Source organism: Proteus sp. G2626 (assembly GCF_009915985.1).
Taxonomy (GTDB): Bacteria; Pseudomonadota; Gammaproteobacteria; order Enterobacterales; family Enterobacteriaceae; genus Proteus; species Proteus vulgaris.
Window position 1 is genome coordinate 57,672 of the sequence record NZ_JAABNH010000013.1, and the last position, 57,671, is coordinate 115,342.

Annotated in this window: 47 protein-coding genes, 1 other RNA gene and 1 pseudogene (2 of these 49 cut by a window edge); 18 read left to right on the forward strand and 31 right to left on the reverse strand. The window is 38.0% G+C overall.

The features are described 5' to 3' along the window. Both pepP and GWJ05_RS06960 read right to left on the reverse strand, forming a co-directional pair. A protein-coding gene (gene pepP / locus GWJ05_RS06955; protein ID WP_036934916.1) for a Xaa-Pro aminopeptidase crosses the window boundary here: on the reverse strand, positions 1-635 show its start. Its footprint begins 676 nt before the window's first position; 635 of the gene's 1,311 nt are visible here — the first part of the coding sequence; it begins with the start codon at positions 633-635; its stop codon lies off the left edge, out of view. A gap of 51 nt (positions 636-686) precedes the next feature. Further along, positions 687-1,265, reverse strand: a complete 579-nt coding sequence (locus GWJ05_RS06960; RefSeq protein WP_036934917.1) for a YecA/YgfB family protein — start codon at positions 1,263-1,265, stop codon at positions 687-689. A 176-nt stretch (positions 1,266-1,441) separates the two neighbouring features. Between GWJ05_RS06960 and zapA the strand changes: the two genes are divergently transcribed. The 6 genes from zapA to GWJ05_RS06990 all read left to right on the forward strand — a co-directional run bounded on the left by zapA (position 1,442) and on the right by GWJ05_RS06990 (position 8,516). Beyond that, positions 1,442-1,771 (forward strand): cell division protein ZapA, encoded by a 330-nt coding sequence (gene zapA, locus GWJ05_RS06965; RefSeq protein WP_036934918.1) that lies wholly within the window; start codon positions 1,442-1,444, stop codon positions 1,769-1,771. 110 nt (positions 1,772-1,881) lie between these two features. Next, positions 1,882-2,065, forward strand: a non-coding RNA gene (ssrS, locus tag GWJ05_RS06970) — 6S RNA. A gap of 171 nt (positions 2,066-2,236) precedes the next feature. Next, positions 2,237-2,830 (forward strand): 5-formyltetrahydrofolate cyclo-ligase, encoded by a 594-nt coding sequence (locus tag GWJ05_RS06975; protein WP_036934920.1) that lies wholly within the window; start codon positions 2,237-2,239, stop codon positions 2,828-2,830. A gap of 122 nt (positions 2,831-2,952) precedes the next feature. After that, positions 2,953-5,013, forward strand: a complete 2,061-nt coding sequence (locus GWJ05_RS06980) for a peptidase domain-containing ABC transporter (protein WP_036934922.1) — start codon at positions 2,953-2,955, stop codon at positions 5,011-5,013. A 2-nt stretch (positions 5,014-5,015) separates the two neighbouring features. Continuing rightward, on the forward strand, positions 5,016-6,377 hold the full coding sequence (locus tag GWJ05_RS06985; protein ID WP_052038457.1) for an HlyD family type I secretion periplasmic adaptor subunit: 1,362 nt from the start codon (positions 5,016-5,018) through the stop codon (positions 6,375-6,377). A gap of 18 nt (positions 6,378-6,395) precedes the next feature. After that, a complete protein-coding gene (locus GWJ05_RS06990) occupies positions 6,396-8,516 on the forward strand; it encodes a type I secretion system permease/ATPase (RefSeq protein ID WP_036934924.1) in 2,121 nt (706 codons plus the stop codon). 70 nt (positions 8,517-8,586) lie between these two features. Here the strand turns inward: GWJ05_RS06990 and serA are convergent, their stop codons facing one another. Next, the gene (gene serA / locus GWJ05_RS06995) at positions 8,587-9,837 is read right to left on the reverse strand and encodes a phosphoglycerate dehydrogenase (protein WP_036934926.1); all 1,251 of its coding nucleotides are present in this window, start codon (positions 9,835-9,837) and stop codon (positions 8,587-8,589) included. 272 nt (positions 9,838-10,109) lie between these two features. Beyond that, positions 10,110-10,766 (reverse strand): ribose-5-phosphate isomerase RpiA, encoded by a 657-nt coding sequence (gene rpiA / locus GWJ05_RS07000; RefSeq protein WP_036934928.1) that lies wholly within the window; start codon positions 10,764-10,766, stop codon positions 10,110-10,112. A gap of 160 nt (positions 10,767-10,926) precedes the next feature. Here rpiA and GWJ05_RS07005 point away from each other — a divergent pair, with 160 nt between their 5' ends. Then, complete coding sequence (locus GWJ05_RS07005) at positions 10,927-11,826, forward strand: LysR family transcriptional regulator ArgP (RefSeq protein WP_036934930.1); 900 nt, start codon at positions 10,927-10,929, stop codon at positions 11,824-11,826. A gap of 73 nt (positions 11,827-11,899) precedes the next feature. On the opposite strand, the gene GWJ05_RS07010 is transcribed toward GWJ05_RS07005, so the two are convergent. The 11 genes from GWJ05_RS07010 to ampD all read right to left on the reverse strand — a co-directional run bounded on the left by GWJ05_RS07010 (position 11,900) and on the right by ampD (position 26,874). Further along, positions 11,900-12,634 carry an oxidative stress defense protein gene (locus GWJ05_RS07010; RefSeq protein WP_036934931.1) on the reverse strand — a complete coding sequence of 245 codons (735 nt, stop codon included), beginning with the start codon at positions 12,632-12,634 and terminating at the stop codon, positions 11,900-11,902. 87 nt (positions 12,635-12,721) lie between these two features. Then, positions 12,722-13,345 carry an arginine exporter ArgO gene (gene argO, locus GWJ05_RS07015; RefSeq protein WP_087803209.1) on the reverse strand — a complete coding sequence of 208 codons (624 nt, stop codon included), beginning with the start codon at positions 13,343-13,345 and terminating at the stop codon, positions 12,722-12,724. A gap of 309 nt (positions 13,346-13,654) precedes the next feature. Then, on the reverse strand, positions 13,655-14,515 hold the full coding sequence (gene mscS / locus GWJ05_RS07020) for a small-conductance mechanosensitive channel MscS (RefSeq protein ID WP_036934933.1): 861 nt from the start codon (positions 14,513-14,515) through the stop codon (positions 13,655-13,657). Positions 14,516-14,608: 93 nt separating this feature from the next. After that, complete coding sequence (locus GWJ05_RS07025) at positions 14,609-14,980, reverse strand: YacL family protein (RefSeq protein ID WP_036934935.1); 372 nt, start codon at positions 14,978-14,980, stop codon at positions 14,609-14,611. A 139-nt stretch (positions 14,981-15,119) separates the two neighbouring features. Further along, the gene (acnB, locus tag GWJ05_RS07030) at positions 15,120-17,717 is read right to left on the reverse strand and encodes a bifunctional aconitate hydratase 2/2-methylisocitrate dehydratase (RefSeq protein WP_036934936.1); all 2,598 of its coding nucleotides are present in this window, start codon (positions 17,715-17,717) and stop codon (positions 15,120-15,122) included. 498 nt (positions 17,718-18,215) lie between these two features. Continuing rightward, complete coding sequence (locus GWJ05_RS07035; RefSeq protein ID WP_036934938.1) at positions 18,216-18,698, reverse strand: anti-virulence regulator CigR family protein; 483 nt, start codon at positions 18,696-18,698, stop codon at positions 18,216-18,218. Between the two features lie 203 nt (positions 18,699-18,901). Then, the gene (gene lpdA / locus GWJ05_RS07040; protein ID WP_036934940.1) at positions 18,902-20,329 is read right to left on the reverse strand and encodes a dihydrolipoyl dehydrogenase; all 1,428 of its coding nucleotides are present in this window, start codon (positions 20,327-20,329) and stop codon (positions 18,902-18,904) included. A 201-nt stretch (positions 20,330-20,530) separates the two neighbouring features. Further along, entirely contained in the window at positions 20,531-22,390 is a 1,860-nt protein-coding gene (gene aceF, locus GWJ05_RS07045; RefSeq protein ID WP_161681247.1) for a pyruvate dehydrogenase complex dihydrolipoyllysine-residue acetyltransferase, read from the reverse strand. Positions 22,391-22,402: 12 nt separating this feature from the next. Continuing rightward, positions 22,403-25,069, reverse strand: coding sequence for a pyruvate dehydrogenase (acetyl-transferring), homodimeric type (aceE, locus tag GWJ05_RS07050; RefSeq protein ID WP_036934942.1), 2,667 nt, complete (start codon positions 25,067-25,069; stop codon positions 22,403-22,405). A 163-nt stretch (positions 25,070-25,232) separates the two neighbouring features. Then, positions 25,233-26,003: a pyruvate dehydrogenase complex transcriptional repressor PdhR gene (gene pdhR, locus GWJ05_RS07055; RefSeq protein WP_036938889.1), complete on the reverse strand. Its 771-nt coding sequence runs from the start codon at positions 26,001-26,003 to the stop codon at positions 25,233-25,235. A 301-nt stretch (positions 26,004-26,304) separates the two neighbouring features. Continuing rightward, positions 26,305-26,874 carry a 1,6-anhydro-N-acetylmuramyl-L-alanine amidase AmpD gene (gene ampD, locus GWJ05_RS07060; RefSeq protein WP_036934943.1) on the reverse strand — a complete coding sequence of 190 codons (570 nt, stop codon included), beginning with the start codon at positions 26,872-26,874 and terminating at the stop codon, positions 26,305-26,307. A gap of 210 nt (positions 26,875-27,084) precedes the next feature. Between ampD and ppdD the strand changes: the two genes are divergently transcribed. The 6 genes from ppdD (at position 27,085) to yacG (ending at position 31,787) form a co-directional block, all read left to right on the forward strand. Further along, entirely contained in the window at positions 27,085-27,528 is a 444-nt protein-coding gene (gene ppdD / locus GWJ05_RS07065; RefSeq protein WP_036934945.1) for a prepilin peptidase-dependent pilin, read from the forward strand. A 93-nt stretch (positions 27,529-27,621) separates the two neighbouring features. Beyond that, on the forward strand, positions 27,622-28,722 hold the full coding sequence (locus tag GWJ05_RS07070; RefSeq protein ID WP_202609214.1) for an ATPase, T2SS/T4P/T4SS family: 1,101 nt from the start codon (positions 27,622-27,624) through the stop codon (positions 28,720-28,722). Next, positions 28,719-29,918, forward strand: coding sequence for a type II secretion system F family protein (locus tag GWJ05_RS07075; RefSeq protein WP_036934949.1), 1,200 nt, complete (start codon positions 28,719-28,721; stop codon positions 29,916-29,918). Before GWJ05_RS07070 ends, GWJ05_RS07075 begins: the two co-directional genes overlap by 4 nt. A gap of 233 nt (positions 29,919-30,151) precedes the next feature. After that, a complete protein-coding gene (coaE, locus tag GWJ05_RS07080; RefSeq protein ID WP_036934951.1) occupies positions 30,152-30,775 on the forward strand; it encodes a dephospho-CoA kinase in 624 nt (207 codons plus the stop codon). Continuing rightward, positions 30,768-31,520 carry a cell division protein ZapD gene (gene zapD / locus GWJ05_RS07085; protein ID WP_036934952.1) on the forward strand — a complete coding sequence of 251 codons (753 nt, stop codon included), beginning with the start codon at positions 30,768-30,770 and terminating at the stop codon, positions 31,518-31,520. The genes coaE and zapD overlap by 8 nt, the downstream gene beginning before the upstream one ends. A 54-nt stretch (positions 31,521-31,574) precedes the next feature. After that, complete coding sequence (gene yacG, locus GWJ05_RS07090) at positions 31,575-31,787, forward strand: DNA gyrase inhibitor YacG (RefSeq protein WP_036934954.1); 213 nt, start codon at positions 31,575-31,577, stop codon at positions 31,785-31,787. A gap of 77 nt (positions 31,788-31,864) precedes the next feature. Here the strand turns inward: yacG and mutT are convergent, their stop codons facing one another. From mutT to tnaC, 4 genes are all read right to left on the reverse strand, one after another. Beyond that, positions 31,865-32,257: an 8-oxo-dGTP diphosphatase MutT gene (gene mutT, locus GWJ05_RS07095; protein WP_036934956.1), complete on the reverse strand. Its 393-nt coding sequence runs from the start codon at positions 32,255-32,257 to the stop codon at positions 31,865-31,867. A 107-nt stretch (positions 32,258-32,364) separates the two neighbouring features. Further along, positions 32,365-33,615 carry an aromatic amino acid transporter gene (locus GWJ05_RS07100; RefSeq protein WP_036934958.1) on the reverse strand — a complete coding sequence of 417 codons (1,251 nt, stop codon included), beginning with the start codon at positions 33,613-33,615 and terminating at the stop codon, positions 32,365-32,367. A 73-nt stretch (positions 33,616-33,688) separates the two neighbouring features. Next, the gene (locus GWJ05_RS07105; RefSeq protein WP_036934959.1) at positions 33,689-35,092 is read right to left on the reverse strand and encodes a tryptophanase; all 1,404 of its coding nucleotides are present in this window, start codon (positions 35,090-35,092) and stop codon (positions 33,689-33,691) included. 113 nt (positions 35,093-35,205) lie between these two features. Next, entirely contained in the window at positions 35,206-35,310 is a 105-nt protein-coding gene (gene tnaC, locus GWJ05_RS18780) for a tryptophanase leader peptide (RefSeq protein WP_071788547.1), read from the reverse strand. Between the two features lie 829 nt (positions 35,311-36,139). Between tnaC and GWJ05_RS07115 the strand changes: the two genes are divergently transcribed. The 4 genes and pseudogenes from GWJ05_RS07115 to GWJ05_RS07130 form a co-directional block, all read left to right on the forward strand. Beyond that, positions 36,140-37,825, forward strand: coding sequence for a ShlB/FhaC/HecB family hemolysin secretion/activation protein (locus GWJ05_RS07115; protein ID WP_036934960.1), 1,686 nt, complete (start codon positions 36,140-36,142; stop codon positions 37,823-37,825). Positions 37,826-37,858: 33 nt separating this feature from the next. After that, positions 37,859-42,592 carry a calcium-independent hemolysin HpmA gene (gene hpmA / locus GWJ05_RS07120; protein WP_161681248.1) on the forward strand — a complete coding sequence of 1,578 codons (4,734 nt, stop codon included), beginning with the start codon at positions 37,859-37,861 and terminating at the stop codon, positions 42,590-42,592. A 274-nt stretch (positions 42,593-42,866) separates the two neighbouring features. Further along, on the forward strand, positions 42,867-43,019 hold the full coding sequence (locus GWJ05_RS07125) for a heavy-metal-associated domain-containing protein (RefSeq protein WP_161681249.1): 153 nt from the start codon (positions 42,867-42,869) through the stop codon (positions 43,017-43,019). A 12-nt stretch (positions 43,020-43,031) separates the two neighbouring features. Further along, positions 43,032-43,262: pseudogene (locus tag GWJ05_RS07130) on the forward strand (MerR family DNA-binding protein); the annotation flags it as partial. Positions 43,263-43,357: 95 nt separating this feature from the next. Here GWJ05_RS07130 and secA read toward each other — a convergent pair. Then, complete coding sequence (secA, locus tag GWJ05_RS07135; protein WP_036934964.1) at positions 43,358-46,066, reverse strand: preprotein translocase subunit SecA; 2,709 nt, start codon at positions 46,064-46,066, stop codon at positions 43,358-43,360. A 100-nt stretch (positions 46,067-46,166) separates the two neighbouring features. Next, positions 46,167-46,694 (reverse strand): secA translation cis-regulator SecM, encoded by a 528-nt coding sequence (secM, locus tag GWJ05_RS07140; protein ID WP_036934966.1) that lies wholly within the window; start codon positions 46,692-46,694, stop codon positions 46,167-46,169. Positions 46,695-46,739: 45 nt separating this feature from the next. Between secM and GWJ05_RS07145 the strand changes: the two genes are divergently transcribed. Continuing rightward, complete coding sequence (locus GWJ05_RS07145) at positions 46,740-47,255, forward strand: DUF721 domain-containing protein (RefSeq protein WP_115370724.1); 516 nt, start codon at positions 46,740-46,742, stop codon at positions 47,253-47,255. Between the two features lie 33 nt (positions 47,256-47,288). On the opposite strand, the gene lpxC is transcribed toward GWJ05_RS07145, so the two are convergent. The 10 genes from lpxC to mraY form a co-directional block, all read right to left on the reverse strand. Continuing rightward, complete coding sequence (gene lpxC / locus GWJ05_RS07150; protein ID WP_036913397.1) at positions 47,289-48,206, reverse strand: UDP-3-O-acyl-N-acetylglucosamine deacetylase; 918 nt, start codon at positions 48,204-48,206, stop codon at positions 47,289-47,291. A 98-nt stretch (positions 48,207-48,304) separates the two neighbouring features. After that, entirely contained in the window at positions 48,305-49,471 is a 1,167-nt protein-coding gene (gene ftsZ / locus GWJ05_RS07155; protein WP_036934968.1) for a cell division protein FtsZ, read from the reverse strand. Between the two features lie 70 nt (positions 49,472-49,541). After that, positions 49,542-50,798, reverse strand: a complete 1,257-nt coding sequence (gene ftsA, locus GWJ05_RS07160) for a cell division protein FtsA (RefSeq protein ID WP_036934969.1) — start codon at positions 50,796-50,798, stop codon at positions 49,542-49,544. 45 nt (positions 50,799-50,843) lie between these two features. Then, the gene (gene ftsQ / locus GWJ05_RS07165; protein ID WP_036934971.1) at positions 50,844-51,629 is read right to left on the reverse strand and encodes a cell division protein FtsQ; all 786 of its coding nucleotides are present in this window, start codon (positions 51,627-51,629) and stop codon (positions 50,844-50,846) included. 1 nt (position 51,630) lies between these two features. Next, complete coding sequence (locus GWJ05_RS07170; RefSeq protein ID WP_036934973.1) at positions 51,631-51,987, reverse strand: hypothetical protein; 357 nt, start codon at positions 51,985-51,987, stop codon at positions 51,631-51,633. Between the two features lie 5 nt (positions 51,988-51,992). Further along, positions 51,993-53,456: a UDP-N-acetylmuramate--L-alanine ligase gene (gene murC, locus GWJ05_RS07175; protein WP_115370722.1), complete on the reverse strand. Its 1,464-nt coding sequence runs from the start codon at positions 53,454-53,456 to the stop codon at positions 51,993-51,995. A gap of 41 nt (positions 53,457-53,497) precedes the next feature. Next, entirely contained in the window at positions 53,498-54,580 is a 1,083-nt protein-coding gene (gene murG / locus GWJ05_RS07180; protein WP_036934976.1) for an undecaprenyldiphospho-muramoylpentapeptide beta-N-acetylglucosaminyltransferase, read from the reverse strand. After that, the gene (gene ftsW, locus GWJ05_RS07185; protein WP_036934977.1) at positions 54,577-55,770 is read right to left on the reverse strand and encodes a cell division protein FtsW; all 1,194 of its coding nucleotides are present in this window, start codon (positions 55,768-55,770) and stop codon (positions 54,577-54,579) included. The genes murG and ftsW overlap by 4 nt, the downstream gene beginning before the upstream one ends. Beyond that, a complete protein-coding gene (gene murD / locus GWJ05_RS07190) occupies positions 55,770-57,080 on the reverse strand; it encodes a UDP-N-acetylmuramoyl-L-alanine--D-glutamate ligase (protein ID WP_036934979.1) in 1,311 nt (436 codons plus the stop codon). The genes ftsW and murD overlap by 1 nt, the downstream gene beginning before the upstream one ends. Position 57,081: 1 nt before the next feature. After that, on the reverse strand, positions 57,082-57,671 hold the 3' portion of the coding sequence (gene mraY, locus GWJ05_RS07195; RefSeq protein ID WP_036934981.1) for a phospho-N-acetylmuramoyl-pentapeptide-transferase. Its footprint extends 493 nt past the window's final position; the window shows 590 of its 1,083 coding nt (coding positions 494-1,083); its start codon lies off the right edge, out of view; the stop codon is at positions 57,082-57,084.

The window sequence follows — 57,671 nt, forward strand, 5'->3', positions numbered from 1 at the left end:
TCACCTTGAAGTTGATATTCATACATACCCGGCTGACATTTTTGCATCGCACGTGTATGTGCTAATGCTGTAATTTTCCCTGCTTTACGCAATAATTCAAGTTCAAAGTCAGATTTAAACAAACGTTGTTCATGAACAAGAGGACGCCAATCAATAATAGTTTGAGGTGCTTTTAAATTCCGACGAGAGCCTTTTCTTAACGTTTCTAATGCATTAAAAACGATTTCATCAGCAAATGCATATTCGCCCTGAGCATGATAAACAACATCTAACCCGTTTAATAATTGGTAAAGTTGCTCACCAACATCTTCATAAGGAAGAGCCTTATCAACACCTAGTTTTTCAGGTGCAGCTTCTTGTCCAAGTCGACGGCCAAACCAGATTTCAGCCGTTAAATCTCTTACGCGATTAAAGAGCACACTATGATTATGTGTTTCATCACTTTTAATCAGCACGAGAAGCGCTTCAGGCTCACTAAAACCGGTTAGATAAAGGAAATCACTATGCTGGCGATAAGGATACTCACTATCAGCATTACGTTGCGCTGGTGGTGCAGCAAAAAAGATAGCTGCACTCGCAGGCTTCATTTGTGCTAATAATGCCTGACGACGGGATAAAAATTCTTGCTTATTCATACCCACTCCTGTCTTTCGTTTATCTTTATGATTGTCTAATGAATAATGTCATTAATGTAGTATACGTTGCTCATTTTGTTCATTACTTCCTTTGTCTTTTGGTGCGACAAAAGTGATATAACAAAGTTGAACAGACACTTTTACATATTCGCTGACTTCTTCAAGCGCATCTTCTAGTTCTTCTTGGTTTTCATCTTCTTCATAACCTAGCGCACCAATATTACGCAAATCGGTGATAACTTCAGTCAACTCTTTATGCTCAGATAGCTTAGGTTGTGCAACACCCAAACCTAAAAGAAAATGATTCACCCATCCAGCAAGGGCATCTGCTCTTGAAAAAACGGATTCAGATTCGTCAGGGACTAACAATGAAAAGTTAAATACACTGTCATCAAGTTGTTCGTAAGTAATGTGATAAAGCGCTTCAAGAGGGTCTGATAACGTTTTAGGGAAAGCTAAACCTTCATTCGTTAAATCATGTAGTAAGGTTTTCCAACTGCTATCACGCACAGCACCGCAAATAAACCCTGTAATCAATCCATGCATTTCGGCTGCCGTTAAAGGCACAGTATGTTGCTGTAATAAGACATCAATAGATTGATAATTCGGTAATGTGTTTTGTTTTGACATAAGAATAAACGTCGCATTTAGGGGAATAGTTCAAGATATGCTACCATCAATAGAAGTCGCTGTACCAGTTAAGCCATGTTAATCATTGGAATTTTTGTAGTAATAGCGTTTAATACAGCGTTATAACCGTATACACTACTCAACACGTAGCACAGATTTTATGTCAGGAAGGAATCATGTCCGCACAACCCGTTGAACTTCAAATTTTTGGGCGATCATTACGTGTCAATTGCCCACCAGAACAAAAAGATGCTTTACTGGCTTCTGCTGCTGAACTTGAACAACGATTACAAGATCTCAAAGAACGCAGTGGTGTTTCCAATACAGAGCACTTAATTTTTATCGTGGCATTAAATATGAGTCATGAGTTGGCAGAAGAAAAGTTAAAAACCAGAGACTATGCCTACAACATGGAAGAGAAGATAAAAATGCTACAACAATCTATTGAACAAGCTTTACACGATCAAGGCAAGCACCATGATCGCACTTTTTCAACTGCGAAGTAGATTTGTTCAGAAAGCATGCGTACGCCACGAAATTCACAGATAATAGGTTGCTTTCTACAATTAAAATAATACAATAGTTCATAGATAAGGTGCTTAACAGCATCCACCAAATTTCTCTGAGATGTTTGCCAGTGGGCCAGTCCCCTGAGCCGATATTCGAAACACATAGAATGTGGTGATCTGTTACTTGTGAGCATACCTGATTCGTTCAGGCAGCCTAATGGTAACAACACTATGTTCACCTTGGACCATGGGTTCAAGGGTTACAGCCTACGGCGGCATCTTGGAGACCTCTACTAAAGTTCTAAATGCTAGGTATTTTATAAATACTTAATGTTTAGAACTTTTTTTATGCCTCTTCGTCCTCAGTTCTTCAACTTTATCACTTTTTTACCTCTAAAGTGTGATAAATTGATTAGAATGATATTATTCAGTTAATACCAACCGAGTTTTGATGGATTGATGATGCCCCATACTTCACTATTTCAGCAAAGAGATGAAATACGTAAAACGATTCGCCAAAAACGACGTTTACTCACATCACAACAGCAACAGCAAGCTGCGCATCAATTATGTGAACGCGTCCTTAGTCATCCTAAAATCCAACAAGCACATACCCTTGCTTTATTTCTCTCTTTTGACGGTGAAATTGATACATCATATTTAATTTCACAATTATGGGCATTGGAGAAACAGATTTGTTTGCCCGTATTACACCCTTTTCATCGCTACCACCTTCTCTTTTTGCGTTATACACCAACCACTGTTTTAGTAAAAAATCGCTTTGCTATTTCTGAGCCACCTTTAAATGTCAACGCGGTTATTCCTCCCTCTGAGATTGATATTATTTTTACACCGCTAGTGGCTTTTGATGCTCAAGGCCAACGATTAGGTATGGGAGGCGGTTTTTACGATAGAACGTTAGAAAACTGGCAACAAAAATCATTTTATCCAATAGGGCTTGCCCATACTTGCCAGCAAGTTGAACATCTGCCTATCGCAAATTGGGATGTCCCATTACCTGAAATCATTACCCCAGAAAAAATATGGCACTTTTAATATTCTGAACAACCCGCCTTAAATATCGAATAATTATCTGTGTTTTTTTATATTTTTTATCTTAGAAAAAAATTTAAATACCTTTTTATATTTCCAGTCAATCCAAAGGTATGTTTATTTAAATGAAACGCAAAAAAGACACCCCCCTTATAAAATGTATTAATATTATTATCAACCTAACTAAAAATAAAGAAATAAAAATAAAAAATAATTGCACTATAAATTTTTTAGAAAAAGAATTTAAATTTAAATTAAAAAAAACAGACTCATTATTTTTACTTAAGAAAAACATTAATCATAAAATTATCTTTATAGATAAAAATAAACATTTTTTTATATTATTAAAACAAAATGATAATTATTTTCTTATTTATAATTATCAAACTCATCAAGTAGAAAAAATCAATAGAGATAAAATAATACAGAAAAGCATAGAACATGCTTATTATCTTGATTTCAGAAAACAACATCAATTTGATATATCTTGGTTTTTTCCTGTTTTTATACGATACAGAGCCGTTTTTTATCGTATTTTTTTCTATTCATTAATCTTACAATTATTATCTTTAGCTACACCTTTATTTACACAAATTATTATGGATAAAGTGATCATACATCAAGCATTATCAACCCTTGATGTGTTAGTTATTGGATTAATCTTTATGGCTATTTCAGAAGGAATATTAAAAGGAATTAGAGAATACATGTATCATCATACTGCAAATAAAATTGATGCAACCCTAAGTTTAAAAATGGCCAAACATTTATTAAATTTACCGATAAGTTATTTTAAATCACGACAAACAGGCTCGATTGTCAGTCGAGTAAAAGAATTAGATATTATTAGAGATTTTATCACCAATACATTATTAATGTTAATTATCGATTTTTCTTTTATCTTTATATTTATTTTTGTCATGACGATTTTATCGATAAAACTAACATTATTTTTTATAGCAACAATTCCTCTTTATTTTATTTTAGCTAAGTTGCTTGCACCAAAAATAGAATTAGCTGTTCAACAGCTTTATCAAAAAATGGCGACCAATACGGCATTTCTTACCGAAAGTTTAAGTGGTATAGAAACCATTAAAAGCCTATCTCTTGAGCCTCGATTTACACAACAATGGCATAGACAAATTCATCAACTTACTTGTAAACATTTAACACTTCAGGATATCGACTCGCGCTCTCGTTTTATTGTGCTATTTATCAATAAAACAACAACAGCATTACTGTTATGGCTAGGTGCTTATGAAGTGATTTCACATTCAATGACAATCGGTCAACTGATTGCCTTTATGATGCTACTAGGCTATTGCTTACAACCTTTAGCGATAGCTATTGATGTTTGGGGTAAATACATTAGAACAAAAACAGCTATTTATAATTTACAAGATATTCTTAATCTACCTAATGAGCAAAATGTCACAAAATCAAACACCAAACTTCAAGGTGAAGTTACTTTTGATAACGTGAGTTTTTACTATCAAAACAATACGCCACCTATTTTACGTAATATTTCATTACAGATTAAAAAACATGAAATTATTGGCATTGTAGGCACATCAGGCTCAGGAAAAAGTACCTTAGCACGACTGATTTCTGGTCTTTATACGCCACAATTAGGCTGTATAAAACTCGATAATATTCCACTGCCACAACTACATTTAAATAGTGTGCGTCAACAAATTGGTTTTGTACTACAAGAAAACTTTTTATTTCATTTGACGATTTTTGACAATATTAAACTGATGCAACCACACGCTTCTTTAGATGAGGTTATTGAAGTCGCCCAAATAGCAGGCGCTCATGAATTTATTTTAAAATTACCGTTGGGGTATGACACTTTGATCACAGAAGGTGGAACCTCCTTATCAGGAGGGCAACGCCAGCGTATTGCTATTGCAAGAGCCTTATTAACATCACCTAAGATATTGATCTTTGATGAAGCGACCAGTGCTTTAGATGATGATTCTCAAGCGATTATTCAAAACAACCTTCCACTTATTACACAAAATAAAACTGTCATTATCATTGCCCATCGCCTTTCAACCATACGAAATTGTCATCGTATTGTTGTATTAAATAAGGGGCAAATTGTGGAGCAAGGAAAACATGAGACTTTAATTAAAAATAACGGCTATTACACTAAACTGTGGCAAATTCAACAAGGATGTTGAGCATGAAATTAAACATAAAACGGCTATTACTGACTATTTTTCAACGTAATAAAAAGTCTTTCCATTATGATTTTTACCCTAATCATATAGCTCTTATTGAAAAACCATTAACGCCTTATAGTCGTTATATTGCATCTACCATTTCACTCAGTATTATTGCCTTTATTCTGTGGGTTTATTACGGAAAATTAGATGTACAATCCCCCGCAGTTGGTAAACTTGTCGTCACAGGACGTTCTCAAATAATTCAAATCCATGAACCTAGCCGACTAGCCATTCTTCATGTAAAAGATGGGCAAAAAGTTAATCAAGGTGATGCTTTATTAACACTTGATATATTGGGAGTTGATGAAGAAATGGAGGGAATAAGAAAGAAAAGAGACAATTTACTCTTACTTAAAATTCGCTATCAAGCTTTGAGCCAAGAAGCATCACCTCAAAGCCTTTATCATTTTAACAAATTAGATGATAAAACAAAAAAAACAATTTTATTAAGCTATCAAAAAGAAAAAGATGAATTCGATAGTAATATAAAAGTATTAGAAACTGAAATTGAAATAAATAATAGAAACCAATCACTAATCTATAATGATTTATTATCATTAAAAAACATACAAGCAAATATAAAAAACCGATTTATTATTAGAAAGGAACTTTACAATAAAAAAACAATTAGCAAAATGGAATATCTTGAAAGTGAGAAGGAACTATTAGAAATAAATCGCTCAATCACAATAAAAAACGCAGAATATCATATTATTAAAAGCCAAAAAAAACAATTAAATAAAAAATTAAATCAACTAGAAAAAAAGAAAAAATTAGAATGGCATGATAAATATAAACAGTATGAAAATGAGCTATTAATTTATGCTCAAAACCTTAATCACCTCCAAAAACGACAGCAACTCAAAACAATACGTTCACCTATCACTGGAACGATACAACAAGTTTCTGTTTATACACTCGGCAGTGTATTACAACCTGCTCAAAGTGTTATGACAGTCGTACCAGATAATCAAGTGAATATTGCAGAGGTTAATCTGCTAAATAGAGATATTGGTTTTATTCACATAGGGCAAAAAGCAATGATAAAAATAGATGCTTTTCCTTATACACGTTATGGCACAATTGAAGGAGAAATTATTAATATCGCTAAAGATTCTGTTCAACATGAACAATTAGGTTTAGTTTATCCCGCTACAATTAAATTAAATACACAAACTATTGAAAAGAATAATCGGCAATATCAGCTTACTCCCGGTATGTCTTTAGTCGCCGAAATAATTACGGATAAACGTCGTGTTATTGATTATGTTTTAAGCCCAATAGAGGTTTATCGACATAATTCACTGACTGAAAAGTAAAATCGGGTACTTAACACCATGAAAAATAAAACTAACTTAATAAAAGAAAAACAATATCATTGTTCTATTATTGATGGTTTAATTTATTTTGCCAAAAAAAACAATGGAAATATAAAAAAAGAAAATGTCATCCATTTTATTGGCAAAGATAATTTATTTAACAAATGGAATATTTTAGATGCTGCACACTTACTTAATTTAAAATGTAAATTTGATATCCTTGACTACGAAAATAAAAACTCTCACCTCATAAATACTCTTATTGAAATAAACAATAAATGGTATATTTTAAAAGAAATAAGAAGTAAACTATTAATTATATTTGATATAAAAAATAATATTACCATTGAATATGAATTAGATAAAAATCAAAAACTAAATATAGCATTATTTATTAATAAACAACATAATCCATTATGGAATAAATTTAATATCACTTGGTTTATTTCTACTATTTTAAAACAAAAAAAATCACTCTTATTGGTTTTTATTTTATCATGCTGTAGCCAGCTCTTCGCATTAGTTAACCCTTTAATTTTTGAAACATTAATCGATAAGGTATTAACAGGAAGAAATTTATCAAACTTACATTTACTGGGCTATTTATTGCTCTTAATTGCAATCACTGAACCTGTTTATCTTTTTCTTCGAGACAAATTGTATACATTTATTTCTTGTCAATTTAGTGCTGATTTTTCAGGAAAAATTTATCAGCATCTTATTCGCTTACCGAGTTCTTTTTTTAATCAACGACAATCAGGTCAAATAATTGCACGCATTCAAGAGCTTTCGCACATTCGTCAATTTATGACTGGTTCCGCATTGATGTTAGTGCTCGACCTCATTTTTATTATTGTGTTTCTTTCTGTAATGTTTACTTATTCAGCATCATTAACTTGGATAACGTTAGGTGCATTAATTCTTTATTTTACACTTTGGCTGATCCTTGGCCCAATGATCCGTTATTGGGTTGAGCAGGAATATCAAGCAAATGCTGATAATACTAGTCTACTAACCGAAGCAATTAGCGGTATAGAAACTATCAAAATTACAGCAACAGAAAGCTATTTTATCGAAAAATGGCAATATAAGCTCACCGAGCATATTAACAAACGGTTTTCAGCAACCCAAAAAACCTTATTAGCTCAACAAGTAATATTCATCATTCATAAAATCACAACAGCGATTATTCTGTGGCAAGGTGTTAATTTAATTATTAATACACAAATGACGGTAGGTGAGCTTATTGCATTTAATCTCTTCATTGCGCATATAACACAACCAATTTTACGCTTAGCACAATGCTGGCAAGATTTTCAGCAAACCACTATTTCTCTGCGCCGTATTGGCGAAATTTTAAATGCGCCGACAGAACACCAATATCATGGATTAGCCACGGTGCCCCAAATTACAGGTAGTATTGATTTTTCAAATGTCTATTTTCGTTATACCCATCATACACAAGATGTTCTTGAAGCACTCTCGTTCTCTATTCCTGCTGGGCAATTTATTGGTATCACGGGTCGTTCAGGCTCAGGAAAAAGTACTATCACACGCTTAATTCAACGACTCTATACTCCTCAACAAGGACAAATTTATATTGACGGCATGGATTTAGCTATCGCTGATCCTCTCTCTTTGCGCCAAAGTATCAGTATCGTTTTACAAGAAAGTTTTTTATTTAGTGGATCTATTGTCGAAAATATTCGTTTATCAAAACCCAATGCGAATGAACAAGAGATAATAGAAGCATGCCAACTTGCAGGTGCTCTAGATTTTATTGAGCAACTTCCTTTGAGATTTAACACTCAAGTCGGAGAAAAAGGTGCCAATTTATCAGGAGGGCAACGCCAGCGTATTGCACTGGCAAGAGCTTTACTAACAAATCCACGCATTCTTATTTTAGATGAAGCCACATCAGCATTAGATTACATCTCAGAAGCACAGATTTTGGCAAGTTTACCTCAGATTTGTCAAAACAGAACCGTCATTAGTATTGCACATCGCCTCAATACATTAGCACATGCAGATTATATTTATGTTATAGACAAAGGACGGGTATTGGAAGAAGGAACTCATGTGGGTTTACTTGAAAATAACACACTTTATTACCAATTATGGAAACAGCAAATGCAATAATAATGTTTAAAAAACAAGAAAGGCTCGAAATACCGAGCCTTCAAGATATTACTGATAATTAGATCAATAATTAGTAAAGCATACGAGCACGGATTGTTCCTGGTAATGCTTTGAGCTTTTGTAACACTAACTCAGCTTGAGCCTTCGTTTGTGTTGTAATATCAATCACAACATAACCTACGTTGCCAGAGGTACGTAAAAATTGTGCTGCCACGTTGATGTTTTCTTCAGTAAACACTTTGTTGATGCTATTCATCATACCTGGTCGGTTCTCATGAATATGCAGTAAACGGTTTACATCATCACCATGGCTTGGTAACGATACTTCAGGGAAGTTAACTGCAGATAATGTAGAGCCGTTATCTGAATATTTCGCCAATTTACCTGCAACTTCATAACCAATATTTTCTTGTGCTTCTTGTGTTGAACCACCGATATGTGGCGTTAATATCACATTATCGAACTTGATAAGTTCAGATACAAACGGATCGTTAGGATCGTTATTTGCACCAGGTTCAGATGGGAATACGTCAACCGCTGCACCAGATAAATGCTTTGATTCTAACGCTTGTGCTAATGCAGGAATATCAACTACCGTACCACGAGAAGCGTTGATAAGAATTGAGCCTGGCTTCATGCGTTGAATTTCTTCATGCCCAATCATATTTTTTGTGGAAGGCGTTTCTGGCACATGTAAGCTGACAATATCACTCATATTCAATAGTTCAGATAAATGGCGAATTTGTGTTGCATTACCCAGTGGTAGCTTGTTTTCAATATCGTAAAAATAGACATCTAAACCGACACTTTCAGCCAAAATACCTAACTGTGTACCAATGTGCCCATAACCTATAATACCCAGTTTTTTACCACGAGCTTCAAAACAACCTTTGGCTTGCTTATCCCAAACTCCACGATGCGCTTTCGCATTTGCCTCAGGAATACGACGCAATAATAACAGTAATTCACCTAACACCATCTCAGCCACGGAACGAGTGTTCGAGAAAGGCGCATTGAAGACAGGAATACCGCGACGAGCTGCTGCTTCTAAATCAACCTGATTAGTCCCGATACAGAAGCATCCTACAGCAACTAATTTTTCTGCGGCTGCAAAAATTTCTTCTGTTAAATGAGTGCGGGAACGAAGACCAACAAAACGCGCATCACGGATAGCTTCTTTTAATTCTTCGTCCGATAATGCACCTTTATGATATTCAATGTTGGTATAACCCGCAGCTCTTAAGTTTTCTACTGCACTTTGGTGCACACCTTCAAGAAGTAGAAACTTTATTTTGTCTTTTTCCAAAGATACTTTGACCATTTACCCTGCCCTATCGTTATTACATTTAATGAAAAACAAAATCCTGTCTCATCAACATAACAAAAATAGAGTTTGTGGCAATACAACCGATTGCAGTGATGACAGAATAAGCGATAAAGAAAGCGATTTTCTACCGAGTAAAATGATTTTGACTTTGAAAAAGGCAGGATTTTAAAGAGAGATATAACTATGGTGTGATATATATCACTGAATTTGCATTTTCTAAAATAATTTTAAAAAGAGGTCGCCATCGCCACCTCTTTTTAGTCATCTTACTTAATAGTTTTAACTCCTTCAGACGTTCCCATTAAAACGACATTTGCACCACGATTAGCAAATAATCCTACTGTAACCACGCCTGGAATACTGTTAATTTTATTTTCCAGTTCAATAGGGTTAAGAATCGTTAAGTTATGAACGTCTAAAATAACGTTACCGTTATCTGTTACTACGTTTTCACGATATTCAGGTAAGCCACCCAGTTTAACTAATTCACGAGCCACATAAGAGCGTGCCATTGGAATAACTTCGACAGGTAGAGGGAATTTACCTAATACATCAACTTGTTTAGATTCATCAACGATACAGATAAATGTTTTTGCCACTCCCGCAATAATTTTTTCTCGCGTTAATGCGGCACCGCCACCTTTGATCATTTGCATCTGGTGGTTAATTTCATCAGCACCATCCACATAGATATCTAAAGAATCGACTTCATTACAGTCAAAAACAGGAATACCATAACTTTTTAGCTTTGCCGTTGATGCTTCTGAACTTGAAACAGTACCTTCGATTTGACCTTTTATTGTCGCTAATGCGTCAATAAAATGAGAAGCCGTAGAGCCTGTTCCTACCCCCACGATAGTGCCAGGTTTCACATATTCAAGCGCCGCCCAACCTACTGCTTTTTTCAATTCATCCTGAGTCATTTAAAAAAACCTTATTTATCACATTAATGGACTAAGAATAGCATATTGCATTCAAAACTAGCACGAGACACATCAAAAACTGAGAAGCAACATTTTAACTCATTACAACAAAAAATATGGCATAGTAAGCAACAGAACATAAATCAAAGAGAGTCTGTTAATGAAACGCCCTGATTATCGAGCATTACAAGCCCTTGATGCCGTCATTCGCGAACGTGGTTTTGAAAGAGCTGCACAAAAGTTATGTATTACACAATCTGCCGTTTCACAACGCATTAAACAATTAGAAAACTTATTCGGGCAACCGTTATTGGTGCGAACTGTTCCACCACAACCCACCGAGCAAGGGCAAAAACTACTGGCGTTATTGCATCAAGTAGAATTACTTGAAGAACAATGGTTAGGTGATGAAAATAGTGGCTCTACACCGCTTTTACTCTCTTTAGCGGTAAATGCCGATAGCTTAGCAACGTGGCTATTACCCGCTTTACACCCCGTATTAACACAACTGCCTATTCGACTTAATATCCAAGTTGAAGACGAAACGCGAACACAAGAACGTTTAAGACGAGGCGAAGTAGTGGGTGCAATCAGTATTCAGCCACAGGCATTACCAAGTTGCCTTGTTGATCAATTAGGCGCTCTTGATTACCTATTTGTAGCCTCTCCTGATTTTGCTCAACGCTATTTTGCAAACGGGGTCACTAAATCGTCGCTATTAAAAGCCCCTGCTGTCGCATTTGACCATCTTGATGATATGCATCAGGCATTTTTACAACAAAACTTTGGTTTATCTCCGGGCAGTGTACCTTGCCATATCGTTAATTCTTCCGAGGCTTTTGTGCAATTAGCAAAACAAGGGTCGACATGTTGTATGATCCCTCATCTACAAATTGCTAATGAGCTAAAGAGTGGAGAGTTGGTTGATTTAACGCCAGGGCTTTACCAACGACGTATGCTTTATTGGCACCGCTTTGCGCCAGAAAGTAGAACTATGAGAAAAGTGACAGACGCACTGGTTGATTTTGGCCGTAAGGTTTTAAAACAAGGTGAAGAATAACACGACTATTTTCATCTTCTAACACAAAAAATAGGCTTCATATGAAGCCTATTTTATTTTTATAACAATAAGATTATTGAGTACGTTTTAATTCAAAAACAACATCCACATAATCTTTAAATTCGATGCTTTGTTGTTCATACGTTTCTTGCACCGCAGCTGGCGCTTGGGCTTTTAATGCCATCGCATCCATACGCACTTGTGTGATTGGATAAGGTGTCGCCTCTGGTGCACGATAGCTTACGCTATAAACTGCACCTAAATCAGCACCAAAACCTTTCGCAACTGAGGTTGCTTGATCAATGGCATTTTTAATGGCCACTTCTCGAGCTTTTACTTTGTATTGTTCTGGATTATTTACGCCAAACTCAACGTTATTAATTTCATTTAAACCCGCCGCTAATGCGCCATCAAGTAACGTATTAAGCTGTTCTAATTTCTTAATTTTAACATTTACAGTACGTGTTGCGGTATAACCATTAATCACTGAACGCTCCGCTTTTTTATCATATTCATAGTTTGGTTGAGTACGAATATTAGCGGCCTCTATATCTTCCTTCACAACACCATTTTCTTTTAAGAAGGCAAAATATTTTGCAACACGCTCATCGACTTGTTTCTTAGCCTGAGCCGCATCTTTTGCTCTTTCGTTAACCTGAATATTTAATGTCGCCATATCAGGAGTGGCTTTAATTGTCGCATTACCAGATGTTGTAATATGTGGTCCTTCTGGTTCCGAAGCAGCTAGTGCAATGGAAGGTAATCCCAGCGTAAACACGGATGCTAATACAATCGTTCTTAATTTCACAAAAAACCCCCTGACAAAATTAATTTTAATGTCCTGTTTTTAGGACTAAGAAGAACATTAGCATATATGATGTAAAGTTCTTTAAGATTAAAAGAGAGTTTTCCATCCTTGTGCAGCTAATTGAACAGCAATAAACCACATCACACATCCTACAAATAAATTAATAATGCGTTGAGAGCGTGTTTTGCTTAATATCGGCGAAAACCAAGCCGCAAGTAGTGATAACGCAAAAAACCAACTGATAGAAGCCAATATCGCACCAATCGTAAACCAAGGGCGAAGCTCTGTGGTTAATTGTCCACCAATACTGCCTATCACAACAAAAGTATCTAAATAAACATGAGGATTAAGCCAAGTTACGGCAATTAATGTCACAATCACACGCCAACGGCTTTTTACCTGATTTTCACTTTGTGATAATTCGATATCTTTTGAAAAAGCTGTTTTAAATGCATTCCAACCATACCAAAGTAAAAATGCCACTCCTCCCCATGTGATCAATAATAAAAGCGTTTCTGATTGACTAAGTAATGTACTGCCACCAAAAACACCTGCTGTTATTAATACAACATCACTTAATGCGCATAAAAATGCACTCATTAAATGAAATTGTTTTTTACTTCCTTGCTGTAAAACAAAAGCATTCTGAGCGCCTATAGGTAAAATCATGGCTGCACTTAATAAAAAACCCTGAAAAAAAGTTGTAAACATGCAAAATACCTTAATAATTATTCGTTAGATATTAGCTGAATAATAGAGGGATTTTGATATTAGAGGAAATGAATCATTCTTATTAATAATAAGAAAAACTAATGGTGATAAAATAAAGGGTTTGTAGGATTAATAAATATCTAATAGCCATATTCATTAATAGTATGAAGATAAAATAAGACCAAATAGTGACATTGGGAATTACTAAAAAATAAGATCGCCAAAACAAATACAATATAACTCTATCAAAATACTGAAAGAAAAAAGCCACGTTATTAACGTGGCTCTATGCTATCTATTTTTGTGAGACTATTCTGCTTTCACTGTCGCACTTTGTGTTTGATGCATATAAACATCCATTTGTGGGAATGGAATACCGATATTATTTGCATCTAATGCACGTTTAAAATCTTCCATTAGATCCCAATAAACAGGCCATGCATCACCATTCGTTGTCCAAACACGGACCACAAAGTTTAATGAAGACGGTGCCATTTCATGTAAACGGATAGTCACACCTTGATCATGTTGAATGCGTTTGTCTTTCGCAACAACATCACCCAATACTTGTTTTACTTTATCAATATCAGCATCATAAGCCACACCAACAATAATTTGTGTACGGCGGTTAGGCTCACGGCTTAAGTTGATCACTTCACTACTGATAATTTTGCTATTCGGAATAACGATAATTTTGTCATCTGCTGAACGTAATGTCGTAGAAAAAATCTGTACATCCTTTACCGTACCTTCTACTGAACCAATCATGACATATTCATCTGTACGGATTGGACGGAAGATAACAATCAATACGCCTGCAGCAAAGTTAGACAGAGAGCCTTGTAGAGCCAAACCAACAGCTAAACCGGCAGCACCTAACACCGCGATAACAGACGCTGTTTGAACCCCTAATCGTCCTAATACCGCAATTAAGGTAAAAGCAACAACTGTGTAACGAACTAAAACAGATAAAAATGTCACAACAGTAGCATCAATATGGCGCAATGTGAGAACTCTTGCGACACCTTTACTGATCATTTTTGCGATAAAAAGACCAATAAATAGGATCAAGAAAGCGGCGACAATATTCACAGCATATTGAATAAAGAGCTCCTGATTTGCGACAAACCAACCTGTTGCTTCATCTAAACTAGCTGGTAATTCATTCATTAGACCACCTATTAAATCTTAAAAATGTAATGAGAAGAATAGTCATACAGTAGTATATTGTGGCATATTTCTTCCAAAAATATAGAGGATTTGTTAATTCCTTTTATTTTCCAGAATAAATAACCGATATTTCTGTAACATGGTAGCAAAATCATCTAATCCACAAAATGAGATACTTTCGTTATCGTAGTAACTCATGCCTTCTTCCATTTCATCTGTTTCAAAATGCAGTGTATTGGCTCTTATCATTACTTCTTCATCATCAATAGAAAGGCTATATTCTTTACCAATTAATTCCCACTGCCTTTCACTGCCTTTAATACCTTCCATTTCTTCAAAAATTTGATCTATCAGACTAATATCGCCCTGAATTTCATCATTCAACCAATAACCTATTGCTTCATGATCCATCGAAAAACGGGCTAGTATACCGCCAGTGAGATCTCGCTGAAATTCATAATCCATGGTGTACGCCCCTTGATTAAGCTGTCGCTTATTGAATAAAAAACATCTTATTCTTATTATGACAATAAATAACAAAAAACGGGAGGCTAATGCCTCCCGTTTGTTTATATAAAATACGTTTAAAGTAATAAATTAATCGTTATACCGTTGTTTGGAAAATAACTTGCTCCGCTTTGTCTGTATATTGTGCAAGTTGATCAAAGTTCAGATAACGATAAGTATCTTCTGCAGTTTCATCAACTTTATTAATGAAGTCCAGATACTCTTGTGGCTCAGGCAAACGACCTAACAATGACGCCACTGCTGCAAGTTCCGCAGAAGCAAGATACACGTTGGCTCCTGTCCCTAAACGGTTAGGAAAGTTACGTGTCGAAGTTGAAACCACCGTTGCACCATCAGCAACACGTGCTTGATTCCCCATACAAAGTGAGCACCCTGGAACTTCGATACGAGCACCACTTTTGCCAAAGATGCTGTAATAGCCCTCTTCCGTTAATTGTGCTGCATCCATTTTCGTTGGTGGTGCAACCCATAAACGCGTTGGTAATTGGCCTTTGTATTGATCAAGTAATTTACCTGCTGCACGGAAGTGGCCAATATTAGTCATACAAGAACCAATGAACACTTCATCAATTTTACTGTTCGCTACTTCAGATAGCAGTCGTGCATCATCAGGATCATTAGGCGCACATAAAATTGGTTCTTTGATTTCATTTAGATCGATTTCGATCACAGCAGCATATTCAGCATCGGCATCTGCTTCAAGTAATTGAGGATCTTTCAGCCAATTTTCCATTGAAGTAATACGGCGTTCAATTGTACGACGATCACCATAACCTTCAGCAATCATCCATTTCAGTAAGATAATGTTAGATTGTAAATATTCAATGATAGGTGCTTTATCCAATTTAATCGTACAACCAGCCGCTGAACGCTCTGCTGATGCATCAGCAAGTTCAAATGCTTGTTCTACTTTTAGTTCTGGTAAACCTTCAATTTCAAGAATACGGCCAGAGAAAATGTTTTTCTTACCTTTTTTCTCTACAGTTAATAAACCATCTTGAATAGCGTAATAAGGAATAGCATGAACTAAATCACGCAATGTCACACCTGGTTGCATTTTGCCTTTAAAACGCACTAGAACAGATTCTGGCATATCTAATGGCATTACCCCGGTAGCTGCAGCAAAAGCCACTAAACCAGAACCTGCTGGGAATGAGATACCAATAGGGAAACGAGTATGTGAGTCACCACCTGTACCGACGGTATCAGGTAACAACATACGGTTTAACCATGAGTGGATAATACCATCGCCTGGACGCAAAGAGACACCACCACGATTCATAATAAAATCAGGTAAGGTATGATGCGTTGTAACATCCACAGGCTTTGGATACGCAGCGGTATGACAGAACGATTGCATCACTAAATCAGCAGAGAAACCTAGACAGGCAAGGTCTTTTAACTCATCACGCGTCATTGGACCTGTTGTATCCTGAGAGCCCACAGACGTCATTTTCGGCTCACAATATTCACCTGGACGGATACCAGCACGACCGCAAGCACGACCGACCATTTTCTGCGCTAAAGAGAAACCACGGTTACTGTCTTCAATAGGTTTAGCATGACGGAACAACGTACTTGCAGGTAAACCTAATGATTCACGGGCTTTAGTGGTTAAACCACGGCCGATAATCAGAGGAATACGACCACCTGCACGAACTTCATCAATTAATACGTCTGTTTTCAATTCAAAGGTTTCCAGTAACTCATTCGTTTCATGGCTACGGATTTCACCTTTATATGGGTAAATATCAATGACATCACCCATATTTAATTTAGAAACATCAACTTCGATAGGTAATGCCCCAGCATCTTCCATAGTATTAAAGAAGATAGGCGCAATTTTACCTCCGAGCACAACCCCCCCTCCCCGTTTATTAGGAACGAATGGAATATCATCCCCCATAAACCAAAGTACAGAGTTGGTTGCTGATTTACGAGAAGAGCCAGTCCCTACAACGTCACCGACATAAGCCAGCGGGAAACCTTTTTTATTTAATGCTTCAATTTGTTTGATAGGGCCAACGCTACCTGGTTGATCAGGTTCAATCCCTTCGCGCGCATTTTTTAACATGGCTAAAGCATGTAAAGGGATATCTGGACGAGACCAAGCATCAGGTGCGGGAGATAAGTCATCGGTATTGGTTTCACCAGTGACTTTAAATACGGTAACCGTAATTTTTTCTGCTAATTCTGGGCGCTCAGTAAACCATTTTGCATCAGCCCAAGATTGCATAATTTGTTTAGCATACACATTGCCTGCTTTGGCTTTTTCTTCAACATCATAGAAGTTATCAAACATCAATAAGGTATGAGAAAGTGCTTTAGCTGCAATTGGAGCTAATTTATCGTTATCCAGAGATTCAATTAAAGCATGAATATTATAGCCACCTTGCATAGTACCTAATAATTCAACGGCTTTTTCTGGCGAGATAAGGGGTGATGTGGTTTCGCCTTTCGCGAGGGCAGTTAAAAAACCCGCCTTAACATAGGCAGCTTCATCAACTCCGGGTGGAACGCGGTTAACAATTAAATCAAGAAGGAATTCTTCTTCACCTTTAGGGGGATTTTTTAATAGCTCAACAAGTGCGGCTGTTTGTGTGGCATCGAGAGGTTTTGGAACGACACCTTCAGCTGCACGCTCTGCTACGTGCTTACGGTATTCTTCTAGCACGACTGTCTCCTCGCTTCTTTGTCATTTTGTATAACCCGGCTGTCTGCACCCTGTCTATAGGATGCCAGGTCAGAGGATCTTTTGCTCGCATAAAACATAAGTGGTTGTGAAATTATGCCCAGCTAAGGGGTATCAGCATAGCAAATCTTCAACACGATGTTAATTCGTTCACATAAAAGTAACATTAATCAAATTCAAATATCCACTTATTCAGATTAAAACACTTAAACAAAATATATAAGACGCATTTTTACCCAATTTTTTAGATAAAATACTATAAAGAATCTATGAAAATGAATAGGAATATGCGATTTATGATAAATTTTACGCAAAGAGTGACAAAAGATGAATCATCCTATTACTCTGTCACCGTAATAGGCTTTTCTTATAGAAAATAGTGACCACCAATAAACCTAATCGTCTCTCACTTCAAAGAGGGATCTCATTTAAAGAGAAATAGGTAAGCCCTATTGAGTTAAAAGAATAAAAGAAAATATATTAATCAAACACATGGTTAATAACTGCTGCGATTATTGATGTTCCAATCGCGACCAATACTAAATCATTCCCTACTATTTTCCATTCATACCCTTGATAATAAGGTAACTGATTTAGCATATTACTTGGAATTGCTTTTTTCATGATCCCTGGAGGAAGCGGTTTTCCTCGAACTAAATTTTTAGCTATACCTGGGGGAAGAGACTGATAACCCACAATATTGTTTCTTATTGCTAGAGCCCTTGCGTCCTTATAGGTTAAAGAAACGGAAACAAGACCGTGACTATTAATTTTTATTTCTGACGAAAAACCGTCATTTTTATTAAAGTTTCTATCATTATCATTCTGATAATGACGTCCTTTTTGATGCCCATTTCCATTTCCATTTCCATTTCCATGAGGAGGATTAGCGAAAGAGCCTAAAGAAAATACCATCGTAAAAAATAATAGAAACAAGCGGAACGAAATGTGTTTACGCATCATAGATATCATCCAAAAATGAAAGTCATAATGAAAATAGGAGAATTAGTGCGTAAGTACAATGTCTAATATTCCGATAATATTTCAACCTAACGCATATAGCGAAAAACAACCTCATCTTAAATAAAAAAGAGCTAAGTCCTACAAAGAACTCAGCCCTTATCATTTAACCTGTTTTTATTAACTGTTTTCAGTAAATAAGCAGCTTATTTTTTCTTTTTCGCTTTTGGATTTGGCAGGTCAGTGATACTACCTTCAAATACTTCCGCAGCCATACCAATTGATTCGTATAACGTTGGGTGAGCGTGGATAGTTAATGCGATATCTTCAGCATCACAACCCATTTCAATTGCCAGACCAATTTCACCTAACAGTTCACCACCGTTAGAACCAACAATTGCACCACCGATAACACGATTAGTTTCTTTGTCGAAAATTAGTTTAGTCATACCATCAGCACAATCTGATGCGATTGCACGACCTGATGCCGCCCATGGGAAAGAAGCCACTTCATAGCTAACACCTTTCTCTTTCGCTTCTTTTTCTGTCATACCAACCCATGCAACTTCTGGTTCAGTATAAGCGATTGATGGGATAACTTTAGGGTCGAAGTAATGTTTTTTACCAGAGATAACTTCAGCTGCAACGTGACCTTCATGAACACCTTTGTGAGCCAGCATGGGTTGACCCACGATGTCTCCGATAGCAAAGATGTGAGGTACATTAGTACGCATTTGTTTATCAACATGGATAAAACCACGATCATCAACTTCAATGCCTGCTTTACCAGCGTCTAATAATTTACCGTTAGGTACACGACCGATAGCAACTAATACTGCATCGTAACGTTGTGGCTCTGCTGGGGCTTTTTTGCCTTCCATCGTTACGTAGATGCCATCTTCTTTTGCTTCAACCGCCGTCACTTTGGTTTCTAGCATCAGATTAAATTTCTTGCTGATACGTTTGGTAAATACTTTAACCACGTCTTTGTCAGCAGCAGGAATAACCTGATCAAACATTTCAACCACGTCAATCTGAGAACCCAGAGAGTGATAAACCGTTCCCATTTCCAGACCGATGATACCGCCACCCATAACCAGTAAACGCTCTGGTACGGTTTTCAGTTGCAGTGCATCTGTTGAATCCCATACTCGTGGGTCTTCATGTGGAATAAATGGTAATTCGATTGGACGTGAGCCGGCAGCAACGATTGCATTTTCAAAAGTGATGGTAGTTGTACCTTCACTACCTTCAACGGACAATGTGTGAGAACCAGTGAATCGTGCTTCGCCATTAACAACAGTCACTTTACGGCCTTTAGCCATGCCCGCTAAGCCACCGGTTAATTGAGAAATAACTTTGTCTTTCCAGATGCGAATTTTGTCGATATCGGTTTTTGGCGCATCAAAAACAACACCATGTTCAGATAATGCTTTCGCTTCTTCGATAACTTTAGCAACGTGGAGTAACGCTTTAGAAGGGATACAACCCACGTTCAGGCAAACACCACCTAAAGTAGAGTGACGTTCAACTAAAACTGTTTCTAAACCTAAGTCAGCGCAACGAAACGCTGCGGAATAACCCGCAGGGCCTGCACCGAGAACCACTACCTGTGCTTTAATTTCAGTACTCATCGTGACCTCATTATTTATTTGTCCGGCGAGTCAGACGAAAATCCATATTTAACACCGAGACTTACATACCGCATGCAGTTTACAGAAATGTTAATAAACTGAAAAGCGCTCTAACATGACGGATCTCACAACCTAAGATGTATGACTGTAAAATCCATCATCGCAATCAGAGAAACCGGCACTAAGCACCGGTTTAAATAATTACATTACCAAACGACGTAAATCGCTCATGTACTGATTAATCAGAGTGATGAATCGAGCACCGTCAGCACCATCGATCACACGGTGATCGAAAGATAATGACATTGGTAGAATCAAGCGTGGTACGAATTCTTTACCATTCCATACAGGTTTCATAGAAGAACGGGAAAGTCCCATAATCGCAACTTCTGGTGCGTTAACGATTGGTGCAAAACCGGTAGTACCAATACCACCAAGGCTAGAAATTGTGAAACATCCACCTTGCATATCCGCAGCTGTCAGTTTACCCGCACGTGCTTTCTTAGAGACTTCTGCTAACTCATAAGACAGTTCGATAATGCCTTTTTTGTTAACATCTTTGAAAACAGGAACAACTAAACCGTTAGGTGTATCTACAGCAATACCGATATTGATGTATTTTTTCAGGATCAGTTTCTGTCCATCTTCAGAGATAGAGCTGTTAAAGCGTGGCATATCTGCCAGTGCTTTTGCTGCTGCTTTCATCACGAAGACTAACGGCGTGATCTTAACATCCAGTTTTTTCTTCTCTGCTTCTTTATTTTGCTGTTTACGGAATTCTTCAACCTCAGTGATATCTGCTTCATCAAACAGATTTACGTGAGGGATCATTACCCAGTTACGGCTTAAGTTAGCACCAGAGATTTTCTGGATACGGCTTAATTCAACTTCTTCAATTTCACCAAATTTACTGAAGTCAACTTTCGGCCAAGGTAACATGCCTGGTAATCCGCCACCTGCATTTGCAGGTGCTGATTCAGCACGTTTAATTAACTCTTTCACATAAGACTGAACGTCTTCACGTAAGATACGACCTTTACGACCCGTACCTTTCACTTTCGCCAAATTAACACCGAATTCGCGCGCTAAGCGACGAATAACAGGTGTTGCATGAACGTAAGCATCATTTTCAACAAACTCTTCTTTCGCTACTGAAGCAGTCGCTTGTGCTTTAGCAGGTGCTGCTGGGGCAGAACTTGCTGGCGCAGGCGCAGCCGGTGCTTGAGTAGCAGGTGTTGCACCCACTACTTCAAAGGTCATGATCAGTGAGCCAGTTTTCACTTTGTCGCCCACTGCAATTTTGATCTCTTTAACCACACCTGCAAAAGGTGCTGGCACTTCCATAGAAGCTTTGTCGCCTTCAACGGTGATCAGCGATTGTTCTTCAGTGATGGAATCACCTACTTTTACCATCACTTCAGTAACTTCAACTTCATCGCCACCGATATCTGGAACATTCACGTCTTTTACCGCAGAGGCTGCGGGTGCAGATGCAGCTGGAGCTGGTGCTGCTTGAGCAACCGGCGCACTACCTGCAACTTCAAATACCATGATAAGAGAGCCTGTGCTCACTTTATCACCGGTTGCAATTTTGATTTCTTTCACCACACCAGCAAATGGAGCTGGAACTTCCATAGAAGCTTTATCGCCTTCTACAGTGATCAGTGATTGTTCTTCAGCAATGCTATCGCCTACTTTTACCATCACTTCGGTAACTTCAACTTCGTCACCGCCGATATCTGGAACGTGAACTTCTTTCAGTGCGGCTGTTGCCGGCGTAGCAGCTGGTGCTGGTGCAGCTGCTTGTGCTGGTGCTGCTTGCGTGGCACCTTCTGCTTCAAAAATCATGATAAGAGAACCTGTTTGGACTTTGTCGCCCACAGCAATCTTGATCTCTTTAACCACACCCGCTTGTGGTGATGGGACTTCCATAGAGGCTTTGTCGCCTTCTACAGTAATTAAGGACTGTTCTTCCTCAATACGGTCGCCCACTTTCACCATCACTTCGGTGACTTCAACTTCATCAGCACCGATATCTGGGACTTTAATTTCAATAGACATTCACTTTACCTCTTACGCCAGACGTGGGTTTACTTTTTCAGGGTTGATGTTGTATTTATTGATTGCTTCTTCAACAACCTTCACATCAATCTCACCACGTTTAGCTAATTCACCTAATGCAGCAACAATCACATAAGAAGTATCAACTTCGAAGTGGTGACGCAGGTTTTCACGGCTATCAGAACGACCGAAACCATCTGTACCTAATACGCGATAATCATCAGCTGGAACATAAGTACGAACTTGTTCAGCGAACAGTTTCATATAGTCAGTAGAGGCTACAGCTGGTGCATCATTCATAATTTGAGCGATGTAAGGTACACGTGGTGCTTCAGATGGGTGTAGCATGTTCCAACGTTCACAATCTTGACCATCACGAGCCAGTTCAGTGAATGAAGTTACGCTATAAACATCAGAACCAATACCGTATTCAGTAGACAAGATTTGTGCTGCTTCACGAACGTGGCGCAGAATAGAGCCTGAACCCAGTAACTGAACTTTACCTTTCGCGCCTTCCAGTGATTCCAGTTTGTAGATACCTTTACGGATACCTTCTTCAACACCGGCTGGCATTGCTGGCATATGGTAGTTTTCGTTGAGTGTAGTGATGTAGTAATAAACGTTTTCTTGTTTATCACCATACATACGCTCTAAACCGTCTTGCATGATAACAGCAACTTCATAAGCGAATGCCGGATCATAAGAGATACAGTTAGGAATAGTCAGCGATTGAATATGGCTATGACCATCTTCATGCTGTAAGCCTTCGCCGTTCAGTGTTGTACGACCTGACGTACCTCCGATTAAGAAACCACGCGCTTGTTGATCGCCTGCAGCCCAGCATAGATCGCCAATACGTTGGAAACCAAACATTGAGTAGTAGATATAGAATGGGATCATTGGCAGATTGTTAGTGCTGTAAGATGTTGCAGCAGCTAACCAAGATGCGCCTGCACCTAGCTCATTGATACCTTCTTGCAGAATTTGACCTTTAACGTCTTCTTTATAGTAAGCAACTTGCTCACGATCTTGAGGCGTATATTGCTGACCATTCGGGCTGTAAATACCGATTTGACGGAACAGGCCTTCCATACCAAAAGTACGTGCTTCGTCGGCAATAATTGGCACTAAGCGATCTTTGATAGATTTATTTTTCAACATTACGTTCAGTGCGCGAACGAAAGCGATCGTTGTAGAAATCTCTTTAGATTGCTCTTCCAGTAATTGGCTGAAATCTTCCAGTGTCGGAATATCCAGTTTTTCTTCAAAACGTGGACGACGTGCTGGTAGGTAACCGCCTAAATCCTGACGACGTGCGTGCAGGTATTTATATTCTTCTGACTCTTTATCAAAAGTAATATAAGGCAGATCTTTGATCTGCTCATCAGCAACAGGAATATTGAAACGATCACGGAAATGGTGAACGCCATCCATGTTCATTTTTTTAACTTGGTGAGCGATGTTTTTACCTTCTGCCGTTTCACCCATACCATAACCTTTAATGGTTTGAGCTAAAATAACAGTTGGTTTGTTTTGAGTATCTTTTGCTTTTTGGAATGCGGCAAAGACTTTCTTCGGATCGTGCCCACCACGGTTTAATGCCCAGATCTCATCATCAGTCATATCTTTAACTAATGCGGCAGTTTCTGGGTAACGGTTGAAGAAGTGCTCACGAACATAAGCGCCATCACGAGATTTAAAGGTCTGGTAGTCACCATCCAGAGTTTCATTCATTAATTGAATGAGTTTACCTGAAGTGTCTTTACGCAGAAGCTCATCCCAACGATCGCCCCACATTACTTTGATAACGTTCCAGCCAGCACCTGCAAAGATACCTTCTAGTTCATTAACAATTTTGCCGTTACCTGTAACAGGGCCATCAAGACGCTGTAAGTTACAGTTAACAACGAAGCACAGGTTATCTAATTTTTCGCGAACTGCGATGGTGATTGCACCTTTAGATTCTGGCTCGTCCATTTCGCCATCGCCTAAGAACGCATAAACAGTTTGTTTAGTTGTGTCTTTTAAGCCACGGTGATTTAAATATTTCAAGAACTTAGCTTGATAAATCGCAGATAGAGGCCCCAGACCCATAGAAACTGTTGGGAACTGCCAGAATTCAGGCATTAATTTAGGATGTGGATAAGAAGATAAGCCTTTACCACCAATTTCTTGACGGAAGTTGTTTAATTGCTCTTCTGTTAAACGACCTTCTAAGAATGCACGTGCATAGATACCTGGGGAAATATGACCTTGGAAGTAAACCAAATCACCGCCATCAGTTTCATTTTGCGCACGGAAGAAGTGATTAAAGCACACTTCATATAATGTTGCAGAAGATTGGAATGACGCCATGTGTCCGCCGAGTTCCAAATCTTTTTTGGATGCACGCAGAACCATCATTACTGCGTTCCAGCGAATAGCAGAACGAATACGACGCTCTAATTCCAGATTGCCAGGGTAAGCGGGTTCATCTTCAGCAGGAATGGTATTGATATAATCACTGTGTACAGAGCCACCTAAAGCAATATTAAGACCGCCATTACGGGCTTGTTTTAATACCTGATCAATCAGGAACTGTGCACGCTCAACACCTTCTTCACGGATGACCGAGTCGATCGCTTGTAACCAGTCGCGAGTTTCGATCGGATCCACGTCATTTTTCAGCATATCTGACATGGTGTATTCCTTATCTGTTATCTGTTTTTAATGGTTATGGGAGCCTATCTTCCCGTTATACCCATTTGATATGACGGGAAGATAGACCCTGCTGTTATTACCGCTATCCCTGAAAATGACAGGGAGATAGGTAGTACAGACTCAGCGGTCAGGATCTGTGCTACTAAAATAAATCAGGGTGTTGTTGGAGCCGGCGCAAAGAGCGCTCACGGCGAGTATGTTCACGACTCATGTCCAACAAAACATCTTCAATAAAGGCTAAGTGACGATGTGAAGCTTCACGCGCGACCTCTGGCTCTCTATTAATAATAGCCTGATAAATCTGACTACGATGCTCACTTACTGCCGTTAACATCTCTTTACGTGTGTAAAGAAACTCAAAATTCTGGCGGATATTTTGCTCAAGCATAGGCACCATGCATCGTAATAAATGCAATAAAACAACATTATGAGCCGCTTCAGTGACAATTAATTGATATTGCAATACGGCTTCAGACTCAGCGACTAAATCACCCTTTTCATGAGCCTGCAAAATACAATCATGACTTGCTTTGATACGAGCGAGATCTTCATCAGTACCGCGTAATGCCGCATAATAAGCAGCAATACCTTCAAGGGCATGACGCGTTTCTAAGAGATCAAATTGAGATTCGGGATGTCCGCTAAGCAGTTGAGCTAAAGGATCACTAAAACTTTGCCAGAGATTATGCTGAACAAATGTTCCACCACCTTGGCGACGAAGTAAAAAACCTTTAGCTTCTAATTTTTGAATAGCTTCGCGCAATGAAGGGCGAGATACATCAAATTGTTTCGCCAGCTCACGCTCAGGTAAGAGTTTCTCTCCTGGACGCAGAGTGCCTTCTAAAATCAGATGCTCAAGCTGTTGCTCAATGACATCAGAAAGCTTAGGTTGGCGGATTTTTGTATAAGCCATATTGCTGGAAACCATTATTGGATAACTATTACCTTTGTGATTGAGTTGTCAATTGGTAATACCAATTTAATATAACGGATAATAAAGTAACAAAGTATTCACTAACTGTCCATACAGTTGTTGAGCGAAATCATAAAAACCTGCAAAATTTAACAAATTATTTTAAAAATTCATCAAAAGTGATAACTAGATCTCATTATCCAGAAACGTTAAAAAATATATTTTTTAACGTTTTTTAAACACATAAACAGTCAAACTGAAGCGTGACAGCAATTATTAAATGAATAAAAATGCAATATACTTACCTTTTCAACTCACTTTGGTGCTGTTGTTCTGTTAACAAACCTCGGAAATAATCCCAATCAAAATGAGGCCCTGGATCTGTTTTTCGATTTGGTGCAACATCACTATGCCCTGTTATGTTCTCTTTAATCGCAGGATAAAGAGCAATAAGCGATTGCGTTATCTTGACTAATTGCTGATATTGTTTTGTTGTAAAATCACAATTATCAGTGCCTTCCAGCTCTATACCAATAGAGAAATCATTGCATTTTTCTCTACCTTTATATAAAGAAACGCCTGCATGCCACGCTCTATCGGTAAAAGGCACATATTGCACAATTTCACCATCACGCCGAATAAGACAATGAGCTGACACCCTTAAATCGATTATCTCGCTAAAAAAAGGGTGGTCTTGCTCGGATAACGTATTGGTAAATAGCTTATCAATATAAGGCCCACCAAATTCGCCTGGTGGCAAACTGATATTATGAACAATCAGCAAAGAGGGAACTTCACCATCAGGCCTTTTATCATGATTCGGTGAAGGCACTTTTCTTGCATCAATAAGCCAACCTTGTTTAATTTTCACATCAACCCTCTTCTGCGGTGTTTTAGTTATTATCAATAATTTGTCTAAGTCATATTCATCAATAAATGCGAATTTACTCTCAATAATAAAGGCTAAATGTGTATATCTCCGTTTTCTTTTCGATATTTTACTCAAAGCTTATTTTATCTATTCGCAAATAAAGTCTTTTTTTTCATACTTCTAGTGTCTATTAATCAAGGAGAATGCTAGATGAACATACTTAATTATCACTCATCCGAAAATGGTTTCACCCTAATGGAACTCATGATCGTGATTGCCATTATTTCTATTTTAAGCTCTGTCGCGATCCCAGCTTATCAAGGTTATATCCAAAAAGCGGCTTTAACCGATATTTTGCAAACCCTCTCCCCTTATCGTTCTGCTGTTGAGTTATGTCGTTATGAAAACGAACCTCGGTATTGTAATTCTGACTCAACATTTATGCCGCCACAATTTCGAAGCCGATATCTTTCTGAAATAGCCGTATTAAATGGTGTCATTAATGCAACTGGCAAAGCACAACTTGAAGGCCTCTCCATTGTAATGTCTTTAGAAAAAAACGCGGATGATTATCTTCCTATATGGAAAACACAATGCTCGGCAAATAATCCTAAGTTACAAAAACAATGTACTGAAATATTCAAATCACATTAATACGTTGTCGATATTAGGGAGCATTCACATTGAATGTTCCTTACTCTAAACAACATAAGACAACACTAATAAAATAAATATAAAAGGTGAATAATGGATATCACACACTCAGCAACAGAATTTATTGAACATCTATTACGCCATAGCATTTTAATGCGTGTCTCTGATTTACATATTGAACCTCAACAATTCAATTTTAGAATTAGAGCCAGAATAGATAGCCATTTATATTTATTTTCTCCTCCTCCGAATGAGTTTTCGAAAGAAATAGTGACACGTTTAAAAATATTGGCTAACTTAAATATTGCAGAAAAACGCTTACCTCAAGATGGACAATTTAATTGGTTTTATCATGAAAAAGAATACTCTATACGAATAGCAACACTCCCCACACTTTATGGTGAAAAAGTTGTTTTACGGATTATCAATAATTTACAGCAACCCGAATTAAATCATTTAGGTTTTCAATCTTCTCACTTAGCTTTATTAAAAAAATATTTAAATTTACCGCAAGGAATGATCCTAGTTACAGGACCGACAGGAAGTGGAAAAACACTGACATTATATAGCTGCTTACACTATTTAAATAAAGATAACCGCAATATAAATAGTGTCGAAGATCCCATTGAATTACCGATAAATGGGGTTAATCAAATTCAAATTTGTGAAAAAGCCGGGATCTCATTTACCACAATATTACGCGCACTTTTACGTCAAGATCCGGATATTATAATGGTGGGCGAAATTCGCGATCCATCAACTGCTGAAATGGCAATAAAAACAGCACAAACAGGCCACCTTGTTTTATCCACTTTGCACACTAATTCCGCCAGCGCCACTTTAATGCGATTACACAATTTAGGCATTGCAAAAGATCTTATTCACTCTTGTATCAGTTTGATTATTTCACAGCGATTAGTGCGTTGTTTATGTCCACATTGTAAAACCTGCTTACCCAATAAGAAACAGATTAATATCAAGGAAGAAATTATTGAATTACCGAACTGGCAAGCAATAGGTTGTCAACAATGTTGCTCTGGCTATAAAGGCAGAACAGCAATCTATGACTGTTTTGAACCAACAAAACACACACATGCATCTCCCTATAATTTACTCTATTCAGGTCTTTTATTAATTAAACAAGGAATAACAACACTTGAGGAAGTTTATCAAACACTGGGAGATATTAAATGAGATTACAGAAAATTTATTGTTACGATGCATTAAACTATCAACATGAATGGTGCTCAGGAAACATTCTCGCATCATCAAGTAATGAAGCCTTTATTAAATTAACACAGCAACAAAAAACCCCCATAAGAATACGCTTATACAAAATCGTAATATTTCAAGAAAGTGATAAAAAATATCGTATTCAATTACTTGAACAACTCGCATTATTACTTCACTCCGGCTTAGCACTCCTGCCAGCTTTAACGCTATTAAAAAATGAGTGTCGTTATACTCATTGGCAATGTGTGTTAGACGATATTATTTTTAACTTAATGCAAGGTGGCACATTTTCAAAACAATTAAGCCGTTATCCTGTTTATTTCCCGCTTTCATTAGTACGTTTTATTTTTATTGGTGAAGAAAGCGGAAAACTAGATGAAGTCATTACACTTCAAATCGTACAATTAAAAAAGCGACAAGAGGTAATTAAAAAAATAAAAAAAACGTTTAAATATCCATTTTTTTTACTCGTTATTTTATTTTCTATTACTAGTCTTATGTTGCTATATGTTTTACCTGAATATCAATCTTTATACGGCGCATTTAATACAGAACTTCCCACTTTAACATTAGCACTAATTGCTTTCTCACAATGGTTTTCTAACTATATTGTGATAATGGTCATTTTCTTTATTGGGCTAATGTTGTTTTATCATTTTATTCGCCATTATTCACCGCTCTTTTATTATTATGAACAAGCAACCTTTCTTCATCTACCTTATTTAGGTTCCCTATTAAAAAACCATCAACTCTATCTTATTTTTCAGATAATCAGTATTACACAACAAGCAGGGCTACCATTATTGCAAGGCTTAAAGATTATTATTGAGCAACTCACACATCCTATTTATAAACGCCTACTTTTACAAATGAGTGAGCATATTACACAAGGAAAGTCATTAAGTTCATTTATGAATAACAAGCCTTACTTCCCCCCTATTTGCTATCAATTTATCATTTGTGCAGAGAATTCAGGGCAGTTACTCTATTTTTGTCAGCAATTAAGTGATTGGTTTTATCAACAACTTGACGAGCAGTTAAATACAATCAGTACATGGTTAGAACCGCTACTAATGGCGATAATTGCATTGATTGTTGGTACATTAATCATAGCAATGTATCTTCCTATATTACAGTTAGGTGATACTATACAATGAATCACAAATTTTATGAGTAATATGCTATTGTGAGTTTTCTCGCTAAGTAATTGATTGATGATAATTCTCTTACTGATTATGAGCTAAGGTGTCAGGGTAGCAGAAAATCATCTATCATAATAACCGAATAAAACCTAAATATTGCGGTTATTATCTTGCGATAAAAACAAATTTAGGCTTTAGAATACCCAGGCTAATAGTAAATTTTCATTCATTAAAAACAGATAAACACAATGGCTTATACGGTTGCTCTTACAGGTGGAATAGGGAGTGGTAAAACCACTATTGCCAATGCTTTTGCCTCATTAGGTGTACCTCTTGTTGATGCGGATGTTATTGCTCGATTAGTGGTAGAGCCTCATTCTTTCGGGCTAAATGCATTGCACCAGCATTTTGGTGACAGTATTCTATTACCTGATGGCTCCTTAAACCGAGCCCATCTACGCCAGATTATTTTTCAAAACGATGAAGAAAAAACCTGGGTCAATAATCTTCTTCACCCCTTGATACAGCAAGAGACCCAAAGGCAAATACAACAAATTAAAACTCCATATTTTATTTGGGTTGTTCCTTTATTAATTGAAAATAAATTAACTCACTTAGCCTCTCGTGTTCTTGTCGTTGATGTCACACAAGAAGAACAAATAGCAAGAACGATGAAACGAGATGGCGTAAGTCGGGAGCAAGTGCTCAATATTTTAAAAGCGCAAGCTCAAAGACAAGAACGATTAGCCGTCGCTGATGATATTATTGAAAATCACGATAATAGCCAAAATATAATTGGGAAAGTTAAGCAACTCCATCAGCATTACTTAGAATTAGCTCAACAAGCGTTACAGGACAACTGCCATGAGTGATGACATCACAACAATCATCTTCGAACATCCCCTTAATGAAAAAATGCGTTCATGGCTTAGAATTGAAAACTCATTGATTCAAATTAACAGTTTTCATGCAATTGATTCGTTACCCACTGCACTCTCTTTTTTCCGTGCGATATCAGAATTTATTGAAGTACTTGATCGTGGTGAAATTCGAGCTGAATTGCTTAAAGAATTAGAAAAAAGACAAAAAAAATTACAACAATGGCTTTCATTTCCAAATGTTGATAAAGAGATTGTAACTCAAATTATTAATGAATTGTCCGAAAATGCCGCCGTCTTAAGTCAAGCTCCACGAATTGGCCAGCACTTAAAACAAGATAAAGTGATAAGTTTGGTAAAACAGCGCCTAAGTATTCCAGGCGGATGCTGTAATTTCGATGTGCCAGCATTACATTTGTGGTTAAGTTTGCCTCAAACCATCCGTGACGAAAAATTACACAGTTGGAAGGCAGGCTTATTACCATTACAAAATGCATTAAATAGCTTATTAACGCTCATTCGCCAATCAGATACATTTAAACCTGCATTAAGTCATCGTGGTTTTTACCAAGACAGTGCTGAAGAAGGCGAACTACTACGTATTAAGATAGCTATTGACCACCAGATTTATCCTCAAGTCTCTGGTCACAAAAATCGTTACGCGATCCGCTTCTTACCACTTGATAGTGAAAGTGGAACAATACCGCTAGAACTACCCTTTGAGATTGCTTGTTGCTAACATTGTGCTTATTAATATGAACACCTATCGCGCCAATGAAATCGAGGAGAGATAATGAGCGAAGAATTAATTGTAAAATGTCCAACCTGTCAAACAGAAGTTGTTTGGAATGAAAGTAGCCCTTATCGCCCTTTTTGTAGCAAACGTTGCCAACTGATTGATTTAGGTGAATGGGCTGACGAATCAAAGCGTATTCCAAGCCAAAGCGATATTAATGATAGCGATGACTGGAGTGAAACGCCGCAACCTGAACCTAAAGATTTTTAATGCTCATTATGGACATAAAAAAATAGCCACTCCAATGAGTGGCTATTTTATTTATAACTGCGTTAATTTATATACTTTTACTTTTGTAATAACGCCACAATAGTGCGGTTAGCAGGCGGAAAATCATCAGCATTTAATGAGGCAATAGACGTCCATTTTGAATCTTGCCCTTCTTTGCCATAGGGCGCATTATCCCATTGTGTCACTAAGAAAAAAGATAATGTAATGTGCCTATCTGGAAAATCATGCTCTACCGTTTCAAAAAGCGAGTACTGTGTTACATCAATACCAATCTCTTCTTGTAATTCCCGCACTAACGCCTGCTCAGGGGTTTCTTTATCTTCTAATTTTCCACCTGGAAATTCCCAAAACCCCCCCATATGTGATTTTAAAGGGCGTTGAGTGATAAAGACATTATCGTGTTGATCACAAATAATACCCGCAGCAATATGTAGCTTTTTTTTATCCATTATAGACAACCTATTGAATAGTCCAGTTATTATAACCACTTAATATTATTATAACGTATATCCAATAGCGCGACTCTGGTTTTCTTTTCCTTGATTATCTTGATAAATTAACGATAAATAGGTAAGAATCCAAACTGTGCTAATGTTTGGCAAATAATACCTACAGCACCAAAAGCGATAACAGCATAAATTAATCCTTTCCCCCCCCATACTTTAAAACCTGAGTTTGGAAATTTCTCACGCGCTTTCAGTGCCATCACTGCTGGGCAAATAATTGCCCATATACAAGCAGCCGTTCCCGCATAAGCAATCGCAATTAAGAAACCATTAGGGAAAAGTAAACATAATAGTAAAGGTGGAGTAAAACATAGAATACCCGATTTTAAGCGCCCTGTTTTGTTATCTTCAAATTTTAGTGACGCTAAAATATAGTCGAATAGACCAATCGCTACCCCTAAAAATGAACAGAATACGGCACTAATAGAAAACCATAATAAAAAACCTTCAATATATTTACTATTTAATACAGTATATAAAGAATCGATAAAAGCATCTAAGTTACCGCCTTTTTGGATAATTGTAATAAATTGCTCTCGAGGCAAATTCCCCATTGTGCCAATCATCCAAAGTAAATAAATAACCAAAGCTAAGACACAACCAATAACACAACTTTTTACTACTTTTCTTTCATTTTCATGATAAAGCTTATAAAGACTACAAACATTACCATGATAACCAAAAGAGGTAATAGCATAAGGAATAATGATAAAAATAAAGGGATAAAGATATAATTGACTTTTACCTTCAAAAGTTGCACTAAATAATAAATCACCTCTTGCTTTAAAGAACAATCCAGAAAATGCTAATACAAATAAAACAATCTTAATAAATAAAAATATTGAGGTTAAACGACTTGCACAAGCCCCTCCCCACCATATTGTTGCACCAAGCACTATCGTAAATACAAAGAATATCACTCTAAGATTCAGATTAATGCCATACAATAATGAAGCTTCATGAATTATCGACCCTGCAGCAGAAATATAAGCATAAATTAATATATATAATACAAATATTAATGATGCATTAGCCAGATAACACGCCCATTTAGGTAATAATTCTTTCGATATATGAAAATAGTTTGTTCCTGTGCCATATTTCGATATACATTCAAGAATATAAATTCCAGAATGAAACATAAAGAAGCAGACAATAAATAAAATAAAAAGTGAATTAATAAACCAAGCACCAGACATAATTGTTGGTAGGCTGAACATGCCTGCGCCAATCATGGCGCCACCCAACACAAATCCCCCTACAATAATTGAGGGTTCTTTATTTACCGACTTATTTTCCATTTTTTAGTCCTTACTGAAATAAGGATAGGGCTCTCGCATTGCACGAGAGCCATTATTATTGTGGAGTATTATTTTATTTGATTGGTTTTAATCTAGCAGTAAAGTGTCTTAATACAGGTGGTTCATATTCGAACTCAAGACCTTTAAGTGTTGCAAACTTCTCTTTTAAACCAATCAATGCGTCAGCAATATAATCCATGTGATCGTTTGTATAAACACGACGAGCAATCGTCAAACGCATAAATTCCATATCTGCATGTTTTTGCTCACCTGTCGCTGGGTCACGACCTAATAAGAACGAACCAATTTCAACAGCGCGAACACCAGACTCTAAGTAAAGCGCATTAATTACAGCTTGCGCTGGGAATTGATCACCAGGAATATGTGGCACTAATTTTTTACAATCGACAAAAACCGCATGGCCTCCTGTAGGATATTGAATTGGAATACCCGCTTCACGGAGACGATCCCCCAAATATTGTACCTGACCAATACGATAGTGCAGATACTCTTCTTCTGTTCCCTCTTCTAAACCTTGCACCATTGCCGCCATATCGCGGCCCGCCAGACCACCATATGTGACAAAGCCTTCCATCGGTACACAACGTTGTCTTGCTAACGTGAATATTTCTTCATTATCACGAATAGAAACTAAACCACCAATATTTAACAATGGATCTTTTTTCGCTGACATGGTTAAAGCGTCAGCATATTTATACATGTCCAAAATAACTTCTTTGATGGTTGCATTTTTATATTTAGGATCACGCTGTTTAATGAAATACGCATTTTCACAGAAACGCGCTGAGTCCATCACAACAAAAATACCGTGCTGTTTGGCAATTTCATAAACTTCTTTTAAATTATCCATTGCAACAGGCTGACCTCCAGCACTATTACAGGTCACTGTTGAAACAATAGCGACAATATTATCAGCACCATGTTTAGCTATATTTTCTTTTAATTTAGCAATATCAAAATTGCCTTTCCAGTCATCATAAGTTTCTGAATCAAACGCTTTTTCAGTTACAATATTAATGGCTTTACAGCCATTTAATTCAACGTGTGCAGCTGTTGTGTCAAAATGGAAGTTAGAAATAAAAACAGGGTTTTTCGCTTTTCCATCTTTTTGTTTATATTTTAATAATACTGGGAAAAGAATATTTTCAGCACCACGCCCTTGGTGAGCAGGAATAATATAATCGTAGTTAAATAACTCTTTGGCTTTGTCTTTTAAATCATAATAGTTTCTTGAGCCCGCATAAGCTTCATCACCTGTAATCATTGCTGCCCACTGATGATCACTCATTGCGTTAGTACCAGAGTCTGTTAATAAATCAATATAAACAGCATCGCTCGGTAATAGAAATGGGTTATATCCAGCTTCTTTTAATGCAGCTTCACGTTCTTCTCTTGATGGAACACGAATTTTTTCTACCATTTTAATACGGAATGGTTCTACGATTCTTTTAGCCATGATAATACCTTTAATATATATTAAATTATAAAATTAAAAATAAATAAAATAGTCTTCCCATTTAAAAAATGAGAAAAGAGTATTACTTTATTTTGGATAGATATAAAAAAGGATTATTTTTCAGGAAAGAAGAAGGCGAGTTCAGAATCAATATTAAACCATTTCTTCAATCTGAAGAAACCTCTTAATATTATCAAAACATTAAATGATGAGAACATACTTTAACCCTTATCGTCAGGAAATAGTACAATTTACATGCTAATTTATATAACAGTTAAACTAAATTAGTAATATAACAATAGTATATTTCGGACAAAAATCACATTATTTACTTTTTCATTATGAATTAACGTGATCACAATCACTTCTTTAATTCGTCAATAAATTATTTTTTATAGTTTGTAATTTTTATTGATATCATTAAGTGTCAATACTTGTATTTAAATTACATATTCATAATCTTAAAATGAAAATTCAATAAACTTACTTTTTATCATGATTAATCACTTAACAATAAAGACATGATATTTTTACTTTTATAAACCTTTTTTTATTCATTAAAATGAAATAATAATTCATGAAATTTTTATTTCATAATACAACATCAATAAACTTATAAATAACAAATGAAAAGGGATTAACTTTTCATTTTCTATTTACTAGAACCTCCTCTCATTATTTTTCTTTTCTTTATAAAAAATAAAAAACTGTGAATAAATATAGAAAAATTGATGTTAGTTTAGACAGGAGAAAAAATAACACTCTAGATTATAACCATGAAAATCAATACGGTAGGTAAAATTCAATTAAATCATTTGTTTGATTAATACTACTCCCAACATTAATCATTTTAGTTATGTCGATATTTTATATTAAAACCAATGGAAATTTATCTTTATTTCATCGATTTTTAATTTCTTTTCATATTGAGAGTGACCGGTATTTATTATTTTCAAATTAACGATAATATAAAAACATTAATTATTATCTTGCTATATTTAAGCCATATTATTTATATTTGAATTAATACCTTTATATTGAGGTAAAATGAGAAAAAAAGTTATTTTATTAACACTATTAAGTGGGTTTTCAGCCAGTGGATTAACAGCAAATGATGCCAATTATTTAGGCTCAATGGGAGAATCGCGACGCGCGTTACAAGATAGCCAACGTGAAATAAATCAACTGATAGAACAAAATCGCTATCAACAACTCCAAGAAAACACATTAGATGCCTCACCCCCGCCTACACTTATTACTGAATCAGAGCATTGCTTACCTATAAATGGTGTTTATGTTCAAGGCATTACTTTGCTTAATGATAAAGATCTTGATGCACTATCACCATTACCAGAGCAATGTATTAAAAGTGCTGACATTAACCGTTTAGTCAAAGAGTTAACCCAACGCTACCTTCAACATGGTTATATCACTGCCAGAATACAATTTTTACGTCCTAATGAAGAGCAACAGCTTGGATTGTATGTTATCGAGGGTTTCATTGAAAAAATACAAGGTGGTGACCGAGGCGTTAACACGACGTTACTGTTCCCTCAAGTTGAAGGCGAGCCTCTAAAGCTATCAAAACTTGATCAAGGTCTGGATCAAGCAAACCGTTTGCAATCCAATAAAGTTAAACTGGATATATTACCAGGTACACAATTGGGTGGATCTATTATTCAGCTCACCAATCAACGCCAAGCACCGTGGCATTTGAATGTTTCGAGTGATAATTATGGACAGAAAAACTCAGGGCGCTGGTTAGTTCGTACTAATGCAAGCTTAGACAGTCCATTGGGATTATCCGATTTTGTCAGCGTCAATGCCAGCATCACCACAGACAACCCAAACACACGCTTTAACCGCGCTTACACTCTACTCTATTCTTTACCTTATGGTGCATTGACATTCAGCACTTTTGGTAGCTATTCGGAGTATGAGTTTCATCAGGCATTACAAACACGCACCGTACGCTTATCCGGTAATACCACACAAGTGGGTTTAAGGGGGGATTACGCTTTTTATCGTAGTCAAAAACAGATAGATACCTTAAACATGCAGGTAACTCATAAACGGATACGTAACTATTTCAGTCAAATACGTCTTGATCTAAGTAGCCCTGCACTCACAACTGTAGAGCTCGGTATCAACCATTTACACATTATCCCCAACGGCGTTGTGAGTGTTAATTTAAGTGCAGAAAAAGCCATTAGTTGGTTTGGTGCAGATGAATCACCACGTGTTGCTAATGGCAATGGTAATGACTATCGCTTTACAAAAGTTAAGCTTTTTGCCAATTGGCAACACCGTTTTTCATTGTCAGATTCTACATTTTTATTCAACAGCGCTTTCTTTGGTCAATATAGCCCTGACACCTTACCCGGTGTTGAATGGCTCAGTTTAACCGATAAAAATGCGATCCGTGGTTTTGATCAAAGCACTCTTTCCGGGGATAACGGAGGTTATTTACGTAATACTCTTTCTTATCCTTATCGAATAAACACCTTTTCAATCACCCCTCGAATTGGCCTAGATGCAGGTCGTGTTCAACAACATGGCAACTATGAAGGATGGCGTAGTGGCTATGGGCTAAGTTCGGGCTTAAATCTTCAATATCAAAAAGCACAATTTGATATCGATGTCGCTAAGGGGCATTTGCTTTACAACCAAACGAATTCCAATAAAACCAAAGACCCTACTCAAGTGTTAGTTAGATTTTCATATTTATTTTGATCCACACTCATAGCAATAAACGGAGAAAACTCTATGAACTCAAAAAACTTCAAGCTCTCTCCTTCGGGTAGGCTTGCTGCATCTTTAGCGATTATTTTCGTCTCACTAAATGCATATGCTGGCGGTATTGTTCCTGATTCGGGCAATCAAGGACCGAATGTTTCATCTGTCAATGGTGGCACTCAAGTCATTAATATCGTTACACCAAATAGTGAAGGTATTTCTCACAACCAATATCAAGATTTTAATGTAGGCAAACCTGGCGCTGTTTTTAATAACGCCTTAGAAGCTGGACAATCACAGCTAGCAGGGCAATTAAATGCCAATAGTAATTTAAATGGGCAAGCCGCCTCTTTAATTTTAAATGAAGTTGTTAGTCGTAACCCATCATTTTTACTAGGTCAACAAGAAGTCTTTGGTATTGCTGCGGAATATGTCCTTTCTAACCCAAATGGCATCACCTGCGATGGTTGTGGATTTATTAATACCAGTCGCTCTTCTTTAGTCGTAGGTAATCCACTGTTTGAAAACGGTCAGTTGAAAGGATATAGCACGCTTAATAACACGAATTTACTTTCTATTGGTAAAAACGGTTTATATGCACCAGGTCTTTTAGATCTAATTGCACCACGTATTGATAGCAAAGGAAAAATAACTGCTGCTGAAATTTCAGCGTTAACAGGACAAAACACCTTCTCTCAACGTTTTGATATTCTTTCATCACAAAAACCAACTTCTGCATTAGATAGCTATTTCTTCGGAAGTATGCAATCTGGCCGTATTCGTATTATTAATACCGCAGAAGGAAGTGGTGTTAAATTAACGGGTAAATTTGTTGCTGATAATGAACTAAGCGTAAAAGCTGATAATATTCAAACAGATAGCCAAGTTCGTTTCGATAATTTCGATAAAGATGGCAGTGAAAACTACCAAAATTACCGTGGTGGTATCGCAGTTAATAATAGTGGTTCAAGCCAAACTCTAACAAAAACAGAGTTAAAAGGTAAAAACATCACATTAGTGGCTGATAATAAAAATCAAATCAAAGCCTCTGATTTAATGGGTGATGATATTTTATTACAAGGCGCTCATTTAACTGTTGATGGAAAACAGCTACAACAAAAAGAGACTGATACCGACAATCGCTGGTTCTATTCTTGGCAGTATGATGTCACTAAAGAAAAAGAACTCGTACAACAAGTTGGTAGCCATATTGATGCCAAAAATAGTGCAACATTAACGGCAACTCAAGGTGATGTAACACTTGAAGGGGCCAAAGTTAATGCGGGTAACACACTGGCAATTAATGCTAATCAAGATATTAATATCAACGGATTAGTTGAGAAAGAAAATCGCAGTGAAAATGGCTACAAGCGTAACCATACTTCTCGCTTAGAAACCGGTAGCTGGAGCAATAGCCATCAAACAGAAACCTTAAAAGGCAGTGAGTTGACTGCGGGTAAAACACTAGGTTTAAATGCTGAAGGCTCTGTTACTGCCCAAGGTGCAAAATTACATTCTAATGAGAATGTTATTGTTAATGCTAAAGAGAACATCAATCTTAATGTTCAAAATACCAATAATGATAAAACCGTAACTGACAATCATGTCGTTTGGGGTGGTATCGGCGGTGGTAATAATAAGAACAATAACAATAAACAAGAAGTCAGCCATTCAACACAATTAACTGCAGATGGGCAACTGTTACTAGCCGCAGAGAATAGTGTCAAAATCACCGGAAGCCAAGTCAAAGGCAACCAAGGGGCATTTGTTAAAACGACCCAAGGTGATGTTGTTATTGATAATGCAATTAGCGAAACCATCACAAAAACTGATGAACGTACAGGTACAGCTTTTAACATTACTAAGAATTCTCACAAAAACGAGACTAATCAACAACTTTCAACCGGCAGTGAATTAGTGTCTGATGCACAGTTAACCGTTGTCAGTGGGAAAGATGTCAATGTCATCGGTAGCTTAATTAAAAGTGCTGAAGAATTAGGTATTGAATCTTTAGGTGATATCAACGTTAAATCAGCACAGCAAACCACAAAAATCAATGATGAAAAAACATCCTTAGAAATCACTGGTCATGCGAAAGAAGTTGAAGATAAGCAATATAGTGCTGGTTTTCATATCACTCATACATCCAATAAGAACAATAGTACAGAGACTGAACAAGTCGGCTCTACTCTTAGTGGTGGCAGTGTTAAAATTCAAGCAGATAAAGATGTCACTTTTGCTGGTTCTGATTTAAAAACAACGGCAGGTAATGCCACGGTGTCTGGTGATAATGTTGCTTTTGTTTCAACAGAAAACAAAAAAGAGACTGACAGTACAGATAGAACCATTTCGGGTGGCTTTAGCTATACCGGTGGTGTCGATAAAATCGGTAGTAAAGCTGATTTCCAATATGACAAACAGCATACAACAACCGAAATCACCAAAAATAAAGGTAGCGAAACTCAAGTTGCAGGTGATTTAACAATTACAGCAAACAAAGATGTAACGCACCAAGGCGCATCACACAAAGTTGATGGTGCTTATAAAGAATCGGGTGAAAATATCAATCACCTTGCCGTCAATGACAGTGCAATCTCTAAAACAGATACCTTAAATGTGGGTGTTGATGTAGGTGTTAATCTTGATTATAGCGGTGTCACTAAACCAATTAAGAAAGCCGTTGAAGATGGTGTTGATGTTACTAATCCAGACAGCAACAAAGGTATTGAGAAAAAAGTCACTTTTAAAGATGCCATTAGTAATCTTGCTAACTTAAGTAGCTTAGAAGCACCTAATGTAGGCGTTAACGTTGGTGTAAAAGGTGGAGGAAGCCAGAAGTCACAAAGCGATAGCCAAGCAGTTTCAACCTCTATTACTGCCGGAAAAATCAACACTGACAGCAATAACACCTTACATGACCAAGGAACTCATTATCAATCAACGCAAGGTGATGTTGCGCTAACAGCAAATACACATACCAGTGAAGCTACGCAAAACAAACACCAAGTATCTTTCCATGAAACAACTGGTGGTGGTCAAGTTGGTGTCAGCACCAAAACAGGCAATGACATTACTGTAGCCATTAAAGGTGAAGGTAAAACCACTGACACTAGCTTAACCATAGCAAAAGCCGAAGGTAGCCAAATTAACTCAGCGGGTCATATCAATATTAATGTGCGTGAAGATGCACATTATGAAGGTGCTAAGTTTGACGCTCAAAATGGTAAAACTGTCATTAACGCTGGGGGAGATTTAACGCTTGCACAAGCAACAGATACTCATACTGAAAGCCAGAATAGCGTAAATGGTAGTGCAAACCTAAAAGTAGGTACAACACCAGACAGTAAAGATTATGGTGGTGGCTTTAAAGCAGGTGGTGCAAATCATCAAAAAGATCAAACAACAGCACAAGCGGGATCTGTGAATGGTTCCCAAGGTATCGAGCTAAACTCAGGTCATAATCTGACGTTACAAGGTACTCATATTACCAGTGAAAACGATGTTACTTTAACCGCAACTAACAAGGTTGATTTCCAAGCAACTGAATCTCAACGCACTGAAACAGGTAAAAATTTATCAGGTGGATTACAAGCGGGCTTTGGTCAGAAAGCAGGCGAAGAATCGTCTTCTATCAGTGGATTAGGTGGTGCTGAATTTGCTATCGGTAAACAAGATGAGAAAACAGTATCTCGTGAAGGTGGTACAATTACCAACCAAGGCAATTTAACAGTTAATGGTAGCTCTATTAATCTTCAAGGCACTAAAGTTAATAGTAAAGAGACACAATTAACCTCCCAATCTGGTGATACTACGCTGACATCAGCACAATCTACAGATTACAAAAATAATTGGAGTGTCGATATCGCCTTAAATGGCGAACAAACCAATACCACACCAAAAGAAGTGACTGAAGAAAATCCAACCTCTTCTATCCATAATATTGGTGGTAAAGTACTGGTAAATGTTGAAGATCAACAAAAATCCACACATCAAAACACGGTTATAGAAACAGGAACATTAACCGTAAACAGTGATAAAAACCTCACTCTTTCGGGTGCTAATGTTTCTGCAGATAACGTAACAGGCCATGTTGGTGGTGACTTTACAGTGACTAGCCAAAAAGACAGCGATCGCCATGTCAGTGTTGATGTCAATGTAGGCTATAACCACAACAATGATCCTGAATCTAGCCAAGTTGATAAAACAGCAAAAGCGGGTGGATCATTATTAGAAAATACGATCAAAGAGACTATTGATTCAGGAATTAAATCTGCAACAGATGTTATTTCTGATAAATATAATTCACTCTCTTCAAGTATCGCAGATAAAACCGGTATCAGTGGCGAAACAAAAGCTAAAATTGACAACGGTGTTAACTATGTCGGTAATGGTATTAAAAATATTGTCACTGGCGCAGAAGGTCATACCGCCAATGCCGATATCAAGGTCTCTCATATTGACAATGATGCAGTTACCGAAACTACAACCTTAACAAGCAAAAATGACATTTCATTAAATGTCAGTGGCACAACTAAACTTACAGGTGCTGAAGTAAAAAGCGAACAAGGCCAGATTGATTTAGGCGGTAGCAACGTTCAATTAAATAATATTGAAGGTCACCATTACGAAGCGGGTGCAGATCTTGATCTGAAATCATCAGCTGTTGATTTAGTGAAACAACTTTCAAGCGGTGATTTATCATTAAAATCACCGATTAAAGTCAATGAAACTGTAAACACAAAATCCTCTATTTCTGAAAAATAATAGATACTTTATGAAAGAGTAATGCCTATTCTTTTGTAAGCCACCCCGCTTATTATAATAAGCGGGGTTTTTATCTCTCTATTTTAGTCTCTTCTTTTCCCATAAATTCACAATTTTTACATATTCTAAAAACACTCAAATAAACATAATTATTTGAATTAAAAGTAAAATAGCCATTAAAACTGTAAAAAATAAATTAATGCATAACCCTTAACCTTCCCCTAATGGTAAAGTTTAAGCTTAATTTCATACCCTATTTAAGAGGAGAATTCTAATGGATACGAAGACAACGTTGTCCTCTGCCAACCGACTGAGTTTACCTGTAGAAGGAATGACATGTGCTTCATGTGGTACAATTAATAAAACAGGAGCTTTAACGTCACTAAAGTCGGTTCAAATACCGTTTTGGCACAAATTATTCGCTTAGTGGGATAACAGAGAACGCGCCAGTGCAGATGTGAAATCTATTGCGCTCTCCCATATTGAAGCGCTCAATCGTAAGATTGCAGAATTACAACAAATGACAAAAACATTAGAACATTTAGTCAAAGATTGCCAAAGTGATAACAATCCTGATTGCCCCATTATTGCAGGATTAATCGAGCCCGGATCGGGATCTGAAAGTCAAAAAACAAAAACTCATCTCTCACATTTGCACTCTTCAATTTAGTTTTTTTCTATCAACAATAAAAAATCCCGCTTAATAATAAGCGGGATTTTCTTATTCAACGAAAAGCTAAATAACCATTATTATCAACAGATAAATTAACCTAATTGACCATGACAATGCTTAAATTTCTTACCCGATCCACAAGGGCATGGCTCATTACGTCCTACTTTTTTACCCGCCGCAACTTGACCATCTACCGCTGACATTTGAGACTCTTTTGTCACTTCATGGCTTAATTGCTGTTGTTTTGCTAGACGCTCGGCTTCTTCACGGCGACGACGTTCTAACTCTTCAACTTCTTCTGGTAAACGAACCTGGACTTTGCTTAGTGTGCTTATCACTTCATATTTCAGTGATTCCAACATGTTAGCAAACATAGCGAACGATTCACGTTTGTACTCTTGTTTCGGATCTTTTTGTGCGTAACCACGTAAGTGGATACCTTGACGTAAATAATCCATCGCTGCCAAGTGCTCTTTCCACAGTGAATCCAGTGTTTGTAACATCACGCCTTTTTCAAAGTTACGCATCATTTCAGCACTAACGATTTCTTCTTTTGCTTTGTAAACTTCGATCGATTTTTCTAGGATACGTTCACGTAATGTTTCTTCATGTAACTCAGGCTCTTTATCTAACCACTCTTTAATTGGTAAATTCAAATCAAAATCTTTTTGTAGACATGCAGTTAACCCTTCAATATCCCACATTTCTTCCAGTGATTGAGGTGGAATATAGTTATCGATCATCGTAGTGAAGACATCTTGACGAATACTGTCGATAGTTTCACTGACGTCTGCTACATCAAGTAATTCGTTACGTTGAGTATAAATTGCACGACGCTGATCATTAGCTACATCATCATATTCAAGTAATTGTTTACGAATATCAAAGTTGCGGTTTTCTACTTTACGTTGTGCATTGGCAATCGCTTTAGTTACCCAAGGGTGCTCAATCGCTTCGGTTTCATTCATACCTAATTTACGCATCATGCCAGATACTTTATCTGAAGCAAAAATACGCATTAAAGAGTCTTCCATAGATAAATAGAAACGAGAAGAACCTTCATCACCTTGACGACCCGCACGACCACGTAACTGGTTATCAATACGGCGTGACTCATGACGTTCAGTACCAATGATATGTAAACCACCTGAAGCTAATACTGCGTCATGGCGCTCTTTCCATTTCGCTTTGATTTCTTCAATTTGTTCTTCTGTTGGCTCATCAAGTTTAGCCACTTCAGTTTGCCAACTCCCCCCCAACACGATATCAGTACCACGACCTGCCATGTTAGTTGCAATAGTCACGGCAGAAGGTAAACCTGCGTTAGCAATAATATCAGCTTCCATTGCGTGGAATTTCGCATTCAGCACGTTATGGTGAACATTGGCCTTCGTTAACGCATTAGAGATTTCTTCTGACTTTTCAATTGAGATAGTACCAACAAGTACAGGTTGGCCATTCTTGGTACGTTCACGAATATCTTCGATAATGGCAGCAAATTTACCTTGTTCATTCATATAAACTAAGTCAGGGAGATCTTTACGTACCATTGGGCGGTTAGTTGGGATAACAATAGTTTCTAAGCGATAGATAGAGTTAAATTCAAACGCTTCAGTATCCGCAGTACCGGTCATCCCTGCTAATTTTTCGTATAAACGGAAATAATTTTGGAATGTGATTGACGCTAATGTTTGATTCTCATTTTGGATCTTCACACCTTCTTTGGCTTCAACCGCTTGGTGTAAACCATCAGACCAGCGACGACCTTGCATTGTACGACCAGTATGTTCGTCAACAATAATAACTTCGCCATCTTTAACAATGTAGTCAACGTCTTTGGTAAACAGCGCATGAGCACGTAATGCAGCAGTCACATGGTGCATTAACATAATATTCGCCGGTGAGTATAAAGACTCACCTTCTTTCATCATGCCAGCATCTGCTAATAAGCCTTCAATTTTAACTAGGCCACGTTCTGTGATATTCACTTGACGTGTTTTTTCATCAACAGAGTAATCACCTTCACCTTGGAAAGTATCTGAGTCTTCTTTTTCTTGAGGAACCAAATGAGGGATCACTTTATTCATTTGGATATAAAGCTCAGAACTGTCTTCTGCTGGGCCTGAAATGATCAGTGGTGTTCGCGCTTCATCGATTAAGATTGAGTCAACCTCATCCACTAATGCATAGTGTAATTTACGTTGAACACGCTCTTGTGGGCTAAATGCCATGTTGTCACGTAAGTAATCAAAACCAAATTCGTTGTTCGTACCGTAAGTAATGTCGGCATTATAGGCTTCGCGTTTTACTGGTGGCGCCATATTCGGCAAGTTGATACCAACGCTTAAACCTAAGAATTCAAACAGAGGACGGTTATTTTCGGCGTCACGTTGTGCCAAGTAATCATTGACGGTAACAACGTGAACCCCTTTACCTGATAGTGCATTTAAGTATGCAGGTAATGTTGCGGTTAATGTTTTACCTTCACCGGTACGCATTTCTGCAATACAACGCTCATTCAGTACCATACCACCGATTAACTGCACATCGAAATGGCGCATACCAAAGACACGTTTACTGGCTTCACGCACAGTTGCAAACGCTTCGGGTAAAATATCTTCTTCTTTTTCACCCTTTTTTAAGCGCTCACGAAATTCGTTCGTTTTTGCTTTTAACTCATCATCTGTCAGTTTTTCAAATTCTGGCTCAAGTTTATTAATTTCATTAACAACTTTGCGCATACGGCGGATAGTACGATCGTTACGGCTACCAAAAATCTTGGTTACAATTTTACCTAACATAAATCTTTATTCTCATTTATGGCGTGAAAACGCCGAAAAAAGCCTCTGTTTTTATGTTTTAACAGAGATAATCATAATCTTATTAGATTATATGACTCAATTAAGCCGTTAGGTAAGGTCCAGCGCGGATCCCGCGGATTTGTGCAAGCCATAATCCGGTATGATAGGAAGTGGTGCTCTGTGCTAAAGTATAGCCAGAAAGCGGTAAATGGGTTAATGCTGTTGAGGACGTGTCTGTCAATAAAGCATACAGAGTATCAAGCATGACCTCTGCAACATGAGAAACAGGAGACGGCTCATCTTTGGCCTTTACCATCAACTCAGGAGAATTAATAGTGAATGCAAAAGAAAGCTGTTTAATGACATTTTTTACTGCGTGCTGTTGCCAGTAATTAAAGGTGAAGGATGAGGCAGGATTCTGTACACTTTGACGTAAAAATAGGTTATCAAACGCAATAAGTGCCTGACTCTGGCGATTCTGTGAGGAAGGTGTATCTGTTTGTTGTGGATTTTCGGCATGGGCAGACAACAGCGAAGGTATTCCAATACCTGCTGCTACCATCCCTAAAAGCAGATGCGACCAAAAATATCGCCTGCCAAACTGTCGCCAAAAACTTATAATGCTCATTAACCTTCGTTGCTCATTAATTTTTATTTTGTGGAGTCAAAATCTATGCGGGATAGTTACCCACAATCATTGGAAAAAATCTTCATCGAACTTGAAGGTTCCAATAAAAATACATTACAACTCATTCAACAGCGTGCAACGATTTTACTAAAATTAAATCGCGCCGTCATGGGCCTTTTACCTATTCCTTTACAAGATAAATGCCGTGTCGCCAATTATCGCAACGCTATTTTAATTATTGAAGTCGCAAACGCAAGTTGGTTAACTCGATTACGTTATGAGACGCCATCATTACTTTCTGCATTAAGACAAGAAATTTTACCATCCTTATCCTCAATAGACATCAAAATAAATCCGACTTTAGGAATAAAACCGGAAAAAAGATCTTTAATATCATCATTAAAAGAACAAGAGCCTACAAAGAGACGTCATTTAAGTTTAGAAAGTGCTCAATCATTAAAGTATTTAGCGCAGAAAAGCCCGAAGAAATTAAGAGAGAAATTAGAACGGTTGGCTGCACTTGCCGGAGAGAGTACAAGTGCAACCAAAGATGAACGTTAATTAGAGATAATTAACGTACTTCCATCACTGGAATTAAGCAAAAACCATTGAAGGAGCTTTAAATGCCACCGGCATTTGTGCTTCGTCTTCAAATGTGACAAATTCCCACGCAGACTCTTTTGCTAATACCGCTTGGAGTAATTTATTGTTTAATGCGTGACCTGATTTAAACGCAGTGAATTCACCGATAATGTTATAACCACACATAAATAAATCACCGATTGCATCCAACATTTTGTGACGAACAAATTCATCTTCAAAACGTAAACCATCGTCGTTGAGAACACGATAATCATCAACTACAATCGCACAATCGAAGCTTCCGCCTAAACACAATCCTTTAGATTGCAAATATTCGATATCACGCATAAACCCAAAAGTACGAGCACGGCTAATTTGGCTCATGAAGGATTCTGCTGAAAAATCTAATTTATAACGCTGTGTACTTGCATCAATGGCTGGGTGATTAAAATCAATAGTGAAATCTAATTTAAACCCATTGTATGGACGCATTTCTGCCCATTTATCGCCATCTTCAACACGCACTGTTTCTTTGATGCGAATGAATTTCTTCGCAGTACGAAGTTCTTCAATACCTGCATCTAGTAACAAGAAAACAAAAGGTGCTGCACTTCCATCCATAATTGGAATTTCAGGTGCATTCACTTCAATTACGATATTATCAATGCCTAAACCAGCCAGTGCTGCGTTTAAATGCTCAACGGTTGAGATACGCACATCATCTTCGTTAACTAAGCAAGTACAAAGCATAGTGTCACGAACTGATTTTGCATCTGCTGGAAAATCCACCGGTGGATTTAAATCAGTACGACGGTAGATGACCCCAGTATTTGCTGGCGCCGGACGCATTGTAAGCGTAACTTTTTTACCTGTGTGAAGCCCCACACCAGTTGCTTGTACAATTCGTTTTAATGTCCGTTGTTTGATCATCATTTTATCTCGCAATGTTATCCGTCCTACCAATCATTATACTTATAATTGGCAGGACAGTTTAGCACAAAAAGCGGAGATGCCAATCTTTTTGGCGATTAATCAGCCTGTTTTCTCAGGAACGCAGGGATATCTAAATAATCGGGCTCTTTATTCGCCTGAGTAGATTGTTCGTTAACGGCTTTTGCTGCTGGCTTGCTTTCTTCTACAGTTGAAAAAGAAGACATGCTATTTTGCATTTGCTGATAACGATTCTCCATTGCGCTTTGCTGATTTTGCTTATTCGTTACCAGCGTAATTTCTGGACGTTTGTCCATGCCGATACCTGTTGCAACGACAGTTACACGCAGTTCATCATTCATTTCTGGATCAAGGGATGTACCGATAACCACAGTTGCGTTGTCTGATGCAAATGCACGAATGGTATTACCCACTGTTTCAAATTCATCAAGACGTAAATCAAAGCCTGCAGTAATATTGACTAATACACCACGCGCACCAGACAGGTCGATATCTTCCAATAATGGACTTGAAATCGCCATTTCTGCGGCTTCTTCAGCGCGATCTTCACCTTTAGCAGCACCAGAGCCCATCATGGCATAGCCCATCTCGGACATCACTGTTCTTACGTCGGCAAAGTCAACGTTCATTAAACCAGGGCGGGTAATTAGCTCTGCAATACCTTGGACTGCGCCTTTTAACACATCATTAGCAGCACCAAACGCATCTAATAATGAAATACCACGGCCCAATACTTTTAATAGTTTGTCATTAGGAATAGTGATTAATGAATCAACATGTTTTGATAACTCAGTAATACCTTGTTCCGCAAATGCCATCCGTTTTTTGCCTTCAAAATTAAAAGGCTTAGTCACTACAGCAACGGTCAAAATACCTAATTCTTTAGCAACTTCAGCAACAACTGGCGCAGCACCAGTACCCGTACCGCCCCCCATACCGGCTGCAATAAAGACCATATCGGCACCTTCAAGCGCTGCACGTAGCGCTTCACGGTCTTCTTCTGCGGCATTACGACCCACTTCAGGGTTTGCACCTGCACCTAAGCCTTTCGTAATGGCATTACCAATTTGGATAGTTTGTCCGACTGCTGTTTTACGTAACGCTTGAGCATCCGTATTGACTGCAAAGAAATCTACACCTTCAATACGTTCACGAACCATGTGCTCAACCGCATTACCGCCGCCGCCACCAACGCCGATGACTTTAATCACCGCATCGTTGGTTAATTCCATAGGTTCAAACATAATTTCTCTCCGTTTTGTGCCTTCTTAGGGTCGCTTGCTCAAACGACCTCTTTTTAAATTTGTCTGATTATTAAAACTCTCTTTTTAGCCAACTGGTAAGTTTCTTAAACAAACCACTGACAGCAGAGCGTTTTTCGGTTTCTGTTTCCTCACCAAAGTGGGATTCTTTACCGTAATGCAAGAGCCCAACGGCTGTTGAGTAGTAGGGATCCTGCGCATAATCTGTTAGCCCGGTAATATTTAACGGTTTACCGATCCGTACTTGCGTGTGAAAAACACGTTGAGCACATTCAACAAGTCCATCAATCTGTGCAGCACCACCTGTTAGCACAATACCTGCGGCTAAATGATGCTTAATCCCTTGCTGACGTAATTGTTCTTGAACTTTTAAAATCTCTTCATTAACAAGATTGAGCAATTCGGTATAACGAGGCTCAATCACCTCCGCAAGGGTTTGTCGTTGCAGACTTCTTGGTGGCCTGCCTCCGACACTAGGAACTTCGACATTTTCATCTTTACCGACTAAAGAGCCTAATGCACAACCATGGCGAACTTTGATAGCTTCAGCATCATTTGGGGGTGTACCAAATGCATAAGCGATATCACTCGTTACCACATTGCCAGCATAAGGAATAACGCGAGTATGTCTTAATGCCCCACCGGTATAAATTGCGATATCCATTGTACCGCCACCAATATCAACAACACACACACCGAGTTCACGTTCATCTTCTGTCAATACAGCGAAACTTGAAGCCAATCCTGCAAAAATCAGTTGATCTACCTTTAACCCACAGCGTTCAACTGCTTTTACAATATTCTTTGCCATATCGTTATGGCAGGTAATTAAATGAACTTTAGCTTGCATACGTACACCCGATAATCCAACAGGGTTTTTGATCCCTTCTTGATAATCAATGGCATACTCTTGCGGTATAACGTGTAAAACACGATGTTCATCTTTTACTTTGACGGATTTCGCAGTATGAACCACGCTATCAACATCATCTTGAGTCACTTCTTCTTCTGAAATTGGCACCATACCAATCTCATTTTGGCAACTGATATGCTTACCTGATAACGCCAAATACACTGAAGATATTTGACAATCAGCCATCAATTCAGCCTGATCTACCGCCCGTTGTACACATTTCACGACGGATTCAAGATCATTAACACCACCTTTATCCATGCCTCGAGATGGACAACTTCCCACCCCGATAATATTCACTACACCATCAGGCAGGATCTCACCGACAAGGGTGGCTACTTTGGCCGTACCAATCTCAAGACCAACTACTAATTTTCTGTCCGTCGCTTTGATCATTATTGTTCTGCCTTCGCCTTCATCGTGTCATCTGCCACGTCTTGTTTATTCATTCTCAAGTAATAAAGGAGCCCATCCGACTGCACCACCACTGTCATAACGCAGATCAACATAATCAACTCGTTTATCTGTTTGTTGTTGCAGTATCGGATACAACTCAATAAAGCGAGCGATCCGTTTTTCGTTATCCTTACGACCTAACTCCAATCGGACATCATTGTCTAAAACTAATTGCCATCCTTGACGAGCAGACATTGACGCTGCTTTTAAATTCAGGTTACTCGCAAGAAGTTGATCTCGCATTGCTACATAACCTGATAACACCATTTTTTCACTTCCTTGAGGGCCATATAACAAAGGGTAATTACCTTTAGTTTCCAATTGCGTTGGCAGACTGAAAACACGCCCTTCTTTATCAAGAAAGTAAGTATCATTCCAGCGAGTAAAGGGAACATACTCTACCAGATGGATTTTAAGTTCGTCTGGCCACTGTTTACGCACAGTGACTTGCCTAATCCATGGCATACGTTCAATTTGTTGCTGAATGATATTCACATCCTGTGTCATAAATGTGCCAGGTTGTCCTAAAGATAAAATCGCCTGACGCACATCATCATTCGTTGTGTAATGCCGCTCGCCAGTTAATACAAGTTTTGAGATGGGAAGACGATTTGCATCTTTCATCCAATTAACGACTTGTATTCCCCCCCAAACGATAGTGGCAATCACACATAAGAAAAAGATTAATCCTGATAAATAAGTACCATTACTCGGCCTGTCAGAATGCTGTTTCTCTTTGTGCTCTTTTATATTTAGCGCTGCTTGTGACATATTAACCCACTAACTCCTGAGCAACGTTTAAACAAGAGAATCGCCCACCCTTTTGTCCGATATTCCTTCGATTAATACTTTTCCTACATATATATACTTTATGAACACCTTTAGGTTTGATAATTAAATCACTAAATTGTTCAATCTGTTGAGAATTATTTACTTTAAAAGAAGAAATTGCGAATTTTTCTGCGTTTTTCTTACTTTTTAACTGAAATTTTTTCTCAATACGGTTTTGAGCAAGCGAATTCTCGATCATTTTTTTCGCCAATACTGTGTTATTTTTCTCATAACATCTCATCATTACAGCGAGTTGATTACCCATTTCACCATAAATGATGTTCACTTGCTCAAACATCCGCCTTAATCCTCGCTTAAAGATGGCTGTAATTTTGTATCTGCTAAGCGACGCGCTATTTTACCAATATTTCCAGCACCTTGAACTAAAACAAGATCATTATCTGTTAATACGCCTGCTAATATTGATGAAATATTATCTACATCAGACACCCAGATAGGATCTAACTTGCCACGCTGGCGAATTGTTCGACAAAGTGAGCGACTATCTGCGCCTGCAATAGGGGGTTCCCCTGCTGCGTAAACATCTGTTAATAATAAAATATCCACCTGATTGAGAACAGTAGCAAAGTCCTCATATAAATCACGTGTACGTGTGTAACGATGCGGTTGAAAAATCATAACTAGGCGCTTATCTGGCCAACCTGCTCTTGCTGCTTTAATCGTTGCATCAACTTCTGTTGGATGATGACCATAATCATCGACTAACATCACCTCACCTTCTTGACCATTAACATGCTCAAGACCGTAATTTCCTAAGAAGTCAAAACGGCGCCCCGTACCTTGGAAGTTAAGTAATGCAGCTAAAATATGTTCGTCTGCAATACCCTCTTCGGTAGCAACCGCTACTGCTGCTGTTGCATTTAACGCGTTATGACGACCTGGTGCATTTAATACAACTTGTAAATCCGGCATATCTTCACGAGAAATAGTGAAAAAACCTTGAGCACCTTTTTGTTCATAATGCGTAATACGAACATCAGCATCTTCATTAAATCCATAAGTCGTAATATAACGACCGACTTTAGGAATAATGGAACGGATAACATCATCATCAAGACACATCACTGCACGACCATAGAATGGTAAGTTGTGCAAAAAGGTAATAAAGGTCTCTTTTAGATTGTCAAAATTACCGTGATACGTATCCATATGGTCAGCTTCAATATTTGTAACCACTGCCACCATAGGTTGTAAATGTAAAAACGATGCATCGCTTTCATCAGCTTCAGCAATTAAATAGCGACTACACCCTAAACGTGCATGCGTGCCTGCTGATTTAACTAATCCACCATTCACAAACGTAGGATCTAATCCCGCTTGTGCATAAATATTTGAAATCATTGCTGTCGTAGTTGTTTTACCGTGCGTTCCTGCAATCGCCACACCGTGACGATAACGCATTAATTCAGCTAGCATTTCAGCACGACGAATAACCGGAATACGTGCTTCTCTCGCTGCAATAATTTCAGGATTTTCAGCACTAATTGCGGTCGAGACCACAACAACACTGGCACCACGAATATTTTCAGGGCGATGATTAAAATAAACAGTTGCACCCAAGGCAACAAGCTGTTGTGTAACAACATTTGGCGCTAAATCAGAACCGCTGATTTCATAGCCTTCATTCGCTAACACTTCAGCAATCCCCCCCATACCAGCACCACCGATGCCGATAAAGTGAATATGCTTAACTTTTCTCATTTCAGGCACAAACGATCTTAATTTTGCCAGTTGTTGTGTATTCACTATTTACTTCTTCACTCTAAGTTAATGGTTACAAGTTACGTTTATTTCTTTGCCACTTCGATTATTACATTCGCTACACGTTCTGTGGCATCCGTAATCGCAACACTTTTTGCTTTTTCTGCCATTGCTAACAATGTTTCTCTATCCCACTGTTTCAGGGTTTCAGCAATGACTTCTGGAGTTAAATCTTTTTGTTCGATAATTCGCGCTGCACCTGCTTTTTCTAACGGCAGTGCATTCCAATACTGTTGCCTATCTTTGTGCTGAAAGGGAACAAAAATAGCGGGTAATCCTGCTGCGGCAATTTCACTGACCGTTAATGCACCTGAACGGCATACGACAACATCAGCCCATTGGTAAGCTTGCGCTATATCATCAATAAATTCAGTAACTTTATATTCAGATTTAACTGAATTTTTAGCTAATTCGTTCTGATAGCGTGTTTTTGTATCACTTTCGCTACCTTTTCCTGCTTGATGCCAGATTGTAACATGCTCACCAAGCAAACCTGCGACCACGGGCAAGGTATGATTTAAAATTCGCGCGCCTTGACTACCGCCAATAATCAACACACGAATAGGGCCACGTCTCTCTTTTAATCGTACCGATGGCGTTTCAAGCGCTAATACATCTTTACGGACCGGATTTCCAACCACAGGCGCTTTAGGAAATGCCCCCGGAAAAGCCTGTAAAACACGTTTAGCCATTTTGGATAACCAACGGTTTGTTAATCCAGCAATCCCATTTTGTTCATGTAAAATAACAGGAATACCACACATCCAAGCAGCAACTCCACCTGGGCCGGAAACATATCCCCCCATACCAAGTACAGCATCAGGTTGATAGCGTTTCATAATGGCTCGTGCCTGAAAAATAGCTTTAATAATACGAATCGGCGCGACTATTAATGCTTTAATACCTTTACCACGTAAGCCAGAGATGCGAATAAATTCAATTTCAATACCGTGTTTGGGTACTAAATTAGCTTCCATTCTATCCGCCGTTCCTAACCATCGGATTTCCCAACCTTGGGATTGTAGATAATGAGCAACAGCGAGCCCGGGGAATACATGTCCCCCTGTGCCACCGGCCATTACCATTAAACGGCGTCTACGCTCGCTCATTTCGGGCTCCTTACAAACGCCTGAGCTTGTGCTAGACGTGTTTCATAATCTATTCGTAATAACATCACGATGGCCGTTGACATAATAATCAAGCTTGAACCACCATAACTAATAAGAGGAAGAGTTAATCCCTTCGTTGGCAACATACCTGCTGCTGCACCTACATTGACCAATGACTGGAATGTAAACCAGATCCCGATTGAGCACGCTAAAAAGCCTGAAAAACGTTGATCAAGTATCAATGCGCGTCGCCCAATTTGCATCGCGCGAAAAGCGATGAAGAATACCATTAAAAGCACTAAAACCACACCGATATAACCAAGTTCTTCTGCCAAAATAGAGAAAATAAAGTCGGTATGTGCTTCTGGTAAATATTCCAGTTTTTGTACTGAGTTTCCTAACCCTTGTCCAAGCAAATCGCCTCGACCAAATGCCATCAAAGATTGCGTTAACTGGTAACCACTACCAAATGGATCTTCCCAAGGCTCTAAGAAAGAAGTAATACGACGAACACGATAAGGTTCAACGATGATCAACATAACCACTGCAGCAATACCAGAACCGATAATCGCTAAGAACTGCCAAATTTTAGCGCCCGCCAAAAATAAAAGTGCTAATGTAGTAACAAATAAAACAACCACAGTACCTAAGTCTGGTTGCAATAACAGTAAAACTGCCAGGACTAACATAACGCCCATCGGCTTACAGAAACCCCAAAAGTTATTTCTGACTTCATCAACTTTTCGAACTAAATAGCTAGATAGATAACAAAATAGAGCTAGCTTTGATAATTCAGCCGGTTGGAAGTTTAATGGCCCGACAGCAATCCAACGTGAAGCACCATTAACAGAACTCCCGACCCCCAATACCAACAATAAAAGTATTATCGAACCGAAAAGCATTAAACTGCTATAACGTTGCCAAATTGCCATTGGAATACGCATAGTGACTAATGCTATACAAAATGCAACAACAATATAGATGCCATCACGCTTAGCGAATAAGAAAGGATCTTCTGCAAGGCGTTGACCAACAGGCATTGAGGCTGACGTCACCATCACAAAGCCGATAACCGCTAATCCGAAAGTAAACCAGAGCAAAGTGCGATCATACGGCACAAACGCCGTATTCTCAGTTTGATAACTGCCCACTAGCCACTGTTTTAGTCTTCGCATTGCGAATATGCTCATTAGCCAAGCTCCCGCGCTAAGCGCGCAAATTCATCACCGCGTTGTTCAAAACATTTAAACTGATCTAAGCTTGCGCAAGCAGGTGAAAGCAACACCATATCCCCTGATTTGACAGTAGGCGCTAATGCCCGCATTGCCTCTTCCATTGTGACCGTTAATAAAGAGACTTCCGGTCGTAAACGGGCTAATGCTTGTCCGTCTTGCCCAAAGCAATAGAGGCGAATATTGTCGCCACTAATATATGGCAATAAGGCAGTAAAATCGGCTGATTTACCATCACCACCTAATAAAAGGTGCAATGTACCTTCGACGTCTAATCCACGTAAGGCAGCTTCTGTGCTACCGACGTTAGTTGCTTTAGAATCATTTATCCAACGCACATTTTGATGTGAATAAACCAATTGAAAACGGTGAGCTAGACCATGATAGTTTTTCAGCACTTCCAAGCCCGCTTTACGAGAGATCCCCACAGCGTCAGCAAGTGCTAATGCAGCAAGTCCATTGGTATAATTATGCTGTCCAGAAAGATACATTTCGGACGTTGAAAGGATTTTTTCACCTTTTACTTTTAAGATGCGTTCTGTGTTATCAAGCTGATAATCGCCCTGTCCTACGCCAAAGCTAACACAACGCTCATTTTTACCCGCTAAAGGTAATGTAAGTCTGTCATCTTCGTTATAAACGCAAATGTTGGCATTATCATAGATACGTAATTTCGCTTCGCGGTATTGTTCCAATCCTAATGGATAGCGATTCATATGATCTTCGCTAATATTTAAGACTGTTGCTGCAGCTGCTTTTAAGCTATACGTGGTTTCTAGTTGGAAACTTGATAGTTCTAAGACATAAAGATCATGAGGCTCAGTTAGCAAAGTTAGAGCAGGAACACCAATATTCCCCCCAACACCAACGCGAATACCCTCCGCTTTTGCCATTTCACCCACAAGCATTGTGACTGTGCTTTTACCATTAGAGCCTGTGATAGCCACAATAGGTGCTTGGGCTTCGCGGCAAAACAGCTCAATATCCCCCACAATTTCGACACCATGACTTGCTGCTTCAACGAGCTCGGGTGTCGAAAGGGCAATACCAGGACTTGAAACAATTAAATCCGCATCGTTAAGCCATACTTGGTGAAAACTGCCTGTATGATATTCAACATCAACAGGAAGCTTATCTAAACCTCCTGGTTTTTGGCGCGTATCAATCACTTTAGGTGTAACACCTTGACGGATAAAAAAGTCAACACAGGAAAGACCTGTTATTCCAAGTCCAACAATAACGACTTTTTTCCCCTGATAATTTGCCATCTTAACGCACCTTTAACGTCGCCAGACCAATAAGCACTAACATCAGTGAAATAATCCAGAAACGGACAATAACACGAGGTTCAGGCCAGCCTTTTAATTCATAATGGTGATGAATTGGAGCCATACGAAAAATACGTTGACCACGTAATTTAAATGAACCAACTTGCAAAATAACGGAGAGTGTTTCAACAACAAACACACCCCCCATAATCACTAATAAAAACTCTTGGCGTAATAACACAGCAATAGTGCCTAACGCGCCACCTAATGCGAGAGAACCAACATCTCCCATAAAGACTTGTGCTGGGTAAGTATTAAACCAAAGGAAACCTAAACCAGCTCCCACTATCGCAGTACAGACAATGACTAACTCACCCGCATGCATTAAATAAGGAATTTTCAAGTAGCTTGCAAAATTAACGTTACCTGTTGCCCATGCAACTAAAGCAAAACCGGCAGCCACAAAGACAGTTGGCATAATGGCTAGACCGTCCAAACCATCCGTTAAGTTAACAGCGTTACTGGTTCCCACAATCACAAAATACGCCAATAAAATATAAAGCATGCCTAATTGAGGCATAACATCTTTAA

What these genes read in the sequence shown, in the direction of transcription:
- GWJ05_RS06960 (WP_036934917.1), bottom strand. Translation starts at nt 1,265, where the DNA reads ATGTCAAAACAAAACACATTACCGAATTATCAATCTATTGATGTCTTA.
- zapA (WP_036934918.1), top strand. Translation starts at nt 1,442, where the DNA reads ATGTCCGCACAACCCGTTGAACTTCAAATTTTTGGGCGATCATTACGT.
- GWJ05_RS06975 (WP_036934920.1), top strand. Translation starts at nt 2,237, where the DNA reads ATGCCCCATACTTCACTATTTCAGCAAAGAGATGAAATACGTAAAACG.
- GWJ05_RS06980 (WP_036934922.1), top strand. Translation starts at nt 2,953, where the DNA reads ATGAAACGCAAAAAAGACACCCCCCTTATAAAATGTATTAATATTATT.
- GWJ05_RS06985 (WP_052038457.1), top strand. Translation starts at nt 5,016, where the DNA reads ATGAAATTAAACATAAAACGGCTATTACTGACTATTTTTCAACGTAAT.
- GWJ05_RS06990 (WP_036934924.1), top strand. Translation starts at nt 6,396, where the DNA reads ATGAAAAATAAAACTAACTTAATAAAAGAAAAACAATATCATTGTTCT.
- serA (WP_036934926.1), bottom strand. Translation starts at nt 9,837, where the DNA reads ATGGTCAAAGTATCTTTGGAAAAAGACAAAATAAAGTTTCTACTTCTT.
- rpiA (WP_036934928.1), bottom strand. Translation starts at nt 10,766, where the DNA reads ATGACTCAGGATGAATTGAAAAAAGCAGTAGGTTGGGCGGCGCTTGAA.
- GWJ05_RS07005 (WP_036934930.1), top strand. Translation starts at nt 10,927, where the DNA reads ATGAAACGCCCTGATTATCGAGCATTACAAGCCCTTGATGCCGTCATT.
- argO (WP_087803209.1), bottom strand. Translation starts at nt 13,345, where the DNA reads ATGTTTACAACTTTTTTTCAGGGTTTTTTATTAAGTGCAGCCATGATT.
- mscS (WP_036934933.1), bottom strand. Translation starts at nt 14,515, where the DNA reads ATGAATGAATTACCAGCTAGTTTAGATGAAGCAACAGGTTGGTTTGTC.
- GWJ05_RS07025 (WP_036934935.1), bottom strand. Translation starts at nt 14,980, where the DNA reads ATGGATTATGAATTTCAGCGAGATCTCACTGGCGGTATACTAGCCCGT.
- GWJ05_RS07035 (WP_036934938.1), bottom strand. Translation starts at nt 18,698, where the DNA reads ATGATGCGTAAACACATTTCGTTCCGCTTGTTTCTATTATTTTTTACG.
- lpdA (WP_036934940.1), bottom strand. Translation starts at nt 20,329, where the DNA reads ATGAGTACTGAAATTAAAGCACAGGTAGTGGTTCTCGGTGCAGGCCCT.
- aceF (WP_161681247.1), bottom strand. Translation starts at nt 22,390, where the DNA reads ATGTCTATTGAAATTAAAGTCCCAGATATCGGTGCTGATGAAGTTGAA.
- aceE (WP_036934942.1), bottom strand. Translation starts at nt 25,069, where the DNA reads ATGTCAGATATGCTGAAAAATGACGTGGATCCGATCGAAACTCGCGAC.
- pdhR (WP_036938889.1), bottom strand. Translation starts at nt 26,003, where the DNA reads ATGGCTTATACAAAAATCCGCCAACCTAAGCTTTCTGATGTCATTGAG.
- ppdD (WP_036934945.1), top strand. Translation starts at nt 27,085, where the DNA reads ATGAACATACTTAATTATCACTCATCCGAAAATGGTTTCACCCTAATG.
- GWJ05_RS07070 (WP_202609214.1), top strand. Translation starts at nt 27,622, where the DNA reads ATGGATATCACACACTCAGCAACAGAATTTATTGAACATCTATTACGC.
- GWJ05_RS07075 (WP_036934949.1), top strand. Translation starts at nt 28,719, where the DNA reads ATGAGATTACAGAAAATTTATTGTTACGATGCATTAAACTATCAACAT.
- coaE (WP_036934951.1), top strand. Translation starts at nt 30,152, where the DNA reads ATGGCTTATACGGTTGCTCTTACAGGTGGAATAGGGAGTGGTAAAACC.
- zapD (WP_036934952.1), top strand. Translation starts at nt 30,768, where the DNA reads ATGAGTGATGACATCACAACAATCATCTTCGAACATCCCCTTAATGAA.
- yacG (WP_036934954.1), top strand. Translation starts at nt 31,575, where the DNA reads ATGAGCGAAGAATTAATTGTAAAATGTCCAACCTGTCAAACAGAAGTT.
- mutT (WP_036934956.1), bottom strand. Translation starts at nt 32,257, where the DNA reads ATGGATAAAAAAAAGCTACATATTGCTGCGGGTATTATTTGTGATCAA.
- GWJ05_RS07100 (WP_036934958.1), bottom strand. Translation starts at nt 33,615, where the DNA reads ATGGAAAATAAGTCGGTAAATAAAGAACCCTCAATTATTGTAGGGGGA.
- GWJ05_RS07105 (WP_036934959.1), bottom strand. Translation starts at nt 35,092, where the DNA reads ATGGCTAAAAGAATCGTAGAACCATTCCGTATTAAAATGGTAGAAAAA.
- tnaC (WP_071788547.1), bottom strand. Translation starts at nt 35,310, where the DNA reads ATGTTCTCATCATTTAATGTTTTGATAATATTAAGAGGTTTCTTCAGA.
- GWJ05_RS07115 (WP_036934960.1), top strand. Translation starts at nt 36,140, where the DNA reads ATGAGAAAAAAAGTTATTTTATTAACACTATTAAGTGGGTTTTCAGCC.
- hpmA (WP_161681248.1), top strand. Translation starts at nt 37,859, where the DNA reads ATGAACTCAAAAAACTTCAAGCTCTCTCCTTCGGGTAGGCTTGCTGCA.
- GWJ05_RS07125 (WP_161681249.1), top strand. Translation starts at nt 42,867, where the DNA reads ATGGATACGAAGACAACGTTGTCCTCTGCCAACCGACTGAGTTTACCT.
- secA (WP_036934964.1), bottom strand. Translation starts at nt 46,066, where the DNA reads ATGTTAGGTAAAATTGTAACCAAGATTTTTGGTAGCCGTAACGATCGT.
- secM (WP_036934966.1), bottom strand. Translation starts at nt 46,694, where the DNA reads ATGAGCATTATAAGTTTTTGGCGACAGTTTGGCAGGCGATATTTTTGG.
- GWJ05_RS07145 (WP_115370724.1), top strand. Translation starts at nt 46,740, where the DNA reads ATGCGGGATAGTTACCCACAATCATTGGAAAAAATCTTCATCGAACTT.
- lpxC (WP_036913397.1), bottom strand. Translation starts at nt 48,206, where the DNA reads ATGATCAAACAACGGACATTAAAACGAATTGTACAAGCAACTGGTGTG.
- ftsZ (WP_036934968.1), bottom strand. Translation starts at nt 49,471, where the DNA reads ATGTTTGAACCTATGGAATTAACCAACGATGCGGTGATTAAAGTCATC.
- ftsA (WP_036934969.1), bottom strand. Translation starts at nt 50,798, where the DNA reads ATGATCAAAGCGACGGACAGAAAATTAGTAGTTGGTCTTGAGATTGGT.
- ftsQ (WP_036934971.1), bottom strand. Translation starts at nt 51,629, where the DNA reads ATGTCACAAGCAGCGCTAAATATAAAAGAGCACAAAGAGAAACAGCAT.
- GWJ05_RS07170 (WP_036934973.1), bottom strand. Translation starts at nt 51,987, where the DNA reads ATGTTTGAGCAAGTGAACATCATTTATGGTGAAATGGGTAATCAACTC.
- murG (WP_036934976.1), bottom strand. Translation starts at nt 54,580, where the DNA reads ATGAGCGAGCGTAGACGCCGTTTAATGGTAATGGCCGGTGGCACAGGG.
- ftsW (WP_036934977.1), bottom strand. Translation starts at nt 55,770, where the DNA reads ATGAGCATATTCGCAATGCGAAGACTAAAACAGTGGCTAGTGGGCAGT.
- murD (WP_036934979.1), bottom strand. Translation starts at nt 57,080, where the DNA reads ATGGCAAATTATCAGGGGAAAAAAGTCGTTATTGTTGGACTTGGAATA.